Annotated in this window: 48 protein-coding genes, 5 tRNA genes and 1 other RNA gene (2 of these 54 only partly in view); 17 read left to right on the top strand and 37 right to left on the bottom strand. The window is 67.8% G+C overall.

The genetic code is table 11. The features are described 5' to 3' along the window. The 3 genes from ACFYE1_RS06830 to ACFYE1_RS06820 form a co-directional block, all read right to left on the bottom strand. On the bottom strand, positions 1-825 hold the 5' portion of the coding sequence (locus tag ACFYE1_RS06830) for a bifunctional folylpolyglutamate synthase/dihydrofolate synthase (RefSeq protein WP_387741245.1). The gene continues 549 nt to the left of window position 1, outside the view; 825 of the gene's 1,374 nt are visible here — the first part of the coding sequence; the start codon lies at positions 823-825; its stop codon lies off the left edge, out of view. Next, positions 822-4,193 carry an isoleucine--tRNA ligase gene (gene ileS / locus ACFYE1_RS06825; RefSeq protein WP_387741243.1) on the bottom strand — a complete coding sequence of 1,124 codons (3,372 nt, stop codon included), beginning with the start codon at positions 4,191-4,193 and terminating at the stop codon, positions 822-824. Before ileS ends, ACFYE1_RS06830 begins: the two co-directional genes overlap by 4 nt. Positions 4,194-4,544: 351 nt before the next feature. Then, entirely contained in the window at positions 4,545-5,324 is a 780-nt protein-coding gene (locus ACFYE1_RS06820) for an SDR family oxidoreductase (protein ID WP_387741241.1), read from the bottom strand. Positions 5,325-5,437: 113 nt separating this feature from the next. On the opposite strand from ACFYE1_RS06820, the gene valS reads away from it, so the two are divergent. Further along, positions 5,438-8,098 (top strand): valine--tRNA ligase, encoded by a 2,661-nt coding sequence (gene valS, locus ACFYE1_RS06815; RefSeq protein ID WP_387741239.1) that lies wholly within the window; start codon positions 5,438-5,440, stop codon positions 8,096-8,098. Between the two features lie 90 nt (positions 8,099-8,188). On the opposite strand, the gene ACFYE1_RS06810 is transcribed toward valS, so the two are convergent. From ACFYE1_RS06810 to ACFYE1_RS06785, 6 genes are all read right to left on the bottom strand, one after another. Then, positions 8,189-8,785, bottom strand: a complete 597-nt coding sequence (locus tag ACFYE1_RS06810; RefSeq protein WP_387741237.1) for a DsbA family oxidoreductase — start codon at positions 8,783-8,785, stop codon at positions 8,189-8,191. Positions 8,786-8,849: 64 nt separating this feature from the next. Beyond that, a complete protein-coding gene (gene clpX / locus ACFYE1_RS06805; protein ID WP_387741235.1) occupies positions 8,850-10,145 on the bottom strand; it encodes an ATP-dependent Clp protease ATP-binding subunit ClpX in 1,296 nt (431 codons plus the stop codon). 151 nt (positions 10,146-10,296) lie between these two features. Next, positions 10,297-10,974, bottom strand: coding sequence for an ATP-dependent Clp protease proteolytic subunit (locus ACFYE1_RS06800; protein WP_387741233.1), 678 nt, complete (start codon positions 10,972-10,974; stop codon positions 10,297-10,299). Positions 10,975-11,035: 61 nt separating this feature from the next. Continuing rightward, positions 11,036-11,623: an ATP-dependent Clp protease proteolytic subunit gene (locus ACFYE1_RS06795; RefSeq protein WP_387741257.1), complete on the bottom strand. Its 588-nt coding sequence runs from the start codon at positions 11,621-11,623 to the stop codon at positions 11,036-11,038. 269 nt (positions 11,624-11,892) lie between these two features. After that, on the bottom strand, positions 11,893-13,308 hold the full coding sequence (tig, locus tag ACFYE1_RS06790; protein WP_387741231.1) for a trigger factor: 1,416 nt from the start codon (positions 13,306-13,308) through the stop codon (positions 11,893-11,895). A 109-nt stretch (positions 13,309-13,417) separates the two neighbouring features. Next, a tRNA-Pro gene (locus tag ACFYE1_RS06785) sits at positions 13,418-13,490 on the bottom strand. Between the two features lie 226 nt (positions 13,491-13,716). On the opposite strand from ACFYE1_RS06785, the gene ACFYE1_RS06780 reads away from it, so the two are divergent. Beyond that, a tRNA-Gly gene (locus ACFYE1_RS06780) sits at positions 13,717-13,787 on the top strand. 145 nt (positions 13,788-13,932) lie between these two features. Here ACFYE1_RS06780 and ACFYE1_RS06775 read toward each other — a convergent pair. The 3 genes from ACFYE1_RS06775 to ACFYE1_RS06765 form a co-directional block, all read right to left on the bottom strand. Continuing rightward, positions 13,933-14,289, bottom strand: coding sequence for a hypothetical protein (locus tag ACFYE1_RS06775; protein WP_387741229.1), 357 nt, complete (start codon positions 14,287-14,289; stop codon positions 13,933-13,935). A 318-nt stretch (positions 14,290-14,607) separates the two neighbouring features. Further along, positions 14,608-15,495, bottom strand: coding sequence for an Fpg/Nei family DNA glycosylase (locus tag ACFYE1_RS06770; RefSeq protein WP_387741227.1), 888 nt, complete (start codon positions 15,493-15,495; stop codon positions 14,608-14,610). Next, positions 15,496-16,017 carry a ribose-5-phosphate isomerase gene (locus ACFYE1_RS06765; protein WP_387741225.1) on the bottom strand — a complete coding sequence of 174 codons (522 nt, stop codon included), beginning with the start codon at positions 16,015-16,017 and terminating at the stop codon, positions 15,496-15,498. It abuts the gene before it with no gap. Positions 16,018-16,233: 216 nt separating this feature from the next. Between ACFYE1_RS06765 and pepN the strand changes: the two genes are divergently transcribed. Continuing rightward, a complete protein-coding gene (gene pepN / locus ACFYE1_RS06760; protein ID WP_387741223.1) occupies positions 16,234-18,801 on the top strand; it encodes an aminopeptidase N in 2,568 nt (855 codons plus the stop codon). 146 nt (positions 18,802-18,947) lie between these two features. Then, complete coding sequence (locus ACFYE1_RS06755; RefSeq protein WP_387741255.1) at positions 18,948-19,367, top strand: globin; 420 nt, start codon at positions 18,948-18,950, stop codon at positions 19,365-19,367. A 13-nt stretch (positions 19,368-19,380) separates the two neighbouring features. Here ACFYE1_RS06755 and ACFYE1_RS06750 read toward each other — a convergent pair whose 3' ends face one another. Together ACFYE1_RS06750 and ACFYE1_RS06745 are read right to left on the bottom strand one after the other, a co-directional pair. Next, on the bottom strand, positions 19,381-20,049 hold the full coding sequence (locus tag ACFYE1_RS06750; protein ID WP_387741221.1) for a hypothetical protein: 669 nt from the start codon (positions 20,047-20,049) through the stop codon (positions 19,381-19,383). A gap of 5 nt (positions 20,050-20,054) precedes the next feature. Next, a complete protein-coding gene (locus tag ACFYE1_RS06745) occupies positions 20,055-20,540 on the bottom strand; it encodes an acyl-CoA thioesterase (protein WP_387741219.1) in 486 nt (161 codons plus the stop codon). Positions 20,541-20,614: 74 nt separating this feature from the next. On the opposite strand from ACFYE1_RS06745, the gene ACFYE1_RS06740 reads away from it, so the two are divergent. After that, the gene (locus ACFYE1_RS06740) at positions 20,615-21,505 is read left to right on the top strand and encodes an acyl-CoA thioesterase (protein WP_387741217.1); all 891 of its coding nucleotides are present in this window, start codon (positions 20,615-20,617) and stop codon (positions 21,503-21,505) included. Positions 21,506-21,601: 96 nt separating this feature from the next. Here ACFYE1_RS06740 and ACFYE1_RS06735 read toward each other — a convergent pair whose 3' ends face one another. Next, positions 21,602-22,234 carry a TetR/AcrR family transcriptional regulator gene (locus ACFYE1_RS06735; RefSeq protein WP_387741215.1) on the bottom strand — a complete coding sequence of 211 codons (633 nt, stop codon included), beginning with the start codon at positions 22,232-22,234 and terminating at the stop codon, positions 21,602-21,604. Positions 22,235-22,309: 75 nt separating this feature from the next. Here ACFYE1_RS06735 and ACFYE1_RS06730 point away from each other — a divergent pair, with 75 nt between their 5' ends. Beyond that, on the top strand, positions 22,310-23,290 hold the full coding sequence (locus ACFYE1_RS06730; RefSeq protein WP_387741214.1) for an alpha/beta fold hydrolase: 981 nt from the start codon (positions 22,310-22,312) through the stop codon (positions 23,288-23,290). Positions 23,291-23,499: 209 nt separating this feature from the next. Here ACFYE1_RS06730 and ettA read toward each other — a convergent pair whose 3' ends face one another. Together ettA and ACFYE1_RS06720 are read right to left on the bottom strand one after the other, a co-directional pair. Then, complete coding sequence (gene ettA, locus ACFYE1_RS06725; protein WP_387741212.1) at positions 23,500-25,182, bottom strand: energy-dependent translational throttle protein EttA; 1,683 nt, start codon at positions 25,180-25,182, stop codon at positions 23,500-23,502. A gap of 122 nt (positions 25,183-25,304) precedes the next feature. Beyond that, positions 25,305-25,799 (bottom strand): single-stranded DNA-binding protein, encoded by a 495-nt coding sequence (locus ACFYE1_RS06720; RefSeq protein ID WP_387741253.1) that lies wholly within the window; start codon positions 25,797-25,799, stop codon positions 25,305-25,307. Positions 25,800-25,850: 51 nt separating this feature from the next. Between ACFYE1_RS06720 and ACFYE1_RS06715 the strand changes: the two genes are divergently transcribed. Beyond that, a complete protein-coding gene (locus ACFYE1_RS06715; protein WP_387741210.1) occupies positions 25,851-26,621 on the top strand; it encodes an endonuclease VII domain-containing protein in 771 nt (256 codons plus the stop codon). Between the two features lie 215 nt (positions 26,622-26,836). Here ACFYE1_RS06715 and ACFYE1_RS06710 read toward each other — a convergent pair whose 3' ends face one another. From ACFYE1_RS06710 to ACFYE1_RS06700, 3 genes are read right to left on the bottom strand one after another with little or no spacing between them, the layout of a single operon-like run. Beyond that, the gene (locus ACFYE1_RS06710) at positions 26,837-28,213 is read right to left on the bottom strand and encodes an AAA domain-containing protein (RefSeq protein ID WP_387741209.1); all 1,377 of its coding nucleotides are present in this window, start codon (positions 28,211-28,213) and stop codon (positions 26,837-26,839) included. Continuing rightward, a complete protein-coding gene (locus ACFYE1_RS06705; protein ID WP_387741207.1) occupies positions 28,210-29,778 on the bottom strand; it encodes a hypothetical protein in 1,569 nt (522 codons plus the stop codon). The genes ACFYE1_RS06710 and ACFYE1_RS06705 overlap by 4 nt, the downstream gene beginning before the upstream one ends. Next, positions 29,775-30,857, bottom strand: coding sequence for a hypothetical protein (locus ACFYE1_RS06700; protein ID WP_387741205.1), 1,083 nt, complete (start codon positions 30,855-30,857; stop codon positions 29,775-29,777). Before ACFYE1_RS06700 ends, ACFYE1_RS06705 begins: the two co-directional genes overlap by 4 nt. Before the next feature lie 240 nt (positions 30,858-31,097). Here ACFYE1_RS06700 and ACFYE1_RS06695 point away from each other — a divergent pair, with 240 nt between their 5' ends. Next, a complete protein-coding gene (locus ACFYE1_RS06695) occupies positions 31,098-33,233 on the top strand; it encodes a site-specific DNA-methyltransferase (protein ID WP_387741203.1) in 2,136 nt (711 codons plus the stop codon). Next, positions 33,230-35,836, top strand: a complete 2,607-nt coding sequence (locus ACFYE1_RS06690; protein ID WP_387741202.1) for a DEAD/DEAH box helicase — start codon at positions 33,230-33,232, stop codon at positions 35,834-35,836. The genes ACFYE1_RS06695 and ACFYE1_RS06690 overlap by 4 nt, the downstream gene beginning before the upstream one ends. A gap of 793 nt (positions 35,837-36,629) precedes the next feature. Here the strand turns inward: ACFYE1_RS06690 and ACFYE1_RS06685 are convergent. The 11 genes from ACFYE1_RS06685 to mptB form a co-directional block, all read right to left on the bottom strand. Then, positions 36,630-37,748: a hypothetical protein gene (locus tag ACFYE1_RS06685; protein WP_387741200.1), complete on the bottom strand. Its 1,119-nt coding sequence runs from the start codon at positions 37,746-37,748 to the stop codon at positions 36,630-36,632. Beyond that, positions 37,745-39,592, bottom strand: a complete 1,848-nt coding sequence (locus tag ACFYE1_RS06680) for a translation initiation factor IF-2 N-terminal domain-containing protein (protein ID WP_387741198.1) — start codon at positions 39,590-39,592, stop codon at positions 37,745-37,747. The genes ACFYE1_RS06685 and ACFYE1_RS06680 overlap by 4 nt, the downstream gene beginning before the upstream one ends. Before the next feature lie 941 nt (positions 39,593-40,533). Continuing rightward, the gene (locus ACFYE1_RS06675) at positions 40,534-41,091 is read right to left on the bottom strand and encodes an HNH endonuclease (protein ID WP_387741196.1); all 558 of its coding nucleotides are present in this window, start codon (positions 41,089-41,091) and stop codon (positions 40,534-40,536) included. 476 nt (positions 41,092-41,567) lie between these two features. Then, on the bottom strand, positions 41,568-42,173 hold the full coding sequence (locus tag ACFYE1_RS06670) for a hypothetical protein (RefSeq protein WP_387741194.1): 606 nt from the start codon (positions 42,171-42,173) through the stop codon (positions 41,568-41,570). Continuing rightward, positions 42,170-42,847 carry a hypothetical protein gene (locus ACFYE1_RS06665; protein WP_387741192.1) on the bottom strand — a complete coding sequence of 226 codons (678 nt, stop codon included), beginning with the start codon at positions 42,845-42,847 and terminating at the stop codon, positions 42,170-42,172. Before ACFYE1_RS06665 ends, ACFYE1_RS06670 begins: the two co-directional genes overlap by 4 nt. Then, positions 42,844-44,508, bottom strand: coding sequence for a recombinase family protein (locus ACFYE1_RS06660; RefSeq protein WP_387741190.1), 1,665 nt, complete (start codon positions 44,506-44,508; stop codon positions 42,844-42,846). Before ACFYE1_RS06660 ends, ACFYE1_RS06665 begins: the two co-directional genes overlap by 4 nt. After that, positions 44,505-44,690, bottom strand: a complete 186-nt coding sequence (locus tag ACFYE1_RS06655) for a single-stranded DNA-binding protein (RefSeq protein WP_387741188.1) — start codon at positions 44,688-44,690, stop codon at positions 44,505-44,507. Before ACFYE1_RS06655 ends, ACFYE1_RS06660 begins: the two co-directional genes overlap by 4 nt. A 194-nt stretch (positions 44,691-44,884) precedes the next feature. Further along, positions 44,885-45,019 (bottom strand): hypothetical protein, encoded by a 135-nt coding sequence (locus ACFYE1_RS06650; protein ID WP_387741186.1) that lies wholly within the window; start codon positions 45,017-45,019, stop codon positions 44,885-44,887. 394 nt (positions 45,020-45,413) lie between these two features. Further along, entirely contained in the window at positions 45,414-45,644 is a 231-nt protein-coding gene (locus tag ACFYE1_RS06645; RefSeq protein WP_387741184.1) for a hypothetical protein, read from the bottom strand. A 347-nt stretch (positions 45,645-45,991) separates the two neighbouring features. Next, positions 45,992-46,064 (bottom strand) — tRNA-Arg (locus tag ACFYE1_RS06640). Between the two features lie 68 nt (positions 46,065-46,132). Beyond that, on the bottom strand, positions 46,133-47,704 hold the full coding sequence (gene mptB, locus ACFYE1_RS06635) for a polyprenol phosphomannose-dependent alpha 1,6 mannosyltransferase MptB (protein ID WP_387741182.1): 1,572 nt from the start codon (positions 47,702-47,704) through the stop codon (positions 46,133-46,135). A gap of 156 nt (positions 47,705-47,860) precedes the next feature. On the opposite strand from mptB, the gene orn reads away from it, so the two are divergent. The 3 genes from orn to def all read left to right on the top strand — a co-directional run bounded on the left by orn (position 47,861) and on the right by def (position 49,343). Further along, positions 47,861-48,478: an oligoribonuclease gene (orn, locus tag ACFYE1_RS06630; RefSeq protein WP_387741180.1), complete on the top strand. Its 618-nt coding sequence runs from the start codon at positions 47,861-47,863 to the stop codon at positions 48,476-48,478. A 120-nt stretch (positions 48,479-48,598) separates the two neighbouring features. Continuing rightward, a tRNA-His gene (locus tag ACFYE1_RS06625) sits at positions 48,599-48,672 on the top strand. A 98-nt stretch (positions 48,673-48,770) separates the two neighbouring features. Further along, positions 48,771-49,343, top strand: a complete 573-nt coding sequence (gene def / locus ACFYE1_RS06620) for a peptide deformylase (RefSeq protein WP_387741178.1) — start codon at positions 48,771-48,773, stop codon at positions 49,341-49,343. A gap of 28 nt (positions 49,344-49,371) precedes the next feature. Here the strand turns inward: def and ACFYE1_RS06615 are convergent, their stop codons facing one another. Next, positions 49,372-50,145 (bottom strand): YaaA family protein, encoded by a 774-nt coding sequence (locus ACFYE1_RS06615; RefSeq protein WP_387741176.1) that lies wholly within the window; start codon positions 50,143-50,145, stop codon positions 49,372-49,374. Between the two features lie 154 nt (positions 50,146-50,299). Here ACFYE1_RS06615 and rnpB point away from each other — a divergent pair. Further along, positions 50,300-50,693: RNase P RNA component class A (gene rnpB / locus ACFYE1_RS06610), an RNA gene on the top strand. A gap of 57 nt (positions 50,694-50,750) precedes the next feature. On the opposite strand, the gene ACFYE1_RS06605 is transcribed toward rnpB, so the two are convergent. Then, positions 50,751-51,485, bottom strand: a complete 735-nt coding sequence (locus ACFYE1_RS06605; RefSeq protein WP_387741174.1) for a zinc ribbon domain-containing protein — start codon at positions 51,483-51,485, stop codon at positions 50,751-50,753. After that, complete coding sequence (locus ACFYE1_RS06600; protein WP_387741172.1) at positions 51,482-52,429, bottom strand: Nif3-like dinuclear metal center hexameric protein; 948 nt, start codon at positions 52,427-52,429, stop codon at positions 51,482-51,484. The genes ACFYE1_RS06605 and ACFYE1_RS06600 overlap by 4 nt, the downstream gene beginning before the upstream one ends. A 94-nt stretch (positions 52,430-52,523) precedes the next feature. On the opposite strand from ACFYE1_RS06600, the gene msrA reads away from it, so the two are divergent. From msrA to epsC, 3 genes are all read left to right on the top strand, one after another. After that, positions 52,524-53,123 (top strand): peptide-methionine (S)-S-oxide reductase MsrA, encoded by a 600-nt coding sequence (gene msrA, locus ACFYE1_RS06595; RefSeq protein WP_387741170.1) that lies wholly within the window; start codon positions 52,524-52,526, stop codon positions 53,121-53,123. Positions 53,124-53,257: 134 nt separating this feature from the next. Then, entirely contained in the window at positions 53,258-54,193 is a 936-nt protein-coding gene (gene cysK, locus ACFYE1_RS06590) for a cysteine synthase A (RefSeq protein ID WP_387741168.1), read from the top strand. Positions 54,194-54,358: 165 nt separating this feature from the next. After that, entirely contained in the window at positions 54,359-54,943 is a 585-nt protein-coding gene (epsC, locus tag ACFYE1_RS06585) for a serine O-acetyltransferase EpsC (RefSeq protein WP_387741166.1), read from the top strand. Positions 54,944-55,065: 122 nt separating this feature from the next. On the opposite strand, the gene gndA is transcribed toward epsC, so the two are convergent. Next, positions 55,066-56,523, bottom strand: coding sequence for an NADP-dependent phosphogluconate dehydrogenase (gene gndA / locus ACFYE1_RS06580; protein WP_387741165.1), 1,458 nt, complete (start codon positions 56,521-56,523; stop codon positions 55,066-55,068). A gap of 175 nt (positions 56,524-56,698) precedes the next feature. On the opposite strand from gndA, the gene ACFYE1_RS06575 reads away from it, so the two are divergent. Beyond that, positions 56,699-56,986: a hypothetical protein gene (locus ACFYE1_RS06575; RefSeq protein ID WP_387741164.1), complete on the top strand. Its 288-nt coding sequence runs from the start codon at positions 56,699-56,701 to the stop codon at positions 56,984-56,986. Between the two features lie 41 nt (positions 56,987-57,027). Here the strand turns inward: ACFYE1_RS06575 and ACFYE1_RS06570 are convergent. Both ACFYE1_RS06570 and ACFYE1_RS06565 read right to left on the bottom strand, forming a co-directional pair. Then, a tRNA-Val gene (locus tag ACFYE1_RS06570) sits at positions 57,028-57,103 on the bottom strand. Positions 57,104-57,233: 130 nt separating this feature from the next. Beyond that, positions 57,234-57,453, bottom strand: partial view of a Sir2 family NAD-dependent protein deacetylase gene (locus ACFYE1_RS06565; protein ID WP_387741163.1) — the final stretch only. The gene runs 683 nt beyond the window's last position; only the last 220 of its 903 coding nucleotides appear in the window; its start codon lies beyond the right edge, outside the window; the stop codon is at positions 57,234-57,236.

Raw genomic sequence — 57,453 nt, 5'->3', positions numbered from 1 at the left:
GTGGGCGCCGAACAGCGGCAGCAGGACCTCGGGATAGCGTCCGGCCAGGCCCTGCAGGGTGAGCACCTGCCCGCCCACGGCCGTGGCGCGGGCGTCGACGCCGAACTCGACGCCGCCGAAGCGGAACGGGACACCCAGCTCCCGGGCCCGGGAGAGAAGCACCTCGGCGGCCTCCGGGTCCTGCGCGGCGGAGACGAGGAACCCTCCCGGTTTGAGGATCCCGGCCTTCTCCGTGGCGATCTCCCCGAGCGTGTCGCCGAGCATGTCCGTGTGGTCGAGGTCGACGGGCGTCACCACGGAGACCACGGCGTCGGCCACGTTCGTGGCGTCCCAGGAGCCGCCGATGCCCACCTCGAGGACGACGACGTCGACCGGCGCGTCCGCGAAGACCGCGAACGCGAGCGCCGTGACGGTCTCGAAGTAGCTGAGCCGGGGCTCGCCCCGCTCGGCCAGCTCGGCGTCCACAAAGCCGAGGTAGGGGACGATCTCGCCGTACACGCGGACGAAGGCCTCGTCGTCGACGGGCGCGCCGTCGACGCTGATCCGCTCGGTGACCCGGGAGAGGTGGGGGCTGGTGTAGCGGCCCACCCGCAGGTCGTGGGCGAGCAGCAGGGACTCCACCATCCGCGCGGTCGAGGTCTTGCCGTTGGTGCCGGTCAGGTGGATGACGGGGGCGGCGCGCTGCGGCTCGCCGAGGACCTCCATGACCCGCCGCATCGCGTCCAGGCGCGGGGCCATCCGGTTCTCGGGGGCCCGCGCGAGCAGCTGGGCGTAGACCTCCTCGACGGTCGCCGCGCCGCCGGTCTCCGCGGACGGGGCGCTCACGACTGCACCGCCCCGGCGTCGGCGGAGGTGCCGACCGAGGTGCCGGCGGAGATCCCGTGCGGGGAGCCCACCACGGACACGGCCACGGACGGTTCGCCCACGTGCAGCTCGAGCTCGGTGGAGAGCGTCTCGCCGGCCACGAGCCCGCGGTTGGCCTCGAGCGCGGCGACCGTCCGCCCGTCGGCGGTGACGACGGTGCGGATCCGGTCGGAGACCTGGAGGGCGGCGTCCTTGCGGGCCTGCTGGATCGCCCGGACCATGTCCCGGGCGGTGCCCTCGGCCTCGAGCTCGGGGGTGAGCTCGGTGTCGAGGACGAGGAAGCCTCCGCCGGGCAGGACGGTCACGGCGCGGGACCCGGCCGCGGCGTCCTGCGCCACGACGGTCTCGAGCTCGTACTCGCCCTCGTGCAGCTCGACCCCGCCGGCGGTGACGGTGCCGTCCTCCGCGGTGGACCAGTCCCCCGCCTTGGCGGCCCTGATGACGGTCTGCACGCCCTTGCCCAGGCGCGGGCCCGCGGCGCGGGCGTTGACCTTGAGCTGCTGGGAGATGCCGAACTGCTCCGCGGAGGCCTCGGCGGTGTCGAGCAGGGTCACCGTCCTGAGATTGAGCTCGTCGGCTACGATGCGCTCGAAGGTGCCCGCGAGCTCGTTGCCGCCGGGGACGACGACGGTCATCCCGGCCAGCGGCTGGCGCACGCGAAGCCTGTGGGCCTTGCGCAGGGCGGAGCCGCTGGAGCAGATGCTGCGGGTGGTCTCCATCCGGGCCACCAGGTCGGGCTCGGCCGGGAACAGCGACGCGTCCGGCCAGTCGGTCAGATGCACGGAGCGCCCGGCGGTGAGCCCGCGCCAGATCTCCTCCGCGACCAGGGGCAGCAGCGGGGCGGCCACGCGGCAGACGGTCTCCAGACAGGTGTGGAGCACGTCGAAGGCGACGGTGTCCTCGTCGAAGAACCGGTCCCGGGAGCGGCGCACGTACCAGTTGGTCAGGGTGTCCATGTAGGCGCGCAGGTGCTCGGCGGCCCCGGAGACGTCGTAGCGGTCGAAGGACTCCTGGACGTCCGTCACCAGCCGGCCGGTGGCCGCGAGCACGAAGCGGTCCATGACGTTGCCGGACTCGTGGCGGGTCCGGGCCTCGTACCCGGCGCCGCCGTTCGCGGCATTCGTGTAGAGGCCGAAGAAGTGGTACACGTTCCACAGCGGCAGCATCATCTGCCGCACGCCGTCGCGGATGCCCTGCTCGGTGACGACCAGGTTCCCGCCGCGCAGGATCGGGCTGGACATCAGGAACCAGCGCATCGCGTCCGCGCCGTCCCGGTCCAGGACCTCGTTGACGTCCGGGTAGTTGCGCAGGGACTTCGACATCTTCTGCCCGTCGGAGCCCAGCACGATGCCGTGGCTGATGACGTTGCGGAACGCGGGCCGGTCGAAGAGCGCGGTGGCCAGGATGTGCAGCGTGTAGAACCAGCCGCGGGTCTGGCCGATGTACTCCACGATGAAGTCGCCCGGGTTGTGGGTCTCGAACCACTCCCGGTTCGCGAACGGGTAGTGCACCTGGGCGTACGGCATCGACCCGGAGTCGAACCACACGTCCAGCACCTCGGGCACGCGGCGCATCGTGGAGCGGCCGGTCGGGTCGTCGGGGTTCGGGCGGGTCAGCTCGTCGATCCACGGCCGGTGCAGGTCCACCTCGCCCCGGTCGTTGACGGGGAGCCGGCCGAAGTCGGCCTCCAGCTCCGCGAGGGAGCCGTAGACGTCGCGGCGCGGGTGCTCGGGGTCGTCGGACTCCCACACGGGGATGGGCGTGCCCCAGTACCGGTTGCGGGAGATCGACCAGTCGCGGGCGTTCTCCAGCCACTTGCCGAACTGGCCGTCCTTGACGTTCTCCGGGATCCAGGTGATCTGCTGGTTGAGCTCGACCATCCGCTCCTTGATCCGGGTGACCTCCACGAACCAGGAGGACACGGCGCGGTAGATCAGCGGGTTCCGGCAGCGCCAGCAGTGCGGGTACGGGTGCTCGTAGGTGGCCTGCCGGACCAGCCGGCCCTGGGCCCTGAGGTCCCGGACCACCGTGCGGGCGACGTCCTTGTCGAAGACGTTGCGCCCGGCGATCCCGGCCAGGGGGGCGCTGGCGGCGAGCCGCTCGTCCTCGAAGAGGCGGTAGAACACCCCGGACTCGTCGAGGGAGAGCACCACGGGGATGTCGTAGCGGGCGCAGACGTTCTGGTCGTCCTCGCCGTAGGCGGGTGCCTGGTGCACCAGCCCGGTGCCGTCGGTCGTCGTGACGTAGTCGGCCACGACGAACTGCCAGGACGTTCCCGTGCCGAAGCGCTCGGCGTCGGCGAAGTAGTCCCACAGCCGCCCGTAGCGCAGCCCCTCGAGGTCCGCCCCGCGGTGCCGGCCGGTCACGGCGGCGGCCGCGGCCGCCGCCGGGTCCTCGGCCTCGCCCCAGCCGAGGTCCTTGGCGTAGGCGCCCAGCAGCTCCTCGGCGATCAGGAAGCGCCGGTCCGCGAGCTCGCCGGAGCCGGGGACCACGGCGTAGACGATGTCGGGGCCCACGGCGATCGCCTGGTTGGTCGGCAGCGTCCAGGGCGTGGTGGTCCAGGCGAGGGCCTCCACCCCGGCGAGCTCGGCGGCCAGCTCGGGCCGCACCGCCCACGAGGCGTCGTCGAGCACGGGGAACGTGACGGTCACCGTCTGGTCCTGGCGGTCCTGGTAGACGTCGTCGTCCATCCGCAGCTCGTGGTTGGACAGCGGGGTCTCGTCCTTCCAGCAGTAGGGCAGGACGCGGTAGCCGGAGTAGACGAGACCCTTGTCGTCGAGGGCCTTGAACGCCGAGACGACGGACTCCATGTAGTCCGGGTTGAGGGTTTTGTAGTCGTTGTCGAAGTCCACCCAGCGGGCCTGGCGGGTGACGTAGTCCTGCCACTCGGAGGCGTACTTCATCACGGAGGACCGGCAGGCGTCGTTGAACGCCGCCACGCCCATCCGCTCGATCTCCTGCTTGTCCGCCATCCCGAGCTGCTTCATCGCCTCGAGCTCGGCGGGCAGCCCGTGGGTGTCCCAGCCGAAGCGGCGCTCCACCCGGCGGCCCTGCTGGGTCTGGTAGCGGGCCACGAGGTCCTTGACGTAGCCCGTCAGGAGGTGCCCGTAGTGCGGCAGGCCGTTGGCGAAGGGCGGGCCGTCGTAGAAGACGAACTCGTTGGAGCCGTCCCGGCCGGGGTCGCGCTGGTCCACGCTGGCCTGAAACGTGCGGTCCTGCGCCCAGTAGGCGAGGACGCGCTCCTCGACGGCCGGGAACGCGGGCGCCGCGGGCACGCCGCGGGCCTCGGGGTCGGTGGTCGCCTTGGGGTAGACGGGCTGGTCTGACACGGGGTCCATCCTCGATCTGACGTCGGTGCTGCTCGTGCGGGTCAGGGTGCAAGGACGCTGCCGGCCGGTCGCCCGGGGCGGAACGCGGTACCACCTCGCTTGCGCCCCGGTCCCCGGAGGAGACGCGGGCCGCCGCTCGTGACTGCTGTGACGGGCTTACCCGTTCGGTTCTACTGGGGCGCTCCCCGTGGCGGGACGGGCCTGTTCTTCCGAAGACTCCCCGGTGATGGCCGGATCGACGCCGTGCATGACTGCCCCCATCTTAACCCACCCGGGAGCGCGCCGAGGCGGCCGCCGCCGGCGACCGGGCGCGCCCCGGGTGGGGCGAAGGCCGCGACTTCGGCGGGAGAGCTACTGCCCGCGGATCAGCTTGTGCGGGGCCGCCTGGGCGACCGGTTTGATGGTCACGGTGTCGAGGTCCACGTGGTGGGGCAGGTTCACCGCGAAGGCGCACACCTGGGCGACGTCCTCGGACGTGAGGGGCTTGTCCACGCCCGCGTAGACCTTCTCCGCGGCCTCCTGGTCCCCGCCGAGGCGGTTGAGGGAGAACTCCGGGGTGTGCACGAGGCCCGGGGCGATCTCGACGACGCGCACGTTGTGCTCGGCCTCCTCCAGCCGCAGCGCCTCCGTCATGGCCCGTTCGGCGTACTTGGCGGCGTTGTAGCCGCCGCCGCCCTCGTAGGCCCGGTGCGCCGCGAGGGACGTCAGGTTCAGCACGGTGCCCTCGCCGTTCGCGCGCAGCGCCGGGAGGAAGGCGCGGGTCAGGCGCATCGTGCCGAGCACGTTGACCTGGTACATCCACTCCCAGTCCGCGGTGCTGGCGTCGGCCACGCGGTCCGTGCCGCGGGCGCCGCCGGAGATGTTGAGCAGCGCGTCCACGCGGCCCTGCTCCTCCAGCACCTGGTCCCGGAGGGCCTCGACGTCGGCGTCCGAGGTGATGTCGCACGGCGCGGGGACGGCACCGGTCTCCCGGGCCAGGGCCTCGAGCCGTTCGGCGCGGCGGGCCACCGCGTAGACGGTCCAGCCGCAGCGGCGCAGCTCGCGCGCGGTGGCCTCCCCGATGCCGGCCGACGCTCCGGTGACGACGGCGACCCGGCCGGTGTGCGTGTTGGATCTCTGCTGATCGGTCATGGCCCCCACGCTAGCCGGGCGCCGGGCGCCGCCCAAGCACCGGGACGTCAGCACCGGCACGTCAGCACCGGGGCGTCGGGGCCGGCTCCGGGGCTCGTGAGAGACTGGTCGGCATGGCTGACAACACGCAGGGCACAGACACGCCCGGAACCGCACCGGAGACCACGCCCGAGACCACGCCCGTGACCGTTCCCGAGAAACCCGCGCTGGAGGGACTGGAGCAGAAGTACTCGCGGAAGTGGCGCGAGGAGGGCACCTTCGCCTTCGACGAGGACACGACCCGCGAGCAGGTCTACTCGATCGACACTCCCCCGCCGACCGCCTCCGGCTCCCTGCACGTCGGCCATATGTTCTCCTACACCCAGACCGACGTGATCGCCCGCTACCAGCGGATGAGCGGCAAGAACGTCTTCTACCCGCTGGGCTGGGACGACAACGGCCTGCCCACCGAGCGCCGCGTGCAGAACTACTACGGCGTGCGCTGCGACCCCACCAGGCCCTACGTCGAGGGCTACCGCCCGCCGGAGAAGCCCGCGAAGAACCAGCGCGACTGGGACATCGTCTCCCGCAGGAACTTCATCGAGCTGTGCGAGGAGCTGGCCGTCGAGGACGAGAAGGTCTTCGAGCACCTCTTCTCCACCCTGGGCCTGTCCGTGGACTGGACCCGCACCTACCGCACCATCGACGCCCGCTCCCGGGCGGTCTCCCAGCGCGCCTTCCTGCAGGACCTCGAGGCCGGCAACGCCTACATGGCCGAGGCTCCCACCCTCTGGGACGTCACCTTCCGCACCGCCGTGGCCCAGGCCGAGCTCGAGGACCGGGAACGCGAGGGCACCTACCACCGGGTCGCCTTCCACCGGCCCGACGGCGAGCCCGTGCACATCGAGACCACCCGCCCCGAGCTGCTGCCCGCGTGCGTGGCCCTCGTGGCCCATCCGGACGACGAGCGCTACCAGCCGCTGTTCGGCACCACGGTGCGCTCCCCGCTGTTCGACGTGGAGGTCGAGGTCAAGGCGCACCCGCTCGCCAAGCCGGACAAGGGCTCCGGGATCGCCATGATCTGCACCTTCGGCGACCTCACCGACGTCACGTGGTGGCGGGAGCTGGACCTCCCGACGCGCGCGCTGATCGGCCGGGACGGCCGCTTCGCGAGCGAGACCCCCGAGTGGATCGCCGAGGGCGCGCCGGCCGAGCGCTACGCCGAGGTGGCCGGCAGGACGGTGTTCTCCGCCCAGCAGGCGGTCGTGGACATGCTCCGCGCCTCCGGGGACCTGGCGGGCGAGCCCCGGAAGGTCATGCACCCGGTGAACTTCTACGAGAAGGGCGACAAGCCCCTCGAGGTCGTCACCTCCCGGCAGTGGTACATCCGCAACGGCGGCCGCGACGCCGACCGGCGCGAGGCGCTGATCGGTCGCGGTCGCGAGATGGACTGGCACCCCGCGTTCATGCGCTCGCGGTACGAGAACTGGATCGAGGGCCTGCACGGCGACTGGCTGATCTCCCGCCAGCGCTTCTTCGGAGTGCCGTTCCCGGTCTGGTACCGGCTCGACGGCGACGGCAACCCGGACTACGGCGATCCCGTCCTGCCCGCCCTCGACCAGCTGCCCGTGGACCCCGCCGCCGACCCCGCCCCCGGTTTCGACGAGTCCCAGCGGGACCGACCGCACGGCTTCACCGGCGACCCGGACGTGCTCGACACCTGGGCCACGTCCTCGCTGACCCCCCAGATCGCCACCGGCTGGGCGTTCGACGAGCAGCTGCACGCCAACACCTTCCCGATGGACCTCCGGCCCCAGGGCCACGACATCATCAGGACCTGGCTGTTCTCCACGGCGGTGCGCTCCGATGCGCTGGCCGGCACGGTGCCCTGGACCAACACCGCGCTCTCCGGGTGGATCCTCGACCCGGACCGCAAGAAGATGTCCAAGTCGAAGGGCAACGTGGTGGTCCCCACCGAGGTGCTGGAGAACTACGGGGCCGACGCGGTGCGCTACTGGGCCGCCTCCGCCCGCCTGGGCGCGGACACCGCCTACGACGAGGGGCAGATGAAGATCGGCCGCCGGCTGGCGATCAAGCTGCTCAACGCCTCGAAGTTCGTCCTCGCCCAGGGCGTCACCGAGGCGTCCGTGCTCGGCGCCGGGGCGTCCGCGGACGCCGTGACCGACGCGGTCGACCGGGCGCTGCTGGCCCAGCTGGCCACGGTCGTGGAACGCGCCGGCCAGGCGTTCCGGGACTACGAGTACGCCCGGGCCCTGCAGCTCACCGAGCAATTCTTCTGGACCTTCACCGACGACTACGTGGAGCTCGTGAAGGACCGGGCCTACGGGGCCCGCGGGGAGGCTGCGCAGGCGTCCGTGCACGCCGCGCTCGCCACGACCCTCGACGCGCTGCTGCGCCTGTTCGCGCCCGTCCTGCCGTTCGCCACCGACGAGGTCTGGTCCTGGTGGCGGCCCGGCTCTGTGCACCGGGCGGCGTGGCCGGGCGTCGAGGGCTTCGCGGACGCCGTGACCGACGCCGACCCGGAGGTGCTCACGACGGTGGGCGAGGCCCTCTCGGGGCTGCGCAAGGCCAAGTCGGAGGCCAAGGTCAAGCAGCGCACCGAGGTGCGCTCGGCGACGATCACGGCCGCCGCCGAGGACGTCGCCCGTCTCGAGGCGGGACTGGGCGACCTCAAGGCCGCCGGCAACGCCGCGGAGCTCGTGCTCGTCGCCGGGCCCGAGGGACTGGCCGTGCGCGACGTCGAGCTGGTCCCCGCGGAGGAGCCGGCCCGGTAGCACCGGCCCGGACCGCAGCACGAGGGCCCGGCCGCCGCGGCGGCCGGGCCCTCGTGCTGTCCGGGAATCCGGGTCCGTCCCGGCAACGGCTCAGTCGAAGATCGGGCCCTCGTCCCGTCCGCGCTTGAGCTCGTAGAACCCGTGGTGGGAGACCAGCGCCAGGCAGCCGTCCCAGACCCGCGCGGCGTCCTCGCCGCGGGGCGCCGGCGTGAAGACCGGGCCGAAGAAGCCCACGCCGTTGACCGCGATGCACGGTGTGCCGATGTCCTGGCCGGCGACCGCCTGTGCGGCCTCCGTGGAGCTGCGCAGCGCGTCGTCGAACTCGGTGGAGTGCCTGGCCTCCGCGAGCTCCGCGGGCAGGCCGACCTCCTCGAGCGACTCGGTGATGATCTGCTCCAGGTCCTCCACCCCGCCGGGGTGGCGCCGGGTGCCCATGGCGTCGTAGAGCTTCTTCAGGTACTCGTCACCGTGGGCGCGCGCCGCCGCCTCGACCACGCGCACGAGCCACATCGACTTCTGCTGGCCGTGGTGGTGGTTGTCGGGATTGTCCTCGTTCAGGATGCCCAGCGAGATGATCCGCCAGTCCACCTCGACGTCGCGCAGGCGCTCGACCTCCTCCATCCACCGGGAAGTCATCCAGGCCCAGGGGCACAGGGGGTCGAACCAGAACTCCACCTTGTCCGTCATCGGTTTCCTCTCGTGCGGGCGTCCGCCGGGGGTGGCGGACGCGTCACCGAGTAGAAGCCACGGCTCAGGCGGTTTTGTTCCGGTTCTGCTCCTCGCGGATCATCTCGTGGGTGATGATCTCCGGCTCGGCCTGCTTGGCCACGGCCTCCGCGGTGACCAGCACGGCGGCGATGTCGTCCCGGCTGGGGAGCTCGAACATGACGGGCTGGAGCACGTCCTCGAGGATGGCGCGCAGCCCGCGGGCACCCGTGCCCCGCTGGATCGCGAGCTCGGCGACGGCGGTCAGAGCCTCGGGGTCGAAGGTCAGCTCGACCCCGTCCAGCTGGAACATCTTCTTGTACTGCTTCACCAGCGCGTTGCGCGGCTCGGTGAGGATGCGCGCGAGGTCGGCCACCGACAACTCGCGCAGCGTGGTCACCACGGGCAGCCGGCCGATGAGCTCGGGGATCAGGCCGAACTTCAGCAGGTCCTCCGGCATGACGTCGGCCATCACCTCGCGGCACGGCCCGTTCTGCTTGAGCTCCGCACCGAAACCGATGCTCGTGCGCCCGGCCCGGGAGTCCACGATGTCCTCGAGCCCGGCGAAGGCACCGGCCACGACGAACAGGACGTTGGTGGTGTCGATCTGGATGAACTCCTGCTGCGGGTGCTTGCGCCCGCCCTGCGGGGGCACCGACGCGACCGTGCCCTCGAGGATCTTCAGGAGCGCCTGCTGCACCCCCTCGCCGGAGACGTCGCGGGTGATGGAGGGGTTCTCGGACTTGCGGGAGATCTTGTCGATCTCGTCGATGTAGATGATGCCCGTCTCGGCCCGCTTGACGTCGTAGTCCGCGGCCTGGATCAGCTTGAGCAGGATGTTCTCGACGTCCTCGCCGACGTAGCCGGCCTCCGTGAGGGAGGTGGCGTCCGCGACCGCGAAGGGCACGTCGAGCTTGCGCGCCAACGACTGCGCCAGGTACGTCTTGCCGGAGCCGGTGGGCCCGACCAGCAGGATGTTGGACTTGGCGATCTCGACGTCCTCGTCACCGGCCGCCGTGGCCAGGGACAGGGGCTTGCCGTTCTCGCCAGCCCGCACCCGTTTGTAGTGGTTGTACACGGCCACCGCCAGGGCGCGCTTGGCGGTCTCCTGGCCGATCACGTACTGGTGGAGGTGCTGGTAGATCTCGTGGGGCGTGGGGAGCTCCTGCTGCTCGAGGTCCTTGACCTCGCTCAGCTCCTCCTCGATGATCTCGTTGCACAGCTCGATGCACTCGTCGCAGATGTAGACGCGCGGGCCCGCGATGAGCTTGCGGACCTGCTTCTGGCTCTTGCCGCAGAAGGAGCACTTGAGCAGATCCGCGGTCTCGCCGATGCGCGCCATGAAACAGTCCTCTGGTCGGGGTACGGAAATCCTCGTCCAGGATAGGCGAGGACGGGGTCCCGCCCCAACACCGGGGCACCCCGGTGCGCCGCGACCGGTCGGGCGGCGGCGCACCGGGGTGCCGCTGAAGAGGTGCGGCGGGGCTCTCGGGTCAGGAGGTGACGGTCGCGGGCTTGTGGATCTTCCGGGACTCCAGGACGTGGTCCACGATGCCGTACTCCTTGGCGGCGGACGCGGTGAGGATCTTGTCGCGCTCGATGTCGCGGTTGACCTCCTCGGCGGTCTTGCCGGAGTGCAGGGCCAGGGTCTCCTCCAGCCACTCGCGCATGCGCATGATCTCGTTGGCCTGGATCTCGATGTCCGAGGCCTGTCCACCGCCCTGACCGGACATGGCCGGCTGGTGGATGAGCACGCGGGCGTTCGGCAGGGCCAGGCGCTTGCCCGGTGTGCCGCCGGCGAGCAGCACGGCCGCCGCGGACGCGGCCTGCCCGAGGCAGACCGTCTGGACCTCCGGGCGGATGAACTGCATCGTGTCGTAGATGGCGGTCATCGCGGTGAACGACCCGCCCGGAGAGTTGATGTACATCGTGATGTCCCGGTCGGCGTCCTGCGCCTCGAGCACGAGCAGCTGGGCCATGACGTCGTCGGCCGAGGCGTCGTCGACCTGGACGCCCAGGAAGATGATCCGGTCCTCGAACAGCTTGGTGTACGGGTTCTGCCGGCGGTACCCGTAGGGTGTGCGTTCCTCGAAGTCGGGGAGCACGTAGCGGCTGGTGGGGAGGGCGGCCAGGGAACCGGCCGTGGACGAAGGTCCGTGGGTGAAGGTCATGGTTGAGTTCCTCGGAGGTCTGGAAGAGCGTGCCTGGTGAAGTGGTGGGACCGCCGAGGTCCTACTCCTGGTCCTTCATGGTCCCGCCGCCGCCGGTCATGGACCCGGCGGAGCAGGCGATGTGGTCGAAGAAGCCGTACTCGAGGGCCCGCTGGGCGTCGAACCAGTTGTCCCGGTCGTTGTCCCTGAGGATGGTCTCCAGGGACTGGCCGGTCTGCTCGGCGGTGAGCTCCGCGAGGCGCTGCTTCATCGACAGGATCAGCTCTGCCTGCACCCGGATGTCCGACGCGGTGCCGCCCATGCCGCCGGAGGGCTGGTGCATGAGGATCCGGGCGTTCGGGGTGGAGTAGCGCTTGCCCTTGGTACCCGAGGAGAGCAGGAACTGGCCCATCGACGCCGCCAGGCCGGTGGCCACGGTCACGACGTCGTTGGGGATGAGCTGCATGGTGTCGTAGATCGCCATGCCGGCGGTGACGGAACCGCCCGGCGAGTTGATGTAGAGGAAGATGTCCGCGTGCGGGTCCTCGGCCGAGAGCAGCAGCATCTGCGAGCAGATGAGGTTCGCGTTGTCGTCGCGCACCTCGGAGCCCAGCCAGATGATGCGCTCCTTGAGCAGCCGGTTGTAGACGTAGTCGTCCTGGCCGTTCATGGGGCCCCCGCCCTGCAGGCGCGGTCCGGAGGAGGTTGCGTGGGTCGAGCCGAACGGCGACTCGTGAGCGGAGGTCATGTAACAGTGCCTCTTTCGTCCGTGTGGTCCGGTGATCTCAGTACAGAACACTAGTGCCCGCCCCGGGTCCCGGCCGGTCCCCGTCCGGGGTGTTCGCTGATGGCGCATGGTCGGGCCCGCGGGCCCGCGGCGCACGAAGGCGCCGCCGTCCCGGGCGGGACGACGGCGCCTTCGACAGCGGTCTCAGCGCATCACTGGGCGGAGTCCGGGGAGTCGGCCGAATCCGGGGACTCCGGGGACTCCTCCTCGGTGCCGGGAGTCGGGGCGGCGGTGGTCTCCTCCGGGTCGATCTCCTCGGCGGGCTCCCCCGCCTGCTCCTCGCCCTGCGGGCGCACGAACTCGGAGAGGTCCACCGTGTTGCCCTCGGTGTCGGTGACCGTCGCGTACTCCAGGACCTTGGCCAGGGCCTTGCGGCGGCGCACCTCGCCCACCATCAGGCCGGCCTGGCCCGAGGAGTCCAGCAGCTGGGCGAACTGGTTCGGGTCCATGCCGTACTGCTGGGACATGTTGATGATGTAGTCGATCAGCTCGGACTGCTCGACGCCGATCTCCTCGGCCTCGGCGACCGCGTCCAGCACGATCTCGTTGCGGAAGGCGTCCTCGGCGTTCTTCTGGACCTCGGCCCGGTGGTCCGCGGTATCGTGATCGGCCTCGGCCTCGGGGTTGTCGAAGTGCTGGGCGATCTGCTCGTCGATCACGGCCTGGGGCACGGGGATCTCCACGAGGGACAGCAGCTTCTCCAGGACCTTGTCGCGGGCCTCGACGCCCTGCTCCACCACGGTGCCCTCGGCGGCCTGCTTCTTCAGGTCCTCCTTGAGCTCCTCGATCGTGTCGAACTCGGAGGCCAGCTGGGCGAACTCGTCGTCGGCCTCGGGCAGCTCGCGCTCCTTCACGGCGGTGACCTTGACCTTGACGGTGGCGTCCTCGCCGCTGTGCTCGCCGCCGGCGAGCTTGGTCTCGAAGGTGGCGTCCTCGTCGGCGGAGAGACCGGTGATGGCTTCGTCCATGCCCTCGAGCATCGTGCCGGCACCCACCTGGTAGGACAGGTCGTTGGCGGCGTCGACCTCCTCGCCGTCGACCAGGGCCTGCAGGTCGAGGGTGACGAAGTCGCCCTCGACGGCGGGACGGTCCACGGTCTTCAGGGTGCCGAAGCGCCCGCGCAGTTCGTCGAGGGCCTTCTGCTCGTCCTCGGCGGAGGCCTCGCGGGTCTCCACCTCGACCTCGAGGCCCTTGTAGTCGGGCAGCTCGATCTCGGGGCGCACGGCCACGTCGATCTCGACCTTGGTGTCGGCCTCGCGGTTCGCCTCGTCCGGCTTGGCGAGGACCTCCACCTGGGGCTGGGTCAGCGGGGTGATCTCGATCTCCGCGAGGGCCTGCTGGAAGAAGGTGTTCAGACCCTCGTTGAGCGCGTTCTCGACGACGAAGTCGAAGCCCACGCGCTGCTCGATCAGCCGCGCCGGAACCTTGCCGCGGCGGAAGCCGGGCACCTGGATCTGGTTGGCGAGCGAGGTGTAGGTCTGGTCGATGAACGGCTTCAGTTCCGCGAACGGGACGTCCACCACGATCTTGACCTGGGTGGGGTTGAGTTTCTCGACGGCGCTCTTCACTTCCGCTGCACTCCTGAGTGGTAGGTCGGTTGGGTCTGGCGGGGCCGTTCTCCGGCCCGGGACAGTCGGGAAGGCGGCTGCCCGGCGGGACCGGGCAGCCGCTCCAACGTCGGGGCGACAGGACTCGAACCTGCGATCTCCTGCTCCCAAAGCAGGCGCGCTAGCCACTACGCTACGCCCCGGTACCTGCAGCCTCGGCTGCAACGACTGCGGTCCGGTGCACGAGCACGGACCACCGGCGAGTCTACCGGCTGCGCGGACGGGGCCGCACCTCGGCCCACCGGACCCCGCTCGCCCACCCCTGTACGCCGCCTTCCGGCCGTGCTCCGCGGGTCCGCCCGGCCTCCGGGATTTGACACCGCGCGCGCCGGGCCGGTTAATGGGAATGGCCTCGACAGTGCGTCCTGCGGGGATGTAGCTCAATGGTAGAGCCTCAGTCTTCCAAACTGATTACGCGGGTTCGATTCCCGTCATCCCCTCCCGCCACGAACGCCCCGGTCCCGCTGGACCGGGGCGTTCGCCGACCGTCTCGGACCCGCTCCCGCCCCCGCCCCCGCTCACCCTCCGGTCTCCCTCCCGCTCCCGCGGCGCAGGAGAGCACGGTGACGGCAGGCTCGGCGCGTCTCACCGGACCAGCCCGACCACCCGCCACACTGCACCCCGGTGCTCGTGCACGGGGCGCAGACCGTGCTCCTGCAGAACGGTGAGCATGGCCGCCGGGGAGTGCACGTAGGCGCGGAAAGGGGTCCGGGTCGCGCGGAGGCCGAGGTTCTCCAGGGCGGCGAGCGCCCGGAGGAGGCCGTGATCCGGCGGGTGGCTGAACACGAGCAGCCGCGTCGCACGGTCCGCGGCGGCACCCAGGAGCCGTTCGTGGTCGGGGTAGCAGCACACCACCCGGTGCAGCACCACCACGTCGTGCGAGGCGACCGCCTGCGGGTCCGTCGCGATGTCCAGCTGCCGCCGCCCCACGCGGCCGGTCACGCCGGCGGCGTCGGCCAGCTTCCGCGGCCTCGGCCTCGTAGGAGTCCACGAGCTCCAGGTTCGTGGTCCGCGCGGCTCCCCGGCGCAGCAGCTCGAGCTGCAGCTCGCCCACGCCGCCCCCGATCTCGAGCACGCTGGTCCCCTCCAGGCTCCGGGCGCTCAGGAACTCCACGATGCGCCGGGACGCACGGTCGAGTCCCCGCCGCCGGTACCGGCGGGCGAGGCGCCGCGCGAAGCGGGGGCCGAACACGCGCTGGTAGCCGGCCGCCCCGCAGCAACTGGACATGGTCCCAGGCTACTCCGCGGGCCCGGGCCCGGTCAGCGCTGGCAGGAGGGGCACCAGTACAGCGAGCGCCCCTCCAGCTCCTCCGCCGCCACGGGCGTCCCGCACCGGCGGCACGGCAGGCCCCGGCGCTTGTAGACGAGGTGGGCGTGCCCGGGCCACGCCTGCGCCTCCCCGATCCCCGGACGGTCCGCGGGGTCGGTCGTGACGATCCGGCCCAGCCGCACGCCGGTGCGCATGAGGGCCGCGTTCTCCGCCCACAGCTGACGCAGCTCGTGCTCGTCGAGGGCGCGCCCCGGCATCATCGGGTCCAGCCCGCGGCGGAACAGCGACTCCGCCCGGAAGATGTTGCCCACCCCGGCCACGACGACCTGGTCCATGAGCAGCGCGCCCACCGGTCGGCGGCTGCGCCGCACCGCGGCCACGAAGGGCGCGGGGTCCGCGTGCCGGTCGAGCGGATCCGGGCCCAGTCTCGCCCGGGCCGCCTCGGCCTCGGCCGAGTCCTCGAGCACGCACAGCGCCGGCCCGCGCAGGTCGGCCCAGCCCTCGTCCCCGACCAGCCGCACGCGCACCGCCCCCACCGGCGCCGGCGGCAGCAGCGGGCCGGCGGGGGCGGCGTGGTCGTGCACCTCCCGCTCCCCGATCCGGCGGGGGGCCCCGATCGAGGAGGCACCCCGGAAGCGGTCGGTGCCGCCGAAGCTCCACGCGCCGTAGAGTCCGAGGTGCGAGCGCAGCACCCGGTCCCCGGCGAAGTCGAGGAACAGCTGCTTGCCGTGGGCCCGGGCCCCCTCGAGCACCGCACCGTCCAGGACGGCCGCCCCGTCGGCGAATCGGCCCTGCGGGGAGCTCACGGACAGGGCCTGCCCCACGAAGCAGTCCGCGAACTGGCGGGCCAGGCGGTGGATCGAGTGGCCCTCCGGCACTCAGGCCTCCCGGGCGGCCGGATACTCGCGCGGGCGCAGCTCCTCGAGCTTGCCGGCGACGGTGCCGGTGGTCTCGTACTCGCCGATCTGCGCGATCCGGCGCTCGTGGCGCTCGTCGCCGGAGAAGGGCTCCGCGAGGAACGCCCGGACGATCGCGAGCGCCTCCTCCGAGGAGTGCTGGCGCCCGCCGACCGCCACGACCTGGGCGTCGTTGTGCTGGCGCGCGAGCCGGGCGGTGTCCAGGTTCCAGGCCAGGGCGGCGCGGATGCCCTCGACCTTGTTCGCGGCGATCTGCTCGCCGTTGCCCGACCCGCCCAGGACGATCCCGAGGGAGTCGAGCCCCGCGGCCCGGTCCGCCAGGACGGCGCGCGCGGCGCTGATGCAGAACGCGGGGTAGTCGTCGAGGGCGTCGTACTCGGCGGGACCGTGGTCGACGAGGTCGTAGCCGGCGGCGACGAGCTTCTCGACCAGGTAGCGGGAGAGGTCCAGGCCGGCGTGGTCGGTGGCGATGTGGACGCGCATGGGCGGCGTGCTCCTGGGGTTCGCGGGAAGGGGGCGGGATCGTGGCGGAGGCCCGCCGAGGCGGACCGATCGCCCTCCAGCGTAGTGGGTGGCGCTCGGGTCCGGGCCGGGACGTCCTCCCCCGGAGCGGGGGACCCGGCTGACATAATGGACGGAATTCCTGTGGCCCGACGGCCGCGGGCGTCTCCCTGACCCCGATGAGAGGACGGCACTGAAGTGCCCGGAACCAACCTGACCCGCCAGGAGGCGGCCTCGCGGGCCGAGATCGTGGACGTGGACGCCTACGAGGTGGTCCTCGACCTCACCGGCGGCGAGCGCGTCTTCCGCTCGACGACCACGGTGCGCTTCCGCGCCGTCCCGGGCGCCTCGACCTTCATCGACGCGATCACCGACGCGGTGCACTCCGTGGTGCTCAACGGCACGGAGCTCGATCCCGCCGAGGTCTCGGACGGGGTGCGGATCCAGCTGCCGGGCCTCGCCCAGGACAACGTGCTCACGGTCGAGTCGGACTGCCGGTACATGAACACCGGGGAGGGCCTGCACCGGTTCGTGGACCCGGTCGACGACGAGGTCTACCTGTACACCCAGTTCGAGGTCGCGGACACCCGGCGGATGTTCGCCGTGTTCGAGCAGCCGGACCTCAAGGCGCGCTTCGCGTACACCGTGACGGCCCCCGCGCACTGGACGGTGGTCTCCACGCAGCCCACCCCCGAGCCCGTCCCCGCCGGGGACGGCGCCGCCACGTGGTCCTTCACCCCCACCCCGGTGGTCCCCTGCTACGTCACGGCGCTGATCGCCGGCCCGTACGCGTCCGTGCACGACGAGCTCACCAGCGCCGACGGACGCACGATCCCCCTCGGCCTGTACGCCCGGCGCTCGCTGATGGAGCACGTCGAGGCGGAGGAGATGTTCGGGATCACCAAGCAGGGCTTCGAGTTCTTCGAGGCGCAGTTCGGGGTGCCCTACCCGTTCGAGAAGTACGACCAGCTGTTCGTCCCGCAGTTCAACGCCGGGGCCATGGAGAACGCCGGAGCGGTGACCTTCGTGGAGCTCTACGTCTTCCGCTCCCGGCCCACGCAGGCCCGGGTGGAGCGGCGGGCCGTGACGGTCCTGCACGAGCTGGCCCACATGTGGTTCGGCGACTTCGTGACCATGCGCTGGTGGAACGACCTGTGGCTCAACGAGTCCTTCGCCGAGTTCATGTCCACCCTCGCCGCGGCGGAGAACACCCGGTACACGGACGCGTGGACCACGTTCGCCGCCGGGGAGAAGTCCTGGGGCTACGAGCAGGACCAGCTGCCCACCACGCACCCCATCAAGGCCGAGATCCGCGACCTCGAGGACGTGCTGGTGAACTTCGACGGCATCACCTACGCCAAGGGCGCCTCGGTGCTCAAGCAGCTGGTGGCCTGGGTGGGCCAGGAGCAGTTCATGGCCGGGCTGAACCGGTACTTCCGGGAGCACGCCTGGGGCAGCACCGAGCTGCGCGACCTGATGATCCGGCTCGAGGACGCCAGCGGCCGGGACCTCGACCAGTGGGCCGCGAAGTGGCTCGAGACCGCCGGTGTGAACACGCTGACCCCGGTCCTGGAGACCGACCAGGACGGGATCATCCGTGCCTTCCGGATCGAGCAGACCGCGCCCGAGGAGCACCCCACGCTGCGCCCGCACCGTCTGGCCGTGGGCTTCTACGACCACGACGCGGAGCAGGGCAAGCTCGTGCGCACGCACCGGGTGGAGCTCGACGTCGACGGCCCCGCCACGGAGGTGGTGGACCTGGTGGGCCGGGAGCTGCCGGACCTCGTGCTGCTCAACGACGACGACCTCGCCTACGCGAAGATCCGCCTCGACGAGTGCTCCCTGGACACCGCGCTCACCCACCTGAAGGACTTCGAGGACACGCTCCCGCGCGCCCTCGTCCAGGCGTCCGTGTGGGACGGCGTGCACGACGGCGAGACGCCCGCCCGCCGCTACGTGGACCTCGTGCTCGGCAACATCGCCCACGAGACGTCCTCGACCGGCATCCAGGTGCAGCTGCGCCAGCTGGAGACCGTGCTCGACGGCTACGTGGCCGAGCCCGTGCGCGAGACCACCGTGCGCGCCGCCGCGGACCGGCTCCGCCGGCTCACCGAGGAGGCGGCGGCCGGGTCCGACCAGCAGCTGCAGTTCCTGAAGGCCTTCGCCCGGCACGCCCGCACCGACGAGCAGCTGGACGTCCTCGAACAGCTCCTCGACGGGCGCTGCTCCCTGGAGGGCCTGACGCTGGACACCGACCTGCGCTGGAGCCTGCTCGCCGCGCTGTGCACCGGCGGACGCGCCGGCGACGCGGACGTCGACGAGATGCTCGCGCAGGACCACACCGAGAACGGCGCCATCGCGGCGGCCCGCGCCCGGGCCGCGATCCCCACGGCCGAGGCCAAGGCCCGGGCGTGGCAGCAGATCATGGTGGTCGGTTCGCTGCCCAACTCGATCCAGGACGCGGCGATCGACGGCTTCCGCACGGCCGCCGACGCCTCCGTGCTGGCTCCCTACGCGGACCAGTACTTCGCGGCGATCCCCGGTCTGTGGCGCACCCGCACCCACGAGCTCGCCCAGCAGATCGCGATCGGCATGTACCCGAACATCCCCGTCCAGGAGACGGTCGACGCCGCGGACGCCTTCCTCGCGGACCTGCCCGAGGACCTGCACGGGCTCCGCCGGCTGGTGCTCGAGCAGCGCGACGCGACCGCTCGCGCGGTGCGCGCGCAGGTCGTTGACGCCGCCTACGAGGTGGCGCGCGCATGAGCGCCGAGCGGCAGCGCCCCGGGCCCGGCGAGCCCGGCACGACGCCTCCGGCCGGCGAGGACCCGCGCACCGACCCCGCCGCCGCGGCCCCGGCGGGGTCGCGGTCCTTCGCGGTCGGGGCGCCCCTGTCCCAGCTGCGCCGCCCCGTGCCCCAGGTCGGCGACGAGCGGGAGCGTGCGGAGGCGGGCACGGCGTCGTCGTTCTACGACCAGGTGGGCGGGCACGAGACGTTCGTGAAGCTCGTGCACGAGTTCTACACCAGGGTGGCTGAGGACGAACCGTTCCGGGCGCTCTACCCGGACGACGACCTCGGCCCCGCCGAGGAGCGGCTGCGGATGTTCCTCGAGCAGTACTGGGGCGGACCGACCACCTACTCGGAGCAGCGCGGGCACCCGCGACTGCGGATGCGGCACATGCCGTTCCCCGTGGACGTGTGGGCGCGCGAGACCTGGTTGACGCACATGCGCGCGGCCCTGGACACCCTGGAGCTCTCCCCGTTGCACGACGGCATCATCTGGGACTACTTCGACCGCGCCGCCCACGCCATGATCAACCGGCCCGGCTGAGCCGGCGCCGACCTCAGCGCTTGGCCAGGACGTGCCCGCCGGGGGTGCTCAGGCGCGCCCAGCGGCCGTTCTCGGCGACGGCGACCTCCGCGCCCGGGCGCAGGAAGCCGAGCGAGTACGCGGCGAACGCCGCACCGTCCGGCAGGGGCGCCCCGGTCAGGCGCCCCGCGAGGGGCTCCGCCCACCCGGACGAGCGGCCCCAGACCTGCGAGCGCACGGTGTCGACGACGGCGGCACCGGCGTCCGTGGGCACGGCCCGGGCGACCTCGGCGATCCCGGCCCGGGCGGCCTCCCGCAGCGCGTCCCCGGCCACGTCCCCCACGGGGACCCAGCCGCCGAGGGGCGGGGCGATGCCCGCCCACGAGACGGCCGCGTCCATGGGGGGCAGGCCCAACTCCGTGGCGTCCTGGTCCTGGCGCGGCATCCGGTCGAGGACCCCGCCGAGCGGGACGGTGACGTCCAGCGACTGCTCCCCGGCCAGCGCGGCGGTGCGCAGGCCCAGGACCGTGGGCGTGGCGTCGAGCAGTCCGTGGGGCTCCAGCACGCACACGTAGGCCCCGAGGGCGCGCCCGCGCGCCTGGAAGCGCACCGCTCCCTGGGGGTCCACCCCGCGAGCCCGGGACAGGTAGGTCCTCAGGTCCGCGACGTCCCGCGGATCGGTCAGGGCGAGGGACCGGCTCACGGTGCTCAGGCCTCGGCCGGCGCAGGCCGGCGGGCGAAGCGGGTCGGGGCGTCCGACCAGTGCTCGAGCAGGCTCCGCTGAGTCTCGTCGAGGCGCACGGGCCGGCCGGAGGCGCGGTCGATCACGACGACGACCGTCTGGGCCACGGCGTAGACCCGCGAGCCGTCCTCCTCCTGCACCGCGTAGTCCAGCACGAAGCTCGACCCGCCCACGGAGGAGACCCACACGCGCACGGACACCGGCTCGGCGCGGTACAGCAGCTGTTCCGTGTACTCGACCTCCTGCCGGCCGACCACGGTGATCCGGTCCCTCAGCAGGGTGCGGAACGTCGCGCCCTCCGGGACGCGTGCGGCGGCGTCCTCGGGCAGCGGCCGGGCCATGAGCCGGATCCGGGCGTCCTCGAGGTACTGGAGCATGGTGACGTTGTTGACGTGGCCGTAGCTGTCGATGTCGCCGAAGCGCATCTGGATGGGGATCAGCAGCGAAGACATGACCCCCATCCCATCACACCGGGGCGCGCCGGTCGCGTCCCGGCGCGATCGGCGGCTTGGCTAGAGTGAAGGCCATGACCTACAGCCCGATCCCGGACCCCACGCAGGCTCTGCTCGACATGCTCGACCTCGCGAACGGTGGTGGCGCGCGCACCCTCGAGGACATCTACGTGGGCCACTCGATCTCCCCCGCGCGCGGCCGGGTGTACGGCGGTCAGGTCCTGGCGCAGGCCGCGACCGCCGCCATGCGCACCGTGGAGCCGGAGCGGATCATCCACTCGCTGCACGCGTACTTCCTGCGCGCCGGGGACGTGTCCGAGCCGATCACCTTCGGGGTGGAGCGGATCCGGGACGGGCGGTCCTTCTCCGCCCGCCGCGTGCACGCCTACCAGGACGGGCGCGCCATCCTCTCGGCCATCGCGTCCTTCCAGGTCCCGGCCCAGGGCCTGGACCACCAGGACGAGTCCCCCCAGAACCTGCCCGACCCCGAGTCCCTGCCGAGCGCCGTGAAGCTGCTGGGCCACATCGACGCCCCCGAGGCGCAGGCGATCGCCCACGAGCGGCCCTTCGACATGCGCTACATCACGGAGCCGATCTACTTCAAACCGGACTCCCGGGGAGAACCGTTCAACGCGGTGTGGATCAAGACCCTCAGGCCGCTGCCGGACGACCCGAACATCCACCGCGCGGCGCTCGCCTACGCGAGCGACTACACGCTGCTCGAGCCCATCCTGCGGCTGCACGGCAGGACCTGGATCGAGCCCGGCATGAACATCGCCTCGCTCGACCACGCGATGTGGTGGCACCGGGAGACCCGCGCGGACGAGTGGCTGCTCTACGTGCAGTCCTCCCCCAACGCCTCCTCGGCGCGCGGCCTCGGGGTGGGCCGGATGTTCTCCCGGGACGGCCGGCTCGTGGCCACGACCGCCCAGGAGGGCATGATGCGCTTCCCGGAGTTCTCCTGACCGGTCCCCGGCAGAGCCCACCGTCCGCGCCCCGGGTCCGGTGGGACCGCCGCCGGACGACCGCGTGATCCGGCTGATCCGACCGGGGGCCCGGGTCTAGCAGAAGAGCTCGCCCTCGAGCATGCGCACGACGGTCTCCGCTGCGGCCACGGCGTCGAACGACGGATCGTCGAGCTTCTCGGAGATCAGGCCGTCGATCGCGCCGCCCACGGCGATCGCCAAGGTCCGCAGGTCGGATGCCGGCCCCGTCCCGCGCGTGGGGCGTGCGTGCTGCAGGAGGAGGGCCAGGGGCTGCCAGCGCTCGGCGGGGGCCGGGCGGGCGCCTGAACCCGGCGCGCTCGCAGGGCGCAGCGAGGCCTCGTGGAGCCCGGACTCGACGATCATGCGGGCCCGGTACGGATGGCCGGTCAGGTGTTCCACCATCCGCCGCACGTAGACCGCCGGTGCCGCGCTGACCGGACTCGACTCGACCGCGGCGCCGACGTCCGCGACGAGCTCGGCCAGCACCTGGTCGCGGGCGGCGGCGATCACCGCGTCCTTCGAGGGGAAGTGGTAGAGCACGGCGCCCTTGGTGATGCCCGCCGCTCGGGCGATGCGCGCCAATGACGTGCCGGCGTATCCGTGCTCGGCCACCAGCTCGAGCGTGACGTCGATGAGCTGGGTCCGCCGCGTCCGCTCGATCAGACTCGGCGCCCTCGCCGCCCGTGACTCCGTGCGTCCTGTCGCCATGGGCAGAGACTATCCCGGTCCGGTACTCTCTGACCATCGGTCAGAAATCTGACCACTGTTCAGGAGGTGAGGGTGATGGGCGCATCACGACGGGCCGGCCGTGGCCACCACCGCATCCTGAAGACCACCGCCGGTGCCGTGCTGGTCGCCGCCCTCGCCCTGGCGCTCGTGCTGCGCTCGCCGTCGCCGGTGGGGCACTGGAACAGCGCGGAGGGGCGTGCCCAGTTCCTCGCGGACTACGAGGCGGCCATGCAGGACATGCCCGCGGCTTCCGGGACCCTGGATGTGCGCACGGACTACGGGATCGTGCGCGTCTACCGGTTCGAGGGCACGGGCGACGCCGACCCGCTGGTGCTGCTGCCCGGGCGCTCGTCACCGGCCCCGGTGTGGGCCGACAACCTGCCCGCCCTGCTCGGTTTCGGCGACGTGTACGCCCTGGATCTCCTGGGCGAGCCGGGCATGAGCGTGCAGGAGGTCCCGATCGGATCGGACACCGACCACGCCGCATGGCTCGGCCAGGTGCTGGAGCGGCTTCCCGAGGAGCGGTTCACCGTGGTGGGCATGTCGATCGGCGGGTGGACGGCCGCGAACCTCGCCGCCCACGTCCCGGACCGCGTCGCCGCCGTGGTCCTCATCGACCCGGTCCTCACGTTCTCCGGGATCCCGGCCGCCACCGCGATCCGGGCGGTCCCGGCCTCGGTGCCCTGGCTGCCGACGTCGTGGCGCGACGCCTTCAACTCCTACACCGCCGGCGGCGCTCCCGTGGAGGACGTGCCCGTCGCGAGAATGACCGAGACCGCCATGCGGACCTACTCGATCAGACTGCCGCAACCGGCGCTCATCGATGAGGAGGCGCTGCACGGGCTGCGCATGCCGGTCCTCGTGATCCTGGCCGGCGAGTCCGTGATGCACGACGTCGAGAGGTCCTCCTTGGTCGCCGAGCGGACCCTCCGGAACGGGACGGTGCGGGTCTACCCCGGAGCCTCGCACGCTGTCGGCTCCGAGCGCGCCGCCGAGATCGCCCAGGACATCGAGGCGTTCCTCGACCAGCCGTGATCCGGGGAGCGCACGTCGCCCTCCTGTCCCCGCCGCCGGGGCCGGCGGGAGACCCTCGGGTCGGCCCGCCGAACCGTCGGGAACGCGCCCGACCACCGCTGGAGCAGGACGCAGGAGGAAGGGACCCGTCGGGTGGGAGAGAGCTGTTCTCTCCCGCCCGACGGGTCCCTTCGGCGCCGCGCGGGGTGCGGACCCGGCCGGGCCCCGCGTCAGTCGCGGGTGAGGCGGCGGTGGGTGACGCGGTGCGGCCGCGCGGCGTCGGCGCCGAGGCGCTCCACCTTGTTGGCCTCATAGGACTCGAAGTTGCCCTCGAACCAGTACCACTGGTCCGGCTCGTCCTCGCTGCCCTCCCACGCGAGGATGTGGGTGGCGACCCGGTCGAGGAACCACCGGTCGTGGGAGACGACCACGGCGCAGCCCGGGAACTCCAGCAGCGCGTTCTCCAGCGAGCCGAGGGTCTCGACGTCGAGGTCGTTGGTGGGCTCGTCGAGCAGCAGCAGGTTGCCGCCCTGCTTGAGGGTCATGGCCAGGTTCAGCCGGTTGCGCTCACCGCCGGAGAGCACCCCAGCCTTCTTCTGCTGGTCCGGACCCTTGAACCCGAACGCGGAGACGTAGGCGCGCGAGGGCATCTCGACGTTGCCGACGTTGATGTAGTCGAGGCCGTCCGAGACGACCTCCCAGAGAGACTTGCCGGCGTCGAGGTTTGCGCGGTTCTGGTCCACGTAGGAGACCTTGACGGAGTCGCCGATCTTCAGCTCCCCGCCGTCCAGCTCCTCGAGGCCCACGATGGTCTTGAACAAGGTCGACTTGCCGACGCCGTTGGGACCGATGACGCCCACGATGCCGTTGCGCGGCAGGGAGAAGGACAGGCCCTTGATGAGGCTGCGGTCCCCGAAGCCCTTCTGCAGGTCCTTCGCCTCGATCACGAGGTTGCCCAGGCGGGGCCCCGGCGGGATCTGGATCTCCTCGAAGTCCAGCTTGCGGGTCTTCTCGGCCTCGGCGGCCATCTCCTCGTAGCGGGCCAGACGGGCCTTCGACTTCGCCTGGCGTCCCTTGGCGTTCGAGCGCACCCACTCCAGCTCGTCGGCCAGGCGCCTGGCCTGCTTGGCGTCCTTCTTGCCCTGCACCTCCATACGGGCGCGCTTGGTCTCGAGGTAGGCCGAGTAGTTGCCCTCGTAGCCGTACAGCCGGCCGCGGTCGACCTCGCAGATCCACTCGGCCACGTGGTCGAGGAAGTACCGGTCGTGGGTCACGGCCATGACGGCGCCGTGGTAGTCCTTCAGGTGCTGCTCCAGCCACAGCACGGACTCGGCGTCGAGGTGGTTGGTGGGCTCGTCGAGCAGCAGGAGGTCGGGCTTCTGCAGCAGCAGCTTGCACAGCGCCACACGGCGGCGCTCACCGCCGGAGAGGACCGTCACGGCGGCGTCCGGCGGCGGGCAGCGCAGGGCGTCCATCGCCTGCTCCAGCTGGGAGTCGAGGTCCCAGGCGTTGGCGGCGTCGATGTCCTCCTGGAGCACGCCCATCTCCTCCATGAGGGAGTCGAAGTCGGCATCCGGCTGGGCCATCTCCTCGGAGATCGCGTTGAAGCGGTCGACCTTCGCCTTGATCTCGCCCACGCCCTCCTCGACGTTGCCGAGGACGGTCTTGTCCTCGTTCAGCGGCGGCTCCTGGAGCAGGATGCCGACGGTGTAGCCGGGGCTGAGCCGGGCCTCGCCGTTGGACGGCTGGTCGAGGCCGGCCATGATCTTGAGGATGGTGGACTTGCCGGCACCGTTGGGTCCCACGACGCCGATCTTCGCGCCGGGGTAGAACGACATGGTGACGTCGTCCAGGATGACTTTGTCGCCCACGGTCTTGCGGGCCTTGGACATTGTGTAGATGAATTCCGCCATGCCCTCAAGGCTACCCCGCTCCGCGGCGGCCGACGGGCGGCGGACGGGCGGGGACGGCTCCGGAGTGGCGGCACCGCGACCCCGGCTCCGTCCCCGCGCCGGGACGGCTGCGCTCGGGGAGCTCAGGTGGCGGCGGGCTGCCGCCGCGAGCGCCGGCCCGGGGCCGCCGCGGACCCGAGGAGCTCGCCGGTCTCCGGGTCCACGTCCTCCGGGACCCCCGGGGTCCCGCTCCCGTGCGACGGGTCGTCGCTCGCGTCCGTCGGGTCGCCCTGCGGCGCCGTCGGGCGGTCCGACGGATCGGTCGCCGCAGCGTCCTCAGGCTGATCGGCGGGCTGCTCCCCCGTCTGGTCCGCGGGCGGCGAGGAGCTCACGGTGCGCTGGAAGCAGGCGGTGCCGAGTGCGAGGTCGTGCCCGAGTGACACCGCATCCACGTCCACGGCCGTGTGGCGCCCGTGCTCGCCCTCCCAGAACCGGACCTTGAGCTTGCCGACCACCACCACGGGCTGGCCCTTCTTGATGCTGGCCAGCGCGTTGAGCCCCAGGGAACGGAACGCCTGGACGGAGAACCAGTTGGTGTGCCCGTACTGTGCAACAACGCATTCATTACGTCCGTCGATGGACGTGTGTCCGGATGCGCTGGCTGGCCGAGGTCTCGGTCTACTGCAGAGATGGAGTTATCTGTGTCGAAGGAACAGGAGATGTGCGAGTTCAAGGGCTGTGGGCGGACACGCGCCGTGAAGACGTGGTGCTACGGGCACTACCACCAACTACGTCGCGGGGCCGTCCTGCGGACCTTGGAGCCACGTGAAGGCGTTCAGGTCTGTCAGGGGCCGGAGTGCACGCGGGACACTGGACCCATAGGACTGTGCAAGTCCCACCGCGCGCAGCAGTTGAGAGGTGAGAAGTTGCGCCCATTGAGGCGCACGTCCCTCCGCAAACTGCCTGAGGGTGCATCCTCGCTCCGGGATGGGCAGGGCAGGAAGCGGTGCACAGGGTGCTTGGCGTGGAAGGAGGTGACTGCGAAGAACTTTCCCAAGGACAGGAAGCAGAAGGATGGCCTGCATCCGCGGTGCTGGGAGTGCCGTCGAGCCGCGAGGCCGCCTGCGATACAGCGTCGCACGCGCTTGGAGAAGGTTTATGGGATTACACACGAGCAGTACCACGCGATGCTCGACGCTCAAGGGGGCGGATGCGCTATCTGTGGCCGAGGACCCAATGGCGCTTCTCTCGCCATCGATCATGATCACAGTTGCTGTCCTGACGCAGGAAGCTGTGGCGAGTGCATTCGAGGATTGCTGTGTGGAAGCTGTAACCGAGGCCTCGGTTATCTCGGAGATGACGCGCAGAGGCTTCGCAAGGCCACTGCGTATTTGGAGAATACTCTTGTGCGTAGGCGCCTATTGCCCGAGTTAGACGACGACGGGCATACCAGCGAATAGACCGCCGACGATGACACGACAGACAACTAACGCTTAGTCAAGCGGGGCATCCACAAGTCCACGAGATTTCCGTTAACGAGGGACGTCTGTGTCAGAGACGCACCTCGAACAATGTGCAAGAAGCAGATAGCTTCACGCGCATCGATGAACCTGCTCCAGCGGCTGTGCCACGCCTAACATGGCCTCCACGAGAAGGCGGTCCGGATCAGCTGGCTTCAATTTCCGACCCGGAACCCAGCCAGATGGTCGAGCACCAACGAGTTCGCCTCCCATCCGTCGGGGAACTTTTCGGGCTCGTCGAGGAATACCGGATCAGAGTCGGGAAACTCGGCCAGCAAGCGGTCGCTGCCTGCGCGGCCGACTACGATGCAGGCTTGCCTGTGACGGGACAACATCACGCACATGCGACCGGCCTCGAGGTGGAACGCGGTCGCGTCGCGGCGGCCAGCTAACGGATGCCACACCAGCACGACCTCGTACTCACGCCCTTGCACTTTGTTCGCGGTGGAAACGATCACGGAGTTGGGGTTGATCCCAACCTGGCTGAGTGCGTACCGCACAGCATGCACTTGATCGTTGTGCGCTGCGACGATCGCCACATCGGAAGGCTGTAGTTGCCTGCCGTCCGCGATGAGTTCGTCGGTGACATCGGCCCCACGGGCAAGAAGGCGCGACACAATTCCCGCGAGCCGGGAGGCAACTTGCGTGTCTGTGCGAACAGTGAGCTTCTCAGGCAACTCCACATACGCCCACCCTTCGGCAGCCGCCAGTTCCAGCACTGCGTCGTCGACGTTGGCCTCGCCCGGCCCGAGCCGAAGTGATCGTTGAGAAGTCTCGGTCCCAGCTGTAAAACCGGAGAATGGATAGAACGCCGTCGACACGATCCCCGCCGCCGAGGGCGGAAGACGCCACGATAACGGCAACTGGTGGGGGGTGATGTCGGGATGGTAAGCCCGCAGAGTCCCTAGCGCGGTACGCGAGGGCGAGTACTTCAATCCCTTCCAAAGTGCGTCGTCGACGGTGGTGAACGGGTCGAGTTGGCCAGGGTCTCCCACACACATCAGTCGCTCGAACATGCCGGCGATGCCGAGCAGTGCGTCCGAGCGCATTTGATAGGCCTCATCGATGAGAGCAAGCTCGTAGGATTGGATGTTCTTGTTCTGTTGTTGCTTGGAGCGGACGAACTCCCACTTGCGGGCGGTCGCGATCACCACTTGCGCCGACCGCACTCTAGCGTCGTCGTGATCTGATGCGAGCACAAGCTCAGCGTCGTTCGCCGTGGCGCTGACCATGGCGCTCGAGGGGCCACGAGAAGAGCCAAACAGGCGGGCTACGATCAGATCCGGGTGCTTCTTGCGCAGGGACAGAACGAGATCGTCGGCCTGCTCATTTGTCTGTGTGACGATCGGTAGTCGTAGCTTCTTGTCCATCTCGGTGAGAGCCTTCGACACCGACACGGTTAGCGAGCTTTTTCCCGCCCCTGGAGGAGCTTCGACAAGAACGGCTTCTCCCTTGTCGGCCACGTCCAAGTCGGCGACGACAAGCTTGGTGTATTTTTCGCTGACTGCTTGGAATCCGATTTTCTGTGTCATTGCAGTACCCCCGGCTCGGCGTCTGGTCCGACCTCGCCGACGACGGGAACCTTGGCGAGCTCGGCGAGGGACATGTCAGGCGAGTCATCAGAAGTGCCCGCCGCGGAATCCGCCTCCCCGGCTAGTTGCGACGTCGTCTGGTGAGTCCACGGCACCTCGTTCGGCGTCCACGGATCGCTGCCCTCCCAAGGGTCGAGACCTACGAAAATCACCTCGCGTCTCGTCGCCCAGCTCGCCGCGTCGAACTTCTTGATCCCGCCGGTGATCGCAATCGTCGCGGTGGACTCGCCGACGGCTCGCACGATCCCCTTGATAGTTCGCTCTTCGGTCCAGCGGACGACCTCACCGGGCAGCAACCGCGTCGGGCCGGTCAGGTCTAGCTCGATCAGCGGGACCCTCGTACGGTTCTTCCCGCCGGGTTTAACTTCCCGGTTCTGCGAGTCGATTTCGGCAACTTCGCCGGTAACACAGCGGCCCTGCGCGTCCAGGCGGGCCATGATTAGCGGATCGTCGAACGCCTGGTCCGTCTCAAGTGCGTCGGCGGCCGAGCTCCACCGCTGCAAGGTTGCAGCCGCTCGGAGCGGGTCATGACGGCGCGCGAATCTAGGGATGCCGTTCCCCGCCCGTCGGGCGTGATCACTCCACTCGTTCACGTCTTTCGTCCAGCGCTTCGCCACGCTAGCGGCCTCGTCGATGTAGCGCAGCACCTCCAACGCCCGGTGAGTGGCGTTGTACGCCGGAAGAAGGGCCGACTCCACCTCGGCAGCAACCTTTTTCGCGGCCGAACTAGTCTTCTCCTCGTCCATTTCGCGAAGGCCGTCGGAGTAGGCCTTCACGTACGGCTCAAGCCGGGCTTCCCAGCGCGGGTGAGGAACCGGTCCGAAAGGCAGCTGACCTCCCACTTGCCCTTCGCTGTTCTCCAGCCGCTCCAGCTCAGCGAGAAGGTCGCCGGGAACTCCGTCGATCCAGGCCAGTAGCGCGGCGAGGCTTTCGTCCTCCAGCGCAGACTGCCCGGTGACAAAATGTTGTGATAGCGACTCTGTCATCGCCAAGAACGTGGACTGGCCCGGTAGGTGGGAGTGCTCGGCGAACCATGACAGGTGCGCTCCAGCCCACTGAGTATCCTCGGGCACCTCGTGTGTGCTGCCGAGACCGAGATAGCGCAATGACCGTCCGAGCCGTGCGCCGAGGTAGGCGCGGGTACTGCTATTAGGGACCACGATTTGTGGCGCGTCCGCGGCAACCTGCCGGAACGTCCCCATTTTCGTCCTTTCAGTCCTAAGTTCGAGGTAGGGACGGATGAACTTCGCAAAATCGGCGGCGAACTCATTGATTGCCCCGAACCGGGACTCACGGTTGCGGGGCTCTGCCGCAACCACAACCTTCGGGTCGTTCGCGTCACATCCGTACATGATGCCTAGGGGCGCGGCCGCCTCACCGGACAAGTTGTACGCCACCACCACCAGCGGTCGGGCGGCGACGTGCTGGTGCCGGTAGGCCGTTCGACGCACGGCAGTGTGGACGCGCGCCGCCTCCGCGGTCATGATCAGGTCAACGAGACTCACTGCGCGCCTCCCGTAGGTGCCGGCGGGGTGACGCCCGCGGTCGGCACAAGCGCTCGGGCACGTTTGATCGCGCTGTAGGTGTCACTAAGCGCCTCGGCGACGTCCGCCAATTCGGCTTCGCCTACGCCCGGACCCCACTCGGCGAGTCGCAGAGCATCGGTGAGCGTGTGAACCCCGGCGAGATTGTCGCGTGCGTCACGGCCGAGCCGAGCCGGGTCGTCCTTGGCCCACGCTTCGGCGCGGCAGAATTTGGCCATGTCACAGTTCTGGACGCAATTGGGCACGTACAGTGCCTCGACCCGGGACACCGCAGCGGAGAGCGCAGTTCGTAGCGCGTCCTCATCAAGGTTGTTGCCCGGATCGACATCGAACGTCAGATCGGGCGGGAGCTTTTCCAGCACGTCAGCCGTCTTCGGCACCGACCTCAGCACCCTCCCCAGTGACATCGACTTCTTCTTCAATGGCACGCGATGTGCGACTGGTTGCCGACCGAAGTTACGCGGCGCTACCAGGATCACCGACCACACCAGTAGTTCAGGGTCGAAGCCGAGCCTCTCGAGTGTCTCCCGCAGAGCCATGTGATAGACGGCTGTCTGGCCAGCGGTAGCAGACACCTTCACAGGATCCGCCTGACCATCGATGATGGGGTACGCCTTGATCTCGACTAGTTCGAGCCTGTCCCCGATGCGGAAGGCGAGCGCATCAGGCTCGAGGTTCACCGACGCCCCGGCAACTTCGAACCGCAACACGGGATGATCCACGATGTGCGGTGCGTCAGAGTCACCGCGAGCGATCTTGGTGAGCGCAGCGTCTGTCTTTAGGACACGAGCGTCCATCCAAGACTGCGGATCCTTGAGCCGACCTACCCGGTTGACGTCTTCAACGAGCAGGTCAGGCGGTTTCGGCAGCTCGACGTACGGGACGAGCGCTTCGACCAGCAGTTCATAGCCGCTTCGGTGTTTAAGCCGGTCCTCGAAGCGGTTGCCACCCTCGATCGCGAACGGGGACTGACCCCGCAGTGTCGGGTGTCCCAGGCTAGCGGCGAGCTCATGCGCGGCCACGCCGGCCGAGTCGATCACGCGTCGGCGAGTACAGCCTGGATTCTCGGTTAACGCCGCTACTGACCGAGCGTTTGCCCGGGCGCGCGTAAGCGTCCCACGAATGCCATCCAACGTAGGCCCTCCAGTCCCATCCCTCATGTCAGCGATCTTGGCAGGAACTTCCGACACGATTGCAAACCGCCCAGCGTGTCGGCCGTCCCGCAAGTCATCTGAGGTCGCCTAGGGTGAAGTAAACGTACGATCTAGGAGGAATCCGACTTGTCCCGCCTGAACGACCTGCTCCGCCAACTACGGATGGAGAAGCCAGATTTGGCGGACGACCTGCAGCGTGAATACGACGCGCTCGCGGACCGGCGCTCCTTCGGGCTCAATTTTGAACGCCACGTCCCTGAGGCGGTTGAGCTCCCTGGTCGCAAGGTGCGCAAGGGTGACAAGGTTCGGCTGCTCCCTGCACGGAGCAATGCGCGGGCAGCCGAGCACGACCGACTCTGGCGAGTCATTAGATTTACCACCGAAGACGGTGTCCGTTGCGCGATCCTCGCATCTCTTGACGACCTTGAGGACGAGAAAGCGGCGACTGTCGACGACCTCGTGGTCGTCGCCGAGTTCCGTGACCCCATCTACCCCGGTCTCATCTCTACTGGCAAGGTTGAGCGCGGCGGCGGCAAGCCCTACCACGCCGTCATCAACGCTGAGAACTATCACGCCCTCCAAGCCCTGCTCTTCACCCATCGCGGCCAGGTCGACTGCATCTACATCGACCCGCCCTACAACACCGGCGCCAAAGACTGGAAGTACAACAACAATTACGTCGAGGGCGACGATCTCTACCGCCACTCCAAGTGGCTTGCGTTCATGGAGCGGCGCCTCTTGGCTGCTAAAGAATTACTGAACCCGATTGACTCAGTCCTAATCGTTACCATCGACGAGAAGGAGTACTTGAGACTGGGATTGCTCCTAGAGCAGACTTTCCCCGAGGCTCGCATTCAGATGGTTACCTCGTCAATCAATGGCGCAGGCTCCACCCGCAGCGGTACCTTCAACCGCTCTGCCGAGTACCTCTATTTTGTCCAGTTCGGGAAATCCGCGCCTGCGCCCCTTCCCTTGGGCAGCGAATGGAACCCGGTTGGCACGAAGAACAAAAGCGACATCCGCTGGAATCTACTCATGCGCTCCGGAACCCAGCCCTTTCGTACTACCCACCCAAACCTGTTCTATCCCGTCTACGTCCGCGACACGATCGACGGCCCGATGTTCCACTCGGTAGGCGAACCCTTCTATGGAGACGGATGGCAGGAACAGCCCGCACCCGAAGGGTGCACCGCTGTCTGGCCTATACGCAAAGACGGACAGGAAGGACGCTGGCAGATCAACCCATCCGCTCTCCGGGCTCTAATTGGTGAAGGGAGTGCCAGGCTCGGCAGATGGAACGGTGAACGAACCACGCCTTACTACCTAAAGCTAGGGGAACGAAAGAAGGTCCAGGAAGGAGTCTTTAAGGTCATCGGGCATCGAGCCGACGGATCTGTAATCACTGATGCATCCGACTACGAGGCACGGTTCGTTCCCACGGATGTGTGGCGCATTTCTTCGCATGATGCGGGAAATAGCGGATCTCGGCTAATTGCGGCACTAACCCCGGATCGCAAATTCCCCTATCCGAAGTCGCTGTACGCGGTTGAGGATTGTCTGAGATTTTTCGTCAAGGACAAGCCAAATGCGCTCATCCTTGACTTCTTCGCTGGATCTGGGACTACTGCTCATGCAGTGATGCGATTGAATAAGCAAGACGATGGGCGGCGGCAATGCATTTCGATCACAAACAATGAAGTAGGAGCGGACGAGCAAAATGCACGGCGTAAGGATGGTTTGCGACCAGGAGACCCAGAATGGGAACAATGGGGTATCTGTGACTACATCACCAAGCCCCGAATCGAAGCTGCAATCAGCGGAAAAACGCCAGCTGGAGAAATGATCAAGGGTGACTATAAGTTCACCGACGAGTTCCCGATTGCGGATGGCTTGAATGAGAACGTCGAGTTTTTCACACTAACGTATGAGGCTCCCCTGCGCGTCGCTTCGAATCGCGAGTTCGAGAAAATCGCCCCACTCCTGTGGTTGCGGGCCGGCTCTCAAGGGCGCCGGATAGAGAACGTATCCCAGGGATGGGACGTAGCCGATGTCTACGGTGTAATCTCCGATCTTGATCAGACTGAGCCGTTCTTGATGGCCATCGCTGAGAACAAAAACATCGTGGCAGCGTTCATCGTGACTGACGAGGATCGGCTGTTTGAGTCGATGGTCGCTGCATTGCCCGAACATGTTGAGCCGGTTCGACTTTATGAAGCCTATCTGCGCAACTTTGAAATCGAAGCGGGGCGAGTTACCCGATGAAGTTCACTCTTAAGCCATACCAGTCCGAGGCCGTCGACGACATTCTTAGGACCCTCGAGCGCGCTCACCTGTTGCATAGCGACAACGGGGTGAGCTCGTCGGTTGGTCTGTCAGCCACCACTGGGGCGGGCAAGACGGTCATGGCAGCAGCCGTCATTGAGTCGCTGTTCTGGGGCAACGACAAGTTCGGCACGGACCCCGATCCCGGCGCTGTTGTCATCTGGTTCTCCGACGATCCGAGCTTGAACGAGCAGACGAAAGACCGGCTCCGTCAAGCTAGTGAGAAGTTCACCTACGATCAGCTGATCACGATCAAGCCGCCGTTCTCCCGGTCGAAGCTTAAGCCGGGAAAGGTGTACTTCCTCAATACCCAACGCCTGTCAAAAACGTCACTCCTCACGCGCAGGACCGATCTTGAGGACGAAGGCGCCTTCGAGTCGATGACGACAGTTGCTTCGCCAGATTTGCAGGGGTGGACCATTTGGGAGACGATCGGCAACACTATCGCCGACCCTGATTTGACGGTCTACTTGATCCTCGACGAAGCTCACCGCGGCTTTAACACGCGAACCAGCTCAGAGAAGCCCACGCTGATCCGCCAATTGATTAACGGCCACGCCGGTCAACCCCCGATTCCGATCGTGTGGGGCATCTCTGCGACGATCGAGCGGTTCAACGACGCTATGAAGGAAGCGCACGCCGACGACTCTCGTCGGGCGCTCCCGTCAGTCCAGGTCGACCCTATTCGTGTGCAGGAGTCCGGTCTCGTCAAGGACGTCATCGACCTCGACATCCCGAACGAGGCTGGCAATTTCGACACGGTGTTGGTCCGTCGTGCGACGACAAAGTTGAAGGATTCGAGTGTTCGATGGGAGCGATACGCGAAGGCGGAAGGGTCTGCCGAAGCAGTCAAGCCTCTGTTAATACTGCAGGCTCCAAACACACCGGACCCTGAGCAGATTGGCATGGCCCTCGATGAGATTTTGCGGGTTATGCCAGAACTTTCCGGTGATTCGGTGCGCCACGTATTCGGTGACCACACGACTCAAAAGTTTGGGTCATGGGAGGTGGAGTGGATAGAGCCCCAGCGCGTGGAATCGACAACTAGCGTCCGAGTGCTTGTCGCGAAGGATGCTATTTCGACTGGGTGGGACTGTCCCCGAGCGGAAGTCCTGGTTTCCTTCCGGCCCGCGACCGACCAGACTCACATCACTCAGTTGCTTGGTCGCATGGTCCGCAACCCTCTCGCCCGCCGTGTGCCCGGCGATGAGCGACTTAACTCGGTTGACTGCATCCTGCCATTCTTTGACCGGACGACTGCGGGCAACGTCGCGAAGTTCCTGTCCGGCGCGATCGGTGAACTTCCGGGTGGCGGTGGCAAGAAGGTCTTGCTGGACGGCCGTGAGCTGCAGAGGAATCCGCTCGTTCCTGACCTCGTGTGGTCGGCGTGGGACATTTTACCGACCGAGACGATGCCCCAACGAGGCTCACGGCCGGTTAAGCGACTTGTCGCCTTGGCTCAGGCGCTGTCGGTGGACGGCGTACGGCCGGGCGCGCTCGCCGAAGTTGAGACGTTCATGGCCACGGTGCTCGACTCGCTCGCGCTCCGTCATAAGGATCAGCTCAAGGCCGCCATGGAAGAGGTTGGGACGGTGCGCGGTCTGACAATCTCCGGACGTCGGAAGACCGGCAAGCTCACCTATACCGAATTTATCGAGGGCGCGGACGATCGGGCGATCCGCGTCGGATTCGAGGGCGCCAAGAAAGCGTTCGGCGCGGACGTTGCCCAGGCCTATGTCAACCACCTCGCGGGCGAGGATGATGATGACGACGACGGCCTGCGGGAGGCCTACGTGAGGGTCTCGGGCCTCGCGATAGTCAAGGTAATCCGTGAGAAAGTCGATCGCGAAGCGGACGATCTGGCGGCGACGTGGTTCGCCGAGCACCGAGTCGCGATTAAGGAGCTGTCCGACGAACGTCAGCAGGTGTTCGAAGAGATCCGCGCCGAGGCCACCGCACCGCAGCGCGGTGAGCTCAAGCGCCCTCGGACTCGGATGGAGGACTACGCTGTCGTCGATGAGGACGGCCAGACGGCCATCGCCCCATTGGCCGACCGACACTTGATGTCCGATGACAACGGCGAGTTCCCGCTGAGTTCGCTGAACGACTGGGAGTACGAGGTCGTCCAGTCCGAACTTGCTCGAAAGTCGTGCAAGGGATGGTACCGCAACCCTGCCCGCGCGGCCGTCGATTCTTTGAGCGTCACCTACCGCGACGTCGTCGGGAACTGGCGCTCGATGCATCCGGATTTCATCTTTTTCAATCAAGTTGGCGGACAGATCCGGCCTTCAATTGTCGACCCGCATGGGCACCACCTGGAGGATTCCCTGGTGAAGCTCAAGGCGCTCGTTCGGTTCGCCGGCGACTACGGATCAGAGTTCCACCGGATCGAGGCGCTTGCGAAGGTTAACGGGAAGATGCGTGTTCTCGACCTGCAAGACGAACGCGTTCGCTCGGGCATTCTCGCCAGCGACAAGGTCCCACTCGAGCTCTACACCAGCGAGCTCGCGGTCGACTACGACACCTCCAGCGAATCCGGGTAATGAGAATCTCGCAGCAACACACGAATCAGGTCAGGTGATTCGTTGCCACCATCGCACTTTTAGCCGCAGCGCGCCCCTTTGGGAGCAGTGCATCCGAAGCGATCGGACGAGGGAAGCGTGTTTCAATCGATGAGGTGGCGCGTTGAGCGGTGGCCACCCACGCACCTATCGCCGAGCGTGTCCGGGCCGGCGGCATAAAAGCAGCCCACCCAGCAACGCACTTTTGGCCTGTGGCAACCCACCCATGGGTAATCGCTAGCATACGGAGCCTTTCCGAGCACAGGCACACAATCTAGGCCCGCAAGATCCAGTACACACAAGTGTGGCGGGGCTCGGCCAGCTTACGGATGGTCTTTTGTCCGTCCGCGGCCCGAGTCGCACACACAATTCTTGGTATTTACGTTGCCGCCAGGAAACCTGGACTAGCAACTCGTCAATTTCCGAGTCTGAAGAAAAAACCGAACACAGTACGACAGCCTAACGATCACGGTCACCGGGACTTTGGCGAAATCAGCCGCGGCAGCAACGAGGAGCGGTCCTCTCCGAGGGGTGGGGGGGGCCCTCGATCGGCGTACCGTCCGGCCCGCAGGTAGGCAGCACCCAGGACTTTATACGGGTTTAGAACTTTGAACACCCAAAGTGTAAAAAATGGCGCAAAAGCTCAACACGCGAAGTTGACTATCTGAGAAAACGTCATAATTATATTTTCGCATTTTTGCCCAAGACGCCTCACTCCTTAGACTTGCGAGAATACTCCAGTTCCATAACAATAAAGGACATCATATTTAAGTAGTTATTGTGACGGCGACCCAAGCTTCTTTTCAATCAAGCGCAACCACTTCACCACATCCGCTGCATCACCTGCCTGGATCGCTCGCATGTGAGCGAGCCGGTTGCGTATCGGCATTACTTGTAGCCTGAATTGGTTCCACAGCGTGGACGACATTCCAAGATCACCAATTTCGCGTCGATCTTTTATGCTTAGCAATTCTCCCAAAGACAACCACTCCAGTGGATCCCGCAGTTGTTTAACTGAATTAGCCCCTAGATATGCGGACTCGGTCGCTCGCTGAAGTGTTTTCGCTCGCAGATCTTCGTTTAGACACTGCACTCGCCAATTAGATCCCCAAGCACTGATTGCCTGCGATCTTACTTGTCTGCGTATAAGTCGCTCAATCTTCCAGAGATTAGCACTAATATCAAGTAATTGATGCTGAGGCTCAATCATGTTAGCGAAAGCATGATCAAGCGCCCCCTTGAGCGGCAATAGCCGAGTGCCAAAATTCCACGAGCGCTGCGAAGCATTTGGCGACGTTAGGCCAGCCCCGTCGAGCGCTTCAAGCTCACGCGCGTTAAGAAGGGTCAATGCATCGTCACCTACAAGTTGGTTCTCGTACAGGGCCCGGTCCAAGGAAGCGCAGACTTCAAAACCTAACTCTATAAGAGTGCGGTTTAACACCTCGGCGGCGTCTAATCCATCCTCCGAACATGTCGGCATTTCTTCGGGCCCCCGTGCATGGACGGCAGGAGCATGGGCAAAGCTGGCATCATCGAGAAGTGAACTCCCGACTACGGAGGGAAAGGCCACGCGTGGTGCCCGGGACAACAGGATTACGCTCGCGCCACTGGTCACTTCCCTCACGACCTGTTCCCTAAGATTGCCCATCCGGAAATCCTGGGTTTTGGCGGAGTGACCAGCCAAAACCTCAATGCCATCAACGACTAAAGGACCGGGCGAGCGAGGGTCGCAATTATCCATATAATCGCGGACTGAAATGGTGGCCAGACCAGAGCAAAGTAGAGCTCGACGAGCAGGTTCATTGTTATAGCCTAGTTGGAGAAACACGACTCCAAATCGTTCAGCTTTATCGCGGATGCTTTCGACCCAGTTTGCGTAGTGGCTGTTACTCACATCAGCTCCAGGACGACACTGACTTGGTACTCGCCATCCACATCTTCGACAAGACCAAGGTCCTTAAGGCGTCGTACGGCTACGTGTTCACTTGGCGCTAGTTCTTTGAAGTCCTCAGGCGTGTCCATAAGCAGCTCGAACATAACTGCCTCTGTCGGATAGTACCGTTTCACATGTTCAATCATTTCATCAACGTTTCCCTGCACGCGACTCCGCCAGTCCTCGAGTTCTGTCAGCACGGACGTCTTGGTCATGGTTCGTTGAAACACATCGGAAGGTAGATGTTCGACAACTGCCGAACTGAGGTGACGGTAAAGATACGCGTGCCCCCCGGACGCTTCATGAAGAGCCTCGAGTGCGCCTGGCTCTATCCGGATGCCCATCTTACCGCCCACAGTGCTGGCTAGATCGTCTGCCTCGAGTCGGGTGAAGGGCTTAACATATACAACTTTTGCCCACGAGAAGAGCGGATTGGGTCTACCGTAAAGACGTCCTCCCTCCACGATTGCGCTCGTCAGACCAGACAGTATAAATGTAAAGTTTTCAGATTCTTGAACGATACTGCGTAAAGCGGCAAGGAACTGCGCGACGCGAGGAATATCATCTTCGGCTATGTCGACCCGATCTGCAGGAGTCAAGTATTCTATTTCATCAAGTAGAAGCAAGACTTGATACCCATCTTTGTCAAGCTTCTTCAAAATTAGCTGAAGTGCATTCTTCAATTCGAGTATAGTTGGACAACTTGGAAGCTCAGACAGTTCTTTTGTTCTAAGGCTGCGTGCCTTAAGTTCGCTTATCAGTCTTCGACGAAGTTCGCCCAGGATGTCATCGGTGGGGTCATCTGGAGGCGAAGGGAACGTTTCGAGGTCCATGAGGATAGTAACCACACCGTCCTCTTCCAGTTCCTCCATCAGTTGCATCAAGATGCTAGTCTTCCCCGACTTCCGCAACCCAAAAAGTCCAGTAACTCGCTTATTGAGGACGTCCTCCCGGAGAGATTGAAGGAGCGTTCTCCGGCCGAAAAAGTTGGCTCCGTGCACTGGCGTTGTGATGTTGAAAAGATCCCTTGCATAGATATAGTCTCTGAGCAAGGTGATTAACGACAGCTCGTCCTCACCATTTATTGAGAGTGGAATAGCGAGTTTTGACGGACGAGACCAGTCTCGGAGTTTCATTGTTAGTCGCTGATCAGGGGACCACATAAAAAAGATATCCGGTGTCACCAACCGATACGAACGAGACACTTCTTTTTCGGCAGCTGCAAAGGTCCGAGCTTGGAGGTCCCTATGCGGGCTATAGAAAAGCGCTACTTCACGCGTAAATCCGAAACCTGACTCGATAGCACCGCTGAAGCGTACGTGGGCGACAGCACAATCCTTGAAGCCTTCCTGCCGGCACATGCTTGCATAAACAATCTGAGATCCCAGGCTTTTGAGTGCCTGTAGATGATCGTCGAAAATAGGAAAGCGTTGTTTAACTTTTTCGATGTTTTCCAGCAGGTCTGGATGTTTGGGCGGTGGGACTGCGCCCGCACGCCATCCATAATGCCTAGGAGCTGCCGGCGTAGGGGCAAGAGCCGACTCTTGTGTACGGTGCCGCTGCTGCGGAACGTGGTCGAATGCTGAACGCGAAGCAAGTTGTGACCGAGGTTTTGCAAAGGACTCACGCAACGTGTTCATTTGTGACTCGTCAAGTAATGACGTGCGGATAGCGGCTTCGCCCAGTTCCTTAAGACGGCTCAAAAGATCGTTTACATCAACGTCGAGTTCGGCCGCCAGTTCATATACTCTCATTATGCCCACTTTGTTGACTCGCGCTTTCGAAGCTTCCTTGGCGTTAATCATCGCACATGCGGACCAGCGCCGCTGAAACTGGATGGTGATGCAGGTCGGCGAGTCTTGGTTTAGCTAGGGGTCGGCATCCTCGGCAGTTTGGGACGTCGGCGTAGTCATGGGGGCGTTCTCTCTGGTCGATGCCCTCACTCGGTAGGTAGAACCCTTGGCAGATTCTTGCACCTCGAGTTGAGCCATACGGGGTCACAGGCCTGTTCGCAGTCCCAGTATTCGGATGCTGACTGCATGTTGACGCGGAAGGTGCATGAGTCGCGCAGGTGTCCATGTCTGCCGCGTTCGGTGTCGAGTCGGCTGCACATGCCGAGGTCTTGCCTTATACGAGCGGGTAGGCAGTTCCCACGAGGCGAGGCATGGTAGGCAAACAGCATTGAAATCGATACTAATCCGAATCATAATTGTAGTCACACTGAGTCAGATAGGTAATGCCGGACTGGGTGTCAGAACCGCACTCTGGCGAGCATAACGGTGCTGGCTACGCCAGTAATCTTGGGCAGGTTAGCCTAATGCGTTTGGAGCCATGATTGACGTCTAATGGTTGCACTTCATCGCCGGATCGTCAATATTGCCCGGTTCTCCCGACAGGGGCGCAGGCCCCTGCTTTTTTGGGAAATGCCGGCTATTTCAATCAGGCTTTTAGATCATCGGCTTCATAGTTTCTGGTAAATTTTGTGCGCTTCGTCCTAGCTTTTCGAATGCGTGCGAACATTTGTTGGCGTTTACCGCCTGAGAATTGATTTCGACGTCCTGCCCTTATATAGCGGGCAGGGGCAACAATGTTCGGATGTGAACTGCGAAGCTATCCGCCGGGATGGTAGCTAGCATCCAAACTGTTTACCCACCAGCCCCAAGAACTTAGCCAAACGCTTCTTGCATGAGAGGTCTCGTAAGGCTGTTTGGATTTCCGCCGCTACGTTTTAGGGAGTTTATTCATGTCAGTACTTCGCCGGGTTGCCCCAACCTTGACGATGCGGCCAGATGAACGTCGCTTCCGGCGTGTGGCCAAGTTGCTCGGGAAAGAGGCGAACAGTGGCTGCCCATTCCACTAGGTTCAGCGGCACGTTGGGCAATGGCTCTGGCCGAGGATGGTGCTTCAGGCTGTTGTTCTCCGCTTGAGTCACTATCTGAAGGTGGCATGGGCGTACGCACTCCGTGACCTCACAGATATGGTCGAGCTGTTGCTCGGGCCAGCGCTTCAAGGGCATCCCTGCGAGGTGGACCCAGGCCCATCGATGTGCCTGCCAGTTTTCCCCCGCGAAGCTCAGTTGGCCGTAGCGTTCGGTCCAGCGAGTGTAGAGCCAACATCCCTTGTCGCTGAGGCTGAGAGCCGGGCGGATGAACTCCACCAGATCGCCGGTACCCGCGCCGCGGGTCGGGTGAGAGGTCGGTGCTTCGAAGGTTCCGTGGCGCCGCAGATTGGTCGCGTGCTTCTGGCAATACGTCCCCTCCTTCGCCATGTTGCGGCAGTAGCCAACTGAGCAGTAGACGGACACGGGGATCGGTACCGACTGTTTACTGCGAGACGTACGTTTCTGAACGTAGTGGGGGTGACACAAGCCCTTAGCATGGTGCGGTGCCTCGCACCCTTCCTCGCTGCAGATTCGGGGGTGGGTTAGCTTCGGCATGTTGAGCACTCCTCGTGATTTTGGCGGATAGGTTTCGGGCACGAAAAAAGAGAAGACCGCAGACCCGTCCACATGGACAAACCTGTGTTCTTCTCTGTGTTGTGTTGTGTTTGGTGATCAGTATCTTCGAGGAGTCGGGGTCTTTACCGCCCGCAGGTGAACAAATTTATCCCACCCTTTGATGTCGTCGCAAGTGATGTGAGGACCACGATTCGATCCGCAGACGCTGGGCGCCCACACGCGAGCATGCGGTGATGTGTGACACCCATGCCACCGGCTGATGATCGGTGGTCCATCGAGCGATGCAGCGGCAATTGACTACACCTGTGCGGAGCCCGCCAGCTTCAGACGGTTTCGAGACGTGCAGGAATGACCAGCCGCCACTGAGCAACGAGCTCGCTCTCCGTGGATAGCTCCACATCGAGGTAGTCGACCTCATGACGTGGGAGTTCGTGGGCTCGGGCGAAGGCGACGGTACGGCCGGTCTCCCCTACGCTGGTCTGGTAGAAGCGGGCGCCGGGCTCGGCTGCTTCGATCATCTCGGCTCGTAGTCGAGTGAGCTCCCTGTGGTCGCCGGGCAGGACTTGTACCAGGTGAGCCGGGCGGACGCAGTGCCGGGTGTCCTGCTCGTCGACGCCGCCACACACGTGGTGCAACTGATATCCGGGCTTCAGTTCCCCCTTGAGATACCAGGTCATCCACCGATGCCCCGACGTCCGTCGTCCCGTGTGAAGCGGCGCCGCGTATCCCGTAACCGGGTTACGTTTTCCGCCGTAGAGCCAGCACCCGGAGGCGTTGGTGGTGATGTTCTCGACCATTCGGGCGGCGAACCGTTCGCGGAGATCGGCATCTACGCGCTCCCAGTGCTGGATGTGGTGCGCTATGCACCAGGACGTTCCTGGCTCCGCCGGCGTTGGGCAACCGATGTTGCGGCAGGCTGTGTCGGTCAAGACGGGTTCTCTCTTCTGTCCAGGGCTTCGTCCGCACGGATCCTCTCGACTAGGTACGAGCGATCCAAGGTTGCACGCGATGCCAGTGTCTGACCCTGCTGTGCCGCTTCGTGCTCCTGGACGAGCCGAAGCTGGTCGAAGACTCCGGGGTCGGCGTCGAGGAGGCGAAACTGAGTGCCGGCCCTCCCCCACTCGGCCAAGGGTATGTCCAGGTTGACCAGTGCCTTGGTCCAGTTGCGCACCGATCGGGCGGTGGTTGCGGTGACGTAAGGGAGTGCGTCTTCGGGGGTGAGCCAAATGATGTGCGGCAGAGTCCGCCACAGTTCCCATCCTCCGCGCAGGCCCTGGGTCCGCATCGCGTCGGGCACGGGCGCTCCCTTATACCATGTACCATTTCCTTCCGTATCCATACCGCAATTCCGGGATTCCTGCGTCCAGTGCGCTGGCACCTCGAACGCCTTCAAGGCCGCCACGCCGTCGCCGGTGATCCGGTACGCCGCAGATCCCCAGACACCACCGGGAGACACCTGCTCGATGAGACTCGCCTGCCTCAGGGAACTGACGCGCTTCTGAGCCGTGTTCTTCTGCAGGTTCACCCAGGATGCGATGTGTCGAATGGACGCGTGGAGCTTGCCTGCCCGCTCCGTCTCGGCGGCGACCAGCTCCAGGATCAATCGATCGTTGGTGTTGATGAGGCGTCTCCGTCCTGCTCGGGGGCAATCGCGTTCGGTTGCTCCGGACCCCGGTAACCTGCCACGTATCGCCATGACCGCGGCGCGAAGGGCGGGCGCGAAGGATCGACTTCTTCTTCGATGACTCCCGAGAACATGGGATCGCTTTCGTCGTATTGGGCCTCAACAGTGGGGTTCCAGTAGATGATCCGCTGGTTCTCGGCCGTGGCCGGCAGTGCCTCGATCCGCACGTACTCCCACGCGTTCTCCAGCTTGCTGAAGCGCTTGCCTCCGGTCGGGTAGCAGATGATTTCCACGCTCTGCTTCAACAGGGCCCGCTTCTGCAGCACGTCCAGGGTCTCCCAGTAGGCCGCCGCCTGATTCGGTTGCAGATCCGGTAGGAACTCACTGGTCTGAGCGAGGTCGGCCAACTGGTCCTCGAGCTTGTCGATGGCCGAGCCGAACTCGGCGTTCTTGGCCTCGAACTGCCTGCGAGTCAACGATCCCTCGGACCACATGTCGATCAGCTCGTCTTGCTGCGCACGGAGCTTGGTCAGCTCCTTCTCGACCTGCTGCCGATCCTCGGCCCGGCCCGGAGCATGCAGGCGCAGGGCGCTACCGGTGCCGTAGATGATGTGGGGCCACCTCCTCTGGACATGCGCATCCAGTTCCTCGAGACGCCGACTCACGTGACTGATGTCCTTGCGCCGGGTCTCGGGGAACCGGTAAGACTCGCAGACGTACTGCCGAGCACCTCGGCCGGTGTTGCCTGCCACCATCGGCATCCCGCAGTGGCACTTCGCGATGCCACCCAGTAAGTGCTTGACTCGGTTGTCGTCCTGCGACTTCCGCTTCGGGTCCTTCAGGATCCTCTGCACGGCACGGAAGGTTCCTTCGTCCACCAGGGCCGGAAACGTTGAGAGACCCAGTTCCTCACCGTGCAAGGACTCGATCCCACAGTTGCGGGTCTTGCCCAACAGCGATCGCACCGTCGAATGCCGCCACTCGTTGCCCCGAGCCGAGGGCACCCCCGAGCGCTGGAAGTGCGCCACGATGGACGAGATGGGCCTGCCCTCCAGCACGGCCTGGAAGGCCCATCGCACCAACTCTGCCTCAGTCTCGTCGATCACCGGGACATTGCGTACGCCCCCGTGCTCGTCGGTCTCCTTGCGGATCTGCCACCCGAACGGACGAGCACCACCCTGCCACTGACCTGCCAGGGCTGCCTGGCGGCGTTTGGCCTTGACCCGCTCACCCTTGTGCTCGGACTCATAGCGAGCTAGGGAGCCCAGTTGACGGGCGATCAACCGGCCCGTGGAGGTCGCCAGGTCCAGTTCGCCGGCCTTCACAGTCTGCGTCTGCACACCGTGGACACTGCAGGCATCGATGTACTCCTCCAGCTCTTTGGGCGAGCGGTGGAGCCGATCGGTGTGCCATACCAGGACCTCATCGACCGACCCATCACGGATGCGCTGCAACAACTCCTCGTAGCCTGGACGAGGCTTGCCGGAGTAGGCACTGATGTCGTTGTCCGTGAGGCGATCGACCACCTGGATGTTCCTGCCCTGGGCAAAGTCTTCGCACTCGCTAAGCTGGCGACTAACCCCCAGGTGAGCACCAGTGCGGTCCTGACTGATGCGGGCATAGATGACTGCACGTTTCACCCTCTTATCCTACACAGTGTTGACTCACAGTCCGGGTGCCCGTCCCGCCAGGAACCGGCCTGCTGGTCGAACCAGCGCGGGGTGGAGGCGAGGCGGAAGGTCACCACCACGGTGCCGTCGGGCAGGTTGCGGGACTCGGGGTCCGTTGCCACGTAGCCGCGGACGGTGATCTGCTCGGTCATCGGGAACTCCTCTGGACGGCGGCCGGTGCGGCCGGTGCGGGCCCCGGTGGCGGGGTGCACCCATCCTCCCGCCGGACCGGCGGCCGCCGCGGCGTGCCGGCCCCGGTTGTGGACGGCGGCGGTGCCCGCGTTCCGGGACCGCGTCCTGTGCAGTGCGACCGCCGTTCGGCCGCGCCACGGTCCGCGAGCAGCCGTCAGTCGATGTCTGCCGCGTTCCAGGCGATGACGGCGAGGGGCTCTCGGCGCTGCTCCAGCTCGTGGGAGCACGCCCAGCACCACGGGCCGTAGAGGGGCGGGGCGCCGCACTGGCAGAGCCGGATCCGGGCCATCGGACTCACCTCCATGTTCGTTGCAGTGACCTGGCAGGTGACGGCCTGCCGGACGTCATCCTGCGCTGGTGTCCTTACCCCTACTACCGGCGCAGTAGCTCCTGTGGATGCACCGGAGCCCGAACTATCGCGGCCTGCACGGCGGCTCGACCGCCGGAGCTCGTGCCGTCTCCCCCGGTTCCGCAGGCCGCCCCACCGGCCGGAGCCCTTCCTCCGGTCGGCGGGGCGACGCCCCCGGACGTCGGCAGGGACGTCGTGACGGTGTGGAGCTGCTGGTGCCGGTGCAGTGCGGGCGCCATGGCGGTCGCGGCGGTCGGCGTCGGGTACGGCGCTCCCCCGCGCCGGCGCCTCGGCGCCGTGCACCGCCGCCTGCCCGCGGTGCGACCCGCGTGGCTCAGGCGGCGTGCCCCGGCTCGACGACGATGCTGTCCTCCCGGTAGTCGAGGTGCATGCAGTGCAGGTCGACGACGCCCCGGGTGATCGCCTCCAGCCGCTGCGGGTCGATGTCCGGCCCGACGTGCCGGACGATGAAGTCCCGGGTGTCCTCCGTGGCCTCCTCCACCGTGTCGTAGTGGTGGTAGCGGGCCCCCCTGCCCGTCCACTGCCTGGTGATCGTGACGCTCATGGTTCCTCCCCTGATCGGATCCGGACGCGTGGTCCGTGGCCGCCCCGGGCACCCGTCCGGGAACTGCGGCCGTCCCGGCGGGCTGCCGCCGGGGTCGTCGCCGGGGTGGCTCTCCGGGTCGCCGTCCGTCCTGGCCCGGACGTCGGGTGACCGGAGGATCACACCCCGCGATGTGTCTCTTAACGTATGCGAATTCACAGGCCGTGACTTGTCCACACTTTCGCGCGCTCGAGGGAGCCGGGCGTCGGCGGTGGCTCGTGGGGGCCCGCCGGTACCAGGGAGACCGTCCCGGACAGGGGGCGACCCCGCCCCGCCGGCGGTGAGCTGGCGGGGCGGGGTCGCAGCGGTGCCCCAGGAGGGAGTCGAACCCCCGACCAAGAGATTAGAAGGCTCCTGCTCTATCCACTGAGCTACTGGGGCGGGCTGCCCGGGACCGCGTCGCGGGCACCGCGGTCGAGTTTACCAACTCGCCGGGCGGTACCGGCTCCTCAGATCACGGTGCTCTGCACCAGGGGCTGGTAGCGGCCGCGGAAGAGCCGTCTGGTGGCCGGATCGATGAACCACAGGTACACGCCGTAGGAGAGGGCGACGACCGCCGCGATCAGCCGGCCGGAGCTGAGGTCCAGGTCCAGGTACGGGAAGACGTCCAGCTGGTCGGAGACGGCGTAGATCATGAAGAAGACGGTGAGGAAGAACAGGATGTCCACCTGCCAGTCGCTGCGGATGCCCGTGACGGCGAACAGCGGGATGAGCCACACCACGTACCAGGCCTGGATCATCGGTGAGAACAGCACGATCGCGGCGAACGCCCACGTCAGCCGTCGGATGATCCGCTCGTCCCGGCCCACGAACATCAGCCAGAGGATGGCGGGCACGGCGAGGGCCTGGCCCACCGAGTGGGTGACCTCCCGCCACTGGCCCGAGTCGGCGCCCACGGCCCCGGCCAGGGTGGTGGCGAGCATGCCAACGAGTCCCACCGGGGCGTACCAGATGGACACCGAGCCGGGGGTGGACATGGCGGAGACCCAGCCGAAGCCGAAGCCGTTGACCAGCCCCATCAGGCCGAGCAGGGCGATCGAGTAGGCGAGGACCAGGAGCCAGATCACCAAGCGGCGGATCCACGAGGCGTGCTTGCCCGCCCACAGCAGGCCGATGAAGGGGAGGAAGACGAGGGTGATGGGCTTGACCGCCACGGACAGGGTGACGAGCGTGGTGCCGAGCAGACCGCCCTTCCAGTTGCGGTGCACGGCGGCCACGTAGGTGCCGCCCAGGGCCAGGGCGATCATGATGGCGTCGTTGTGCACGGAGACGATGAAGTTCGTGAGGAAGAGGGGGTTCGCCACACTGAGCCACAGGGCCCGTGCCGGGTTGATGCCGTGCAGCCGTGCGAGCCGCGGGATCAGCCACATGCACGCGATCACGGCGAGCACGCACATGCCCCGGAACCAGAGCACCGCGGCGTCCGGGTCGGCCCCGGTGACGGCCACCACGAACTGCTCGAGCCACAGGAAGAGCGGTCCGTAGGGCGGCGGGGACTCCGACCACATCTGGTCCGCCCCGAGCTGGAAGAAGTTGTCGATGGTGGAGACGCCGTGCTCGTAGGGGTTCAGCCCGTTGGCCATCACCCGGCCCTGGCCGATGTAGGAGTACACGTCCCGGCTGAACAGGGGGATCGTCACCAGCATGGGGGCGGACCACGCCGCGATGGCGATGAGCACCCACCGGCCGCTGCCGGGCCCCCACCGGTTGAGCTTCTGGCCCAGCCGCAGCCACTCGCGGATCAGGAGCATGCCGCCCACGGCGAGCAGGAGGATGGAGACGATCGCCCCGGTGGTCGTGAAGCGCATGCCGATGATGACCGGTGCCTGCCGCAGCGGGGAGACGGAGGCGAGCCAGCCGACGCCGAGCGAGCCGACGAGCAGCATGACCGAGCCGAGGGCGCCCATGAGCACGGTCCGCCGCAGCGAGCCGGAGACGTACCTCGAGCTCTCGGGCTCCGCCGGCGGCCGGACGCCGCCGGGTCCCTCGCCCGGCCCCGGCGTCGTCGAAGTGGTCTGCACTGCTCTCCCGATGCGCCCGTCCGGTGGCTGCGGGCGCCCCGGCTGGGCGCAGCACGGACCCGTGGTCGCCCCGATACTATCCCCGGCTCCTCCGGGAATACCCGATGGGCCACGGCGGGGACCTGCGGCGTCGGGGCGGCGCGGTAGATTGTCCGGGTGGCTAATTCGAACGGACGCATAGTGTGGATCGACTGCGAGATGACGGGCCTGTCCCTCGAGCAGGACGCCCTCATCGAGGTCGCGGCGCTCGTCACCGACGACGAGCTCAACGTGCTCGGGGAGGGCGTCGACGTCGTGATCCGCCCGAGCGAGGCGGCGCTGGCGCAGATGGGGGACTTCGTGCGGAACATGCACACCTCCTCGAAGCTGCTCGACGAGCTCCCCTCCGGTCTGACGATGGAGGAGGCGCAGGAGCAGGTACTCGCGTACATCAAGGAGTGGGTGCCGGAGCCGGGCAGGGCGCCCCTGGGCGGGAACTCGGTGGGCACGGACCGCACGTTCCTGGTGCGGGACATGCCGGAGCTCGTGGCGCACCTGCACTACCGCGTCATCGACGTCTCCACCATCAAGGAGCTCTCCCGCCGGTGGTTCCCGCGCGCCTACTTCCAGGCCCCGCCGAAGACCGGCAACCACCGGGCCCTGGGCGACATCCGGGACTCGATCGACGAGCTCCGGTACTACCGCCGCGCCGTGTTCGCGGCCGACCCGGGACCGGACTCGGAGACCGCGAAGGGCATCGCCGCGGAGATCTCCGCCTCCCGCACGGGCGCCTGAGTCCTCCGTCCGGCGCCGGGCTCTCCGCCCGGCCGGGCGGGCGGTCCGGGGCGCTCCGGGAATGCGGTACACTCGTATGCGTTGCCCAGCGGAAGCACGGTCTTCCGGCGGGCGTTCATGGTGGGCGTAGCTCAGTTCGGCAGAGCGCCTGGTTGTGGTCCAGGAGGTCGCGGGTTCAACCCCCGTCGCTCACCCGCCGTGAAAGGCCGTCCCGAGGATTCGGGGCGGCCTTTCGTCGTTCCCGGTCCCGTTCGGAGGGGCGCAAGCCCCGGCAAGTCGAAGGAAGTGCGTCATGGCCGTCCGTCCCGTGGTGATCACCGGCGATCCCGTCCTCCACCGCCCCGCCGCCAAGGTGGCGCAGTTCGACGAGGAGCTGCACGTCCTCGTCGCGGACATGTACGAGACCATGGACGCCGCCCACGGCGTGGGCCTCGCCGCCCCGCAGATCGGCGTGGGGCTGCGGATCTTCACCTACTCCTTCCAGAACGACGACGACGTGGCCCCGCGCGGCGTCCTCGTCAACCCGGTGCTGAGCCCGGGCAGGATCTCCCAGGACGCGCCGGACCCGGACGAGGAGTCCGAGGGCTGTCTGTCCGTGCCCGGCTACAGCTGGCCGCTGAAGCGGGCGGACTGGGTCCGGGTCGCCGGGTTCGACGTGGCCGGCCACCCGGTGGACTTCGAGGCCACCGGGTGGTTCGCCCGCGTCATGCAGCACGAGTACGACCACCTGGACGGCAAGCTCTACGTGGACCGGCTCAACGAGAAGTGGGGCCGGAAGGCGCGGAAGGCGGTCAAGGCCGAGGGCTGGGGACGAGGGGGCCACACCTGGACCCCCGGCGTCGACGAGGACCCGTTCGGCCACTGAGCAGCCGGCGCGCGCCGGGCTCCCCGGCTCAGTCCTCGGTGCGCACGACGACGAGCTCGCCGGCAGAGCGGGCCGTGGGCTCCGTCAGCTCGGCGTGCCAGCGCTCCCGCGCCGCCGCGAGCAGCTCCTGCGGCGTCTCCGGGCGCACGCCCTCGGCGGCGCGCTCCACGAGGTGGCGGGCGAGGAGCCCGCGGGTGTGCTTGGCCATGTGCGAGACGACCTGGCGCCTCCCGTGCCGTTCCCGGACCACCTTCACCCCCACGGTCCGATCGCGGGGACCGCGCCACGCCGCCGCGTAGGCGGCCGAGCGGCAGTCCACGACGAGCCCGTCGCCGGCCGCGGGCTCCAGCCCCGCCGGGAGGTGGCGCTTCCAGTGGGCCGCGAGCCTGCCGAGCCCCGGCAGTTCGGCCCCCATGGACAGGCGGTAGGCCGGGATCCGGTCGTCGGGGCGCACGGCGCCCCACAGCGCCGAGACGACGACGAGGGCGGCCCCCGCGGCGGCCCGCTGCGCCCCGGTCATCCCGGCCGGGTCGAGAGCGTCGTAGAGCACCCCGGTGTAGACGCTCAGGGCCGGTGCGGCGGGCTCCGCGCCCAGACGGGTGTTGCGCTCGACCTCGCCGCGCAGCCGCTCCCCCACGCCCAGCACCTCGAGCGCGTCCCTGCGGGCGCTCGTCGCAGCCAGCTCGGCGAGCACCTGCTCCCGGGCGGCCGTGAGCTCGGGGAAGGACAGGACGGCGGGGTCGACGGGCGCACCGGGGCCGGGAGCGGTCTTGGTCTCGGAGGGCGGGAGGAGGATCAGCACCCGCAGAAGTCTAGTGACCCGTGAGGGCTCCCGCGCGCGCCGGCGGGACCTGCTCGGGGCACACCGGCGGCCGGGCGCCGGCCGGTCAGGGCCCACCGGTGGCCGGTCGGGCCGGTCCGGGCGCAGCGGCCCGGCGGGTAGGATGGGCGGCGGACAGGTCGGCCGGGTGACCGCGGGCCGCGCAGCTCCGGCTGCCGCGACCCGAGGAAAGTCCGGGCTCCGCAGAGCAGGATGGTGGGCAACGCCCACTCGGGGAGACCCGCAGGAAAGTGCCACAGAAAACAGACCGCCCGCCCCCGGTCCGTCCGGGCGGCGGGTCAGGGTGAAAAGGTGGTGTAAGAGACCACCAGCGCGCCGGGTGACCGGCGCGGCTCGGTAAACCCCATCCGGAGCAAGGCCAGACAGGGTGCGTCCGAGGGCTGCTCGCCCGAGCACCCGGGTAGGCCGCTCGAGCCCACCGGCAACGGTGGGCCTAGATGGATGGTCACCAGCACGGCACGGGCGACCGGCCGTGCCCACAGAACCCGGCTTACAGGCCGGCCTGTCCCCCGCTCCCCTCCCAGTGCCCTCCGCGGCTCCGCGGCAGCGGGAGGCCGCAGGAGGCCTCAGGAGCGGACGAGGATCACCCCGCACTCGGGGCACACGAGCACCTCGTCCGGGGCCGCCGCCCGGAAGGTCGCGGCGTCCGTGGGGCTGAGCGCCGTTCCGCAGGACCCGCACGCGGTGCCCCTCAGCTCCGCGGCCGCCGGCCGCTCGGTGCCGCGCCCCGTCCGGATCTTCTCGTACCGCGCCAGCAGCGCGGGACGTCCCACGCCCTCCGCGGCGGTGGTGCGCGCGCCGGCCAGCTCGCCCCGCTCGGCCGTCAGGGCACGACCCTCCGCGTCCCGGGCCTCGACGCGCCGCCGCGCCTCCGCGTCGGCCTCCTTGAACCGCGGTGTGATGCGGGCGCGGTGCGCGACGGCGTCCTCGAGCTCCTGCAGGACCTCCAACTCCGCCTCCTCCGCCTCGCCCAGCTGCCGGGTGCGGGTGTCGATCTCGTGCTGCAGGCCCATGAGGTCCTTGGCGGAGCCGCCCTGCTCGAGGCGCCGGCGGTCCTTCTCGATCGATGCCTGGATGCGGGCGACCTTCTGCTCCGCGGCGGCCAGCCGGTCGCGGATCGCCTGCTCGCCGGACTCGAGCTCCTTGGCGGTGGCGATCGCCCGGGCGCGGAGCTGCAGCGCGGAGGCGACCTCGGGGTCCGTCTGCAGCTCCGCGATGCGGGCGGCGATCCGGCGCAGCCGGGCGTGGACCCGCTCGAGCTCCAGCAGGGCTCGTTGCTGCTCGGGCGTGGCGGTGCTCATGCGGGTCCTCCTGCGGTCGGTGCGGCGGCGTCTGCGCCGGGGTCGGGGACGGAACGGTCGTGGTCGTGCTCGGGGTGGTCGATGCGGAAGTCCCACGGGTCGGAGCGCCGGTCGGAGACGTCGACCCGGACGTCGTGGCCGCGCGCGGCCAGCGCTTCCCGCAGCGCGGCGGCGCCCACGGGCAACCACAGCCACTCGCTCGCGAAGTGGGAGAGGTCCACGAGGTACGGGGTGCCGTCGGCCCCGGGGCCCACCGCGGCCTCGCGCGCCTCGGACGCGGGGTGGTGCCGCAGGTCCGCGGTGACGTAGACGTCGGCCCCCGCGGCCCGCACCTCGTCGAAGAGCGAGTCCCCCGCTCCCCCGCACACCGCGACGCGCCGGACGAGCGCGTCGGGATCCCCGGCCACGCGGACGCCGTGGGCGGTGGGCGGCACGGCGTCGGCCAGGCGCCGCACCAGCTCCCGGAGGCGCACGGGCCGCGCCAGGTCCCCCACGCGACCGATGCCCACGGCCGGGTCGGCGGGGTGCGGGGCGAGGGGCGTCGCCGTCGTCAGTCCGGCGGCCCGCGCCACGGCGTCCGAGACGCCGTCCGGGGCGGAGTCCGCGTTGGTGTGGCAGGCGAGCAGAGCGCACCGGTGCTCGATGAGCTCGTGCACCACGGCGCCCTTGAAGCCGTCGGCGGCCACGGAGGTCACGCCGCGCAGGAGCAGGGGGTGGTGGGTGACCAGCAGGTCGGCACCGGCGGCCACGGCCTCGGCGACGACGTCGGCCACGGGGTCCACCGCGAACAGGATCCGGCGAACGGGCTGTTCCGGGCGGCCGGTGACGAGCCCGCTGGCGTCCCAGGGCTCCTGCAGGCGCAGGGGCCAGAGCTGCTCGACGGTCTCGAGGACCTCCGACAGGGAGGGGGCGGGCCCGGGCGGGGACGTGCTCTGCTCGCTCATGCGCCCCAGTTTAGGAGTCCCCTCCGTGCCGTTCGCCGAGGCGGGCTCGGTGACCGAGCGGGAATGAAGCGGGCCGTGCGGTGTTGTACGGGTCATGGCCTTCCCCGCGCACGACGACGCCCACCTTGTCCCCGATCCGCGCCCCGCCGCCGAGGACCCCGTCACGACCGAGACCTTCGTGCTCGCGGGCGGGTGCTTCTGGTGCCTCGACACCGTCTACCGGATCACCCGGGGAGTCACCTCCGTGGTCTCCGGGTACACCGGTGGCGACCCCGGGCGCGCGACCTACTACGAGGTGTGCTCAGGCACGACCGGGCACGCGGAGGCCGTGGCCGTGACGTTCGACCCGTCGGTCGTGCCGGCGGACGTGATCCTCGACCTGTTCTTCACCGGTCACGACCCCACCACCCTCAACCGGCAGGGCTACGACGTGGGCACCCAGTACCGGTCCGCAATGTTCTGGGCCGACGAGGCCCAGCGAGAGCTGTTCGAGCAGTCGATCCGCCGGACCCAGCCGGCGTGGGACCAGCCGATCGTCACGACGCTGGAGCCCCTGGGCACGTTCTGGGAGGCTGAGCCGGAGCACCAGGACTTCTACGCCGAACAGCCCTGGAACGGCTACTGCCAGGTGATCATCAACCCCAAGCTGGCGAAGGTCCGGAAACGTTACTCCGCGTGGCTCACCGCGCAGTAGCGGTTGCGGGGCGTGGCTAGGCTGAGCTAGGACCGCGCCGCCGCGGGCCCCCCAGAGCACCGGCGGCCACAGCACCACACGAGCTCCACCCAGATCCGACAGAGAACCGACCACGCAGAAACCGAGGTACGCACATGCCGAAGATCTACAACGACGTCACCGAGATCGTGGGCCGCACCCCGCTCGTCCACCTGAACCGGCTCGACGAGGGGCTGCCCGGCAACGTCGCCGTGAAGCTGGAGTTCTACAGCCCGGCCAACTCCGTCAAGGACCGCATCGGCGTGGCCATCATCGACGCCGCCGAGCAGTCCGGCCAGCTGAAGCCGGGCGGGACGATCGTCGAGGGCACCTCCGGCAACACCGGCATCGCCCTGGCCATGGTCGGCGCCGCCCGCGGCTACAAGGTCATCCTGACCATGCCCGAGACCATGTCCACGGAGCGCCGGGTCATGCTCCGCGCCTACGGCGCCCAGATCGTGCTCACCCCGGGCGCGGAGGGCATGCGCGGCGCCGTGGAGAAGGCCCAGGAGATCGTCGAGAGCACCGACAACGCGGTCCTGGCCAGCCAGTTCGCCAACAAGGCCAACCCGGCGATCCACTACGCGACCACGGGCCCCGAGATCTGGGAGGACACGGACGGCCAGGTCGACGTGTTCATCTCCGGCGTGGGCACCGGCGGCACCATCACGGGTGCGGGCCGCTACCTGCGCGAGCAGAAGCCGGACGTGCGCCTCGTCGTCGTCGAGCCCGCCGACTCGCCCCTGCTCACCGAGGGCAAGGCCGGTCCGCACAAGATCCAGGGCCTCGGGGCGAACTTCATCCCGGACATCCTGGACCGCGAGATCTACGACGACGTCTACGACGTGACCGTCGAGGACTCCGTGCGGGTCGCCCGCGAGCTCGGCACCAAGGAGGGCATCCTCGGCGGGATCTCCTCGGGCGCCATCGTGTGGGCGGCTCTTCAGGAGGCGGCCAAGGAGGAGAACCGGGACAAGCTGATCGTGGCGATCGTGTGCGACTTCGGCGAGCGCTACATCTCCACCCTGCTCTACGAGGACATCCGGGGCTGAGCCGCGCCACGGACCCGGGCCCACGACCCGCCCCCCACCGGGAATAGCGCCGCCTGCCGGTGACGTTGCCCCCGTGGTGGGCGGGTCGTTCCCGTCCGCGCCCCCTCACGTCCCGCCGGTCCCGGCGGGACTCGTCCCCCGCCACCGGAAGAACAGAGGAAGACCGTGAGTTTTCGGAGCAGACTCGCCGAGGACCTGCAGACGGCCCGGACGCACGACCCGGCCGCCCGCTCCCGGGTGGAGATCGCCCTCAACTACTCGGGTCTGCACGCCATCTGGGTCCACCGCCTGTCCCACCGGTTGTGGCAGCACCCCGACCGGCGGCTGCTGGCCCGGACGGTCTCCCAGCTCGGCCGCTTCCTGACGGGCGTGGAGATCCACCCGGGCGCGACCATCGGACGCCGCTTCTTCATCGACCACGGCATGGGCGTGGTCATCGGGGAGACCGCCGAGATCGGCGAGGACGTGATGATCTATCACGGGGTGACCCTGGGCGGGCGCTCCCTGGAGAAGGTCAAGCGGCACCCCACCGTCGGCGACCGCGTCGTCATCGGCGCCGGCGCGAAGATCCTGGGCCCCGTGGAGGTCGGCGCCAACTCCGCCGTGGGCGCCAACGCCGTGGTGGTCAAGGACGTGCCGGAGGACTCGATCGTGACCGGGATCCCCGGCAAGGTCCGCCCGCGCACCCCCGAGAAGCAGCAGCCGCTCGTGGACCCCTCCACCTACATCGACCCCGCGATGTGGATCTGAGCCCGTCCCGCTCGGCCGGTGCGCACGAGGACGCGGCAGGTGCTCCCTGCCGGCCCTGACGGCGCCGGCCGGCCGCCCCCGTGGTGGGGGCGGCCGGCCGGCGCGGTGGTGAACCGTCTCCGCTAGGAGACGACCTCGGAGCGGTCCCCGCTCCACAGGGTGTGGTAGACGCCCTCGGCGTCGTCGACGCGCCGATAGGTGTGCGCGCCGAAGAAGTCGCGCAGCCCCTGTGTCAGGGCCGCGTTGAGCCGGGGCCGGCGCAGGGAGTCGTAGTAGTTCAGCGTGGTGGCGAACACCGGTGCAGGGATGCCGCGCTCCACGGCCCGGGCCACGACGCGCCGCCAGGACGGCAGGGCCTCCTCGATCGCGGCGACGAACTCCGGGGCGAACAGCAGGTTCAGCGGCTGCTTGTCCCCCTTGTACGCCTCCATGATGACCTCGAGCAGTTCGGCCCGGATGATGCAGCCCTCCCGCCACAGGCCCGCGATGGTCGCGAGGTCCAGGTCCCAGTCGTACTCCCGGCCGGCCATGGTCAGCATGTCGAGGCCCTGGGCGTAGCTGACCAGCTTCGAGGCGTAGAGCGCCTTGCGCACGTCCTCCACGAACTCGGGGTCGTGCACGACGTCCTCGGTGGTGCCCCCGACGCCGGCGGGCAGCACGCGCTGCGCCTCGAGGCGCATGTCCGGCTCGGCGGAGGACAGCGCCCGGGCGAAGACGGACTCGGCGATCGCCGTGACCGGGGAGCCGAGCTCGAGGGCCTCCTGGACGGTCCAGCGGCCGGTGCCCTTCTGCCCCGCGGCGTCGACGATCACGTCGATGAGGGGCTCGTTCGTGCGGGCATCGACCTGGCGCAGGACGTGCGCGGTGATCTCGATGAGGTAGGAGGCCAGCTCGGTGCGGTTCCACTGCTCGAAGACGTCGGCCTGCTCGGCCGGCTCGAGCCCGGCGACGGAGCGCAGCAGCTCGTGCGCCTCGCCGATGACCTGCATGTCGGCGTACTCGATGCCGTTGTGCACCATCTTCACGAAGTGACCGGCGCCGTCCGTGTCGATCCAGGCGCAGCACGGCGTGCCGTCCTCCGCCTTCGCCGCGATGTCCTCGAGGAGGGGGCCGAGCGAGTCGTAGGACTTGCGGGGGCCACCGGGCATGATGGACGGCCCGAGAAGGGCGCCCTCCTCACCGCCCGAGACGCCGACGCCCACGAAGTCCAGTCCCTTCTCGGCGAGCTCGCGCTCGCGGCGCCGGGTGTCCTGGAAGTACGAGTTGCCGCCGTCGATGATGATGTCGTCCTTCTCGAGCAGCGGCACGAGCTGCTGGATGACGGCGTCCACGGGGGCGCCGGCCTTCACCATCACGAGGATGCGGCGGGGAGTCTCCAGGGCGTCCACGAGCTCCTGGAGGGTCTCCGTGCGGATGAACGTCCCCTCGTCGCCGTGGGCGTCGAGCAGGGCGTCGGTCTTCTCGACGGAGCGGTTGTGGAGGGCGACGGTGTATCCGTGCCGGGCGAAGTTGCGGGCGAGGTTCGCGCCCATGACCGCGAGGCCGGTGACCCCGATCTGAGCTTTCTGTTCTGCTGCCATGCCCCCAGCCTACAAACTCCGGGAGGGCCCTCCGTCCGGTGCCCGCGTGTTGCCGCGGCTCGCCGGGCGCACACGCGTGTCCTTCGGGGGAGAACCCGCGTCACAATCACCGCGCACCGCGCCGGGGCTCGTACATTTGCACTAGTGCTACTGCACGAGAACCTTGGGGGTCGGCATGGACGCGTGGAAAAGAACACTGCTGGGGGCCGCGGCCTGCGCCGTGCTGTGGTCGGGTGCCGGGCTCGCACCGGCTGCGGCGGCCGCGGACGACAGGGTCGACCTGGTCCTGGGCACCAAGGTGGTGCTTGACGAGGCGACGATCGCCCAGGCCACCGAGGGAGCGGCCAGACTGTGCGGGGGCACGTCCGCCGGCTACGTGAAGCAGGCCCGGAACGCCGCTCGCACGGGCAGCATCGTGGTCCTCTGCACCCGGCTCGGGGGCAAGCAGGTGTACTTCCGCTAGCCGTGGCCGCACGGGCACCCGCGGCTGGCGCGCATCGCCGGTGGTGGGTCCTACCGGGATCGAACCGATGACATCCACGGTGTAAACGTGGCGCTCTACCAGCTGAGCTAAAGACCCTGACAACCGGGTGGGCGGTTTTCGCAACCGCCGGCACCCGGTTCCCGAACAGACTACCCGTCGTGCCGGACCGGTGCCCACCGGGTGCAGGCCTGCGCCCGCATGGCGTTCACCACACCCGTCGGCCGTCCTACGGCCGGGCGAGTCGCTGCGCGAGCCCCACCAGGAAGTCGGTCACGGACGCGTCGACCTTCAGCCGCGCCGCGGCGTCCCCCCGGGTTCGCCCGTGGTTGACGATCACCACCGGCACGTCGGCGCGCACGGCGTGCCGGACGAAGCGGCGCCCCGAGTTCACGGTCAGGGACGATCCCACGACCAGCAGCGCGTCGGCGGCATCCACCATGCGCAGC

The organism is Kocuria nitroreducens (genome assembly GCF_042879195.1).
GTDB classification, from domain to species: Bacteria; Actinomycetota; Actinomycetes; order Actinomycetales; family Micrococcaceae; genus Kocuria; species Kocuria nitroreducens.
Note: the sequence above shows the minus strand (reverse complement) of the source record. Positions and strands in the feature narration are given on the sequence as shown.

What these genes read in the sequence shown, in the direction of transcription:
- ACFYE1_RS06820 (WP_387741241.1), bottom strand. Translation starts at nt 5,324, where the DNA reads ATGACCGATCAGCAGAGATCCAACACGCACACCGGCCGGGTCGCCGTC.
- valS (WP_387741239.1), top strand. Translation starts at nt 5,438, where the DNA reads ATGGCTGACAACACGCAGGGCACAGACACGCCCGGAACCGCACCGGAG.
- ACFYE1_RS06810 (WP_387741237.1), bottom strand. Translation starts at nt 8,785, where the DNA reads ATGACGGACAAGGTGGAGTTCTGGTTCGACCCCCTGTGCCCCTGGGCC.
- clpX (WP_387741235.1), bottom strand. Translation starts at nt 10,145, where the DNA reads ATGGCGCGCATCGGCGAGACCGCGGATCTGCTCAAGTGCTCCTTCTGC.
- ACFYE1_RS06800 (WP_387741233.1), bottom strand. Translation starts at nt 10,974, where the DNA reads ATGACCTTCACCCACGGACCTTCGTCCACGGCCGGTTCCCTGGCCGCC.
- ACFYE1_RS06795 (WP_387741257.1), bottom strand. Translation starts at nt 11,623, where the DNA reads ATGAACGGCCAGGACGACTACGTCTACAACCGGCTGCTCAAGGAGCGC.
- ACFYE1_RS06765 (WP_387741225.1), bottom strand. Translation starts at nt 16,017, where the DNA reads ATGCGCGTCCACATCGCCACCGACCACGCCGGCCTGGACCTCTCCCGC.
- ACFYE1_RS06745 (WP_387741219.1), bottom strand. Translation starts at nt 20,540, where the DNA reads ATGTCTTCGCTGCTGATCCCCATCCAGATGCGCTTCGGCGACATCGAC.
- ACFYE1_RS06740 (WP_387741217.1), top strand. Translation starts at nt 20,615, where the DNA reads ATGACCTACAGCCCGATCCCGGACCCCACGCAGGCTCTGCTCGACATG.
- ACFYE1_RS06735 (WP_387741215.1), bottom strand. Translation starts at nt 22,234, where the DNA reads ATGGCGACAGGACGCACGGAGTCACGGGCGGCGAGGGCGCCGAGTCTG.
- ACFYE1_RS06730 (WP_387741214.1), top strand. Translation starts at nt 22,310, where the DNA reads ATGGGCGCATCACGACGGGCCGGCCGTGGCCACCACCGCATCCTGAAG.
- ettA (WP_387741212.1), bottom strand. Translation starts at nt 25,182, where the DNA reads ATGGCGGAATTCATCTACACAATGTCCAAGGCCCGCAAGACCGTGGGC.
- ACFYE1_RS06715 (WP_387741210.1), top strand. Translation starts at nt 25,851, where the DNA reads ATGGAGTTATCTGTGTCGAAGGAACAGGAGATGTGCGAGTTCAAGGGC.
- ACFYE1_RS06710 (WP_387741209.1), bottom strand. Translation starts at nt 28,213, where the DNA reads ATGACACAGAAAATCGGATTCCAAGCAGTCAGCGAAAAATACACCAAG.
- ACFYE1_RS06690 (WP_387741202.1), top strand. Translation starts at nt 33,230, where the DNA reads ATGAAGTTCACTCTTAAGCCATACCAGTCCGAGGCCGTCGACGACATT.
- ACFYE1_RS06680 (WP_387741198.1), bottom strand. Translation starts at nt 39,592, where the DNA reads ATGATTAACGCCAAGGAAGCTTCGAAAGCGCGAGTCAACAAAGTGGGC.
- ACFYE1_RS06655 (WP_387741188.1), bottom strand. Translation starts at nt 44,690, where the DNA reads ATGACCGAGCAGATCACCGTCCGCGGCTACGTGGCAACGGACCCCGAG.
- ACFYE1_RS06650 (WP_387741186.1), bottom strand. Translation starts at nt 45,019, where the DNA reads ATGGCCCGGATCCGGCTCTGCCAGTGCGGCGCCCCGCCCCTCTACGGC.
- ACFYE1_RS06645 (WP_387741184.1), bottom strand. Translation starts at nt 45,644, where the DNA reads ATGAGCGTCACGATCACCAGGCAGTGGACGGGCAGGGGGGCCCGCTAC.
- def (WP_387741178.1), top strand. Translation starts at nt 48,771, where the DNA reads ATGGCCGTCCGTCCCGTGGTGATCACCGGCGATCCCGTCCTCCACCGC.
- ACFYE1_RS06605 (WP_387741174.1), bottom strand. Translation starts at nt 51,485, where the DNA reads ATGAGCACCGCCACGCCCGAGCAGCAACGAGCCCTGCTGGAGCTCGAG.
- ACFYE1_RS06600 (WP_387741172.1), bottom strand. Translation starts at nt 52,429, where the DNA reads ATGAGCGAGCAGAGCACGTCCCCGCCCGGGCCCGCCCCCTCCCTGTCG.
- msrA (WP_387741170.1), top strand. Translation starts at nt 52,524, where the DNA reads ATGGCCTTCCCCGCGCACGACGACGCCCACCTTGTCCCCGATCCGCGC.
- cysK (WP_387741168.1), top strand. Translation starts at nt 53,258, where the DNA reads ATGCCGAAGATCTACAACGACGTCACCGAGATCGTGGGCCGCACCCCG.
- gndA (WP_387741165.1), bottom strand. Translation starts at nt 56,523, where the DNA reads ATGGCAGCAGAACAGAAAGCTCAGATCGGGGTCACCGGCCTCGCGGTC.
- ACFYE1_RS06575 (WP_387741164.1), top strand. Translation starts at nt 56,699, where the DNA reads ATGGACGCGTGGAAAAGAACACTGCTGGGGGCCGCGGCCTGCGCCGTG.